The organism is Neobacillus sp. plas4, assembly GCF_057221695.1.
The window spans coordinates 6,024,237-6,081,907 of sequence record NZ_CM170152.1 but is presented as its reverse complement, the minus strand read 5'-3'; the positions used below and the strand labels follow the sequence as shown (position 1 = coordinate 6,081,907).

Here is a 57,671-nt window from a genome sequence, read left to right as displayed (position 1 = left end):
AACGATGCCATTGTGGCTGCTGCCCATTTTGTTACAGCTGCGCAAACCATTGTAAGCCGCAGATTAAGTCCTTTTGAAATCGGTGTTATCACCATCGGTTCTTTTGATGGAAAAGGGACATTCAACGTAATTAAGGACAGCGTCGAATTAGAAGGCGATATTCGCTATATGACGGTAGAAACAAAAGAAAAGATTGAGAAAGAAGTAAGACGGCTCGTGAAAGGGATTGAAGAAGAATTTGGCGTAACCTGTGAGCTATCCTATACACCAGATTATCCACCTTTATACAATGATCCTGAGCTTACGGCAATGGTTGCTGAAAGCTTACGAAGCATGGATGATCAAGATATTAAAGAAGTAAAAGAATTTCCGGCAATGTCTCCATCTGAAGATTTTGCTTATTATGCCGAAAAATTCCCTGCATGCTTTTTTTACATTGCATGTACACCAAAAGGAATAGAAAATCCTTATTTCAATCATCATCCAAAATTTGATATCGATGAAGATGCCCTCCTTGTGGCTGCAAAAGCTGTTGGACAAGTTGTATGCAGTTATTATCAAATAGACTAATGTATAAACCATGGGGACGGTTATTCTGATCCTCACTATCCACGGTGAATCGTACCATAAATAGAGGCATTGTTTTAGGCGTGCAGGCAGAGGTCGATAAGGTTCTTAAAACGTTAGATCTGCCAGAGGGGGTAACCTATCACTCGGAGGGTCAAGCGCAAGCGATGAACGAAGGGTTTATCAATATGGCGATTGCGATTGTACTTGTATTTATCGTGATGTTGGTGGCGTTTGGTAATATGATCATGCAAATTGCCATTTTATCTTCCTTGCCTTTCTTGTTCTCGGGTGGATTGCTGGGATTGTATTTGTCTGGGCAATCCCTTGGGATGCCGGCGCTTGTTGGATTCTTGATGTTAATCGGAATCGTTGTTACCAATGCGATTGTATTAATGGAGCGTGTAAAGCAGAATGAAAAGAAGGGAATGCAGATCAGAGCTGCCCTACTTGAAGCAGGTAAGACACGTCTTCGCCAATTTTAATGACGGCACTTGCAACAATTGGTGCACTGTTGCCATTAGCTATGTCCAGTGAGGGCGGATTGATTTCGAGGTCCTTAGCGATTGTTGTTATTTCTGGGCTTTTGGCTTCGACTCTGTTAACCTTGGTTATTGTACCAACGACGTATCATATTTTGAGTTCCATTAAGGTGAGATTTAGCAAGAAGCACGATGAAGCAGTGGTTGCCACAAAAGAAAGTGTACCAAAGATAGCGGGGCTTCTTGATATGACAGAATAAAATAGAGATTAAAGGCCAGACAGGATATATGATAGTTGGAAAATCCCATCTGGCTTTTAATTTACCTTATAAAAATGTCTATCAAAAAAGTAATATTTACTGTCATTTTGACACGGCTATTTCAAAATTAGCTGAGCTTCGGCAACTGGCAGTTTCAAAGAATACTTTCCAGATCCGTTTGCGGTTTCGCTGATAAATTTAATCCCGCTTTTAGATGAAATCGAATTTTGTGCGTTTAGAGAAGATTCAAATACAACTTTTACTTCATTAGTAACAGGAGCGAAGGTCCAGTTTTCATCTGCAGAAGGGTCAATGGTTTGTTGTTCCTGAATATAATCAATGATCGCCTGACGGTTTTCATCTGGGTACATTTCGACTGCTGTTTGATTTCTGACTCCAGGGAAATTTCCTCCTGCACGGTAGTTGTTTGTTGCAACAAGGAACTCCTGTTCAAGATCAATTGGCTGGCCATTGTACTGTAAATTTTTAATACGGTTTGCCTCAGCATGAACCAGATTGCCATTTCTGTCATACTTAGCCGGCTCTGTTACATCAATTTCATATGTTACTCCATCTATCACGTCATAGTTATAGGTTGGATAGCTGTTATTAATTAATGGCTGCTCTTTATCTGAAGTTGGGTCAATTTGATTAAACTGACCGACGGACATTTCAAGCCATTCTTTTACATCCGCACCGGTAATTTTAATTGTAGCAACGGTGTTTGGATAAAGATAAAGATCTGCCACATTTTTAATCGCAATCGTTCCTGCTGGAATATACGTATAGTCGCCTCCGAAGCCTGCTTTAAATGGCGCACCTGCAGAAAGAATTGGCAGGTTTTCATCAGAGGTACCCTTCACTTTTTTCTCCACATACCACTTTTGAGCGTTTGTCACAATCTGGATGGAAGGGTCATCCTGAGCAAGGGCAAAATAGCTGTGAATATCTGCTGTCGTAGTTCCCACCGGCTGGCGGATATACTTAATGGTTGCTTCGTGTGCTTCTTTAACAGCTTCTAATACTTCGATATCAGGCTCCGCCAAGCTTGTTTTCGTTGTTTTATCATAAATTGCTCGTAATTCTGACTCAGAATCTTTAACTAGCCATTTCCCTTTTTCTTTTGCAATTTTTAAATCAATGACACCAAGGTGGCTACCCCAGCTTCCTGCCATTACAACAGGTACCCCATTGATCGTCCCTTTTTCCGTATCTACCCCCGGAAGATTTCCATAGTTTCCTGGGAATGTGGAATGACTGTGACCGGAAATAATGGCATCGATGCCTTCTATCTTTGTTAGGTCGTAGGCGGCATTTTCCTCCATATCACTGATTTTTTCATCACCAATTCCAGTATGGGCCAAGGCAATAATTAGATCAGCGCCTTCTTCTTTCATTTTTGGGATTTGTGCTTCGACTGATTTTACAATATCCTTCGTGGTCACCTTACCAGCAAGATGGGCTTTATCCCATTGCATGATTTGCGGAGCGACAGCCCCGACTACACCAACTTTAATCACTTGCGTTTTCCCTCTGTCGTCTACTACTTTCTTCTTTAAAATAGTATAAGGTTTGAAGTAATGGTCATCATTGGATGGGTCGTTATCGTGATCATCCTTAAACACATTGGCACTAACATAAGGCATTGGTGCATCGTCCAATACTTCATCAAGGAACTCTAGTCCATAATTAAACTCATGGTTTCCAAGAGTTGCTGCATCGTAATCTAATTGTTTCATTGCTTGAAAGACTGGATGAAGTTCTCCCTCCTCAAGCTTGTCCACTCTTGCTTTATAATCACCAAGCGGGTTTCCTTGAATCAAGTCACCATTATCAAAGAGGAGAGTGTTTTTCGCTTCCGCTCTAGCTTCTTTGATCAGGGCAGCTGTTTTGGCAAGACCAAATTCAAGCGTCCCAGCATCCTTATAATAGTCATAGTTATAAATATTGGTGTGAAGATCTGTCGTTCCAAGAATCCTTATGGATACCTCGTGTTTTCCAGTCTGATCGGGCTTGGCAGCCATCACAGTATGATACGAAAGGGGAGCAGCTAAGACGGATAATGCCATAGTAGTTGCTGCTAATCTTTTACCTGCTTGAACGAACGGTTTTTTCAATGGAAACAGCTCCTTATACATGTTTTGTTTCAAACCAATTTAAATTATATAGAGTAGTTCCAATACATAAATGTGCCTATAGGCTGGAGAATTCTTAAAAGTTCGTAAACTTCATGTAAATAAATAGGTCTAAATTCCTGCGATGAGTAGCTGTAGGAGGTTCTTCAGCTCCGTTTCTCTGAAAAGGCGAAAGTAGTGGGGATAATAAGAATGATTTTGCTGGAATAATATTATTGTTTGGGCCCAATCCAATTTTTAGCCCGTTAGGTATAGGAAAAAACTCCTGTTTTACGTGGGATTAGTTGATGTTTAGAAACATACAAAAACTATACACTTAATTAACGTTTACTTTACAAATATAATGTTAAATTGAACAGTAAACTATTAATCTATTAGGAGGATTTATTAGATGATTAATAAGAAACTTGTGAAAAAAGGGGCTACTTTAGCACTTGCTTTAGCTATTACTATTCCAGCCGTAACACCGGCATTTGCGGCTTCTCAGAATAACAATAAAATAGAATCTATTAGATTTAATGGAATGCAAGCACCTGCAACGATTGATGAAATGGTAAAAACATATACAAATGCAACCGTTGATGTGAAATATATCAATGGAAAGGTAAAAACATTTCCGCTGACTTACAACTACCTATTTAAATCGGAAGATACGGTAGCAACAGTTAAAGGTGAAAAAGTTCCTGCAGGTACACCCATTGATGTAAATGGAAATCCAATTAAGGATCCTAGCGGCACAAACGGAGAATACTTTGTCTCTGATGCTCCGGATTCAAACAGCTTATTAATGCCTATTAACGGCAAACTTTATATGGTTACACACTATGAATATCAAACGATTGATGCTGCTGGTAAATCAGCATATGGTTTAGTTCCAGCATCTATGTCTTTAACTGAATTGGAACAGGACAAAAAAACAGGTGAACTTAAACCTGTAAATGTAGAAAAAATTGACTTTTCAGCAGTAAATGGACTTTGGATTCCATGTAACGGATCATTATCTCCATGGAATACACATTTAGGTTCTGAAGAGTACGAACCAGATGCACGTCTTTTCTTAAACCCAACTTCGAAAGTAAGAAGTCAAGTTGAAACTTTCGCTCAATACTATTTCGGAGATAAAGCAAAGACTAATCCTTATTTCTATGGCTACACTCCTGAAATTACAGTAGGTAAGAATGGTAAAACATCAGTTGAAAAACATTACAGTACAGGACGTTTCTCTCATGAGTTAGCTAAAGTAATGCCTGATAATAAAACTGTTTTTTACGGTGATGACGGCGGCAATACAGGAATGTTTATGTATGTAGCTGACAAGGAAAAAGATTTATCATCAGGTACACTCTATGCAGCAACATTCAAACAAACAGGTACTGAAAACGGTGGTTCAGGAGATTTACAATGGATTAATTTAGGACATGCAACGGATAAAGAAGTGAAAGATATTATTGATAGCGGCATTACATTCAATGATATTTTTGAAACTTCAGATGCTCCTAAAGAAGGTTTTACGGCTATTAAAACATACTCAAATGAAGGAAAAGTTGAGTACTTAAAGCTTAAACCTGGCAAAGAAAAGGCAGCAGCCTTCCTTGAAACTCGCCGTTATGCAGCCATGCTTGGTGCGACTACAGAATTTAACAAAATGGAAGGTCTAGCGCTAAACGAAAAGGATAAAAAAGTATATATTGCCATTGCCGATCAAAGTAAGGCTATGGAAAAAGATTCAACTGGTAAAGATCCAGCAGACCATATTCAATTACCAAAAATTAAAGCTGGAGTAACTTATCAATTAGACTTGCAAGGCGGCCAAAAAGATAGCAACGGAAAGGCTATTAATAGCTCGTATGTAGCACCATCCATGTCTGGATTAGTAGTAGGGGAAGACCTTCCTGCTGCCGATGCATATGGAAACACTGCGAATGTAGATAAAGTAGCTAATCCAGATAACTTAAGTTACTCTGAAGCAATGAGAACTCTCTTTATTGGAGAAGATAGTGGTGCCCACACAAATAACTTCGTTTGGGCTTATAATGTTGATACGAAAAAATTAGATCGTATTTTATCTGTTCCAGCAGGAGCGGAAGCAACTGGATTATTCGCTGCTGATGACCGCAATGGATTCTCATACATCTTCAGTAATTTCCAGCATCCTGGTGATGAAGTAGATGGTAAGTCCATTACAGCTGTTAATAAAGAAGAACTACTTAAAGCTGTTGCCGAACAAATTGGTATTAATAAAACAGGCGGTATTGGTTATATCTCTGGTATGCCATCTTTATCAAAAATGCCAAAGAATAAATAAGGTAACTGATTTAAGCAACATCAATTAAAAATAATTTAAATAGTTATAAATTGGGCTCCAGTCATATTAGACTGGAGCTTTATCGTTTTCTAGGATCATAGATATAAGTGCCTGCCCCCTCCAATGCGTTAAAGCTTTGTATCATGGGGAGCAGACACTGTTTCCATATATTTAAATTTAAAACCTTCTAGGGAATTGTCTCACAATCGCAACCGTTATGGTATCTGCCATTTCTAAAGCTTCCGCCTCAATTTTATCAAACACGTCGATACTAGCTTTAAAATCCTTTTGGAGATTTAATACTGCCTCTTGTATAGTGAGTGCTAGATGTTCGAAAAACATTTCTCTGAATTCTCTTTCTGATATAAAGGGATTTATTCTACTAAGGAATTTGGAAATTTCTGCTCCATTTGCATACCAACGTCTCTCTGCGTCCGCTGCAGCTTTTTGATTGCCTGCTTTTGCAGCTTTAACAATTTCAGCAGCAATGACCAGGTGATCCCTGATTAAGTTGCTGAAATTATCTGCTACTCTATTCCCATAGAAAGGCTTTAGTAAATTTCCCATATCTGTAGCGTTTCGGAGAAGACGTGCGGTAACAGCAGCTAAATCAGGTAAATTAAATGCTATGCTATTGATTGTCATTCTTGTCCAATATACATGTTGTTCCCAAGCTAAACGCATAGCATTACTTAAACGAACTTCCTGTTCACTAATATAAGAACCGTTGAACCAAGGTGTATTCATGATTTCACCTCCACATTCAAAATCATTCCAGTATATTCAATTTATAAATAAATGCTTGTACATACTTATTTGCAATCGTTGATTTTAACTAAGACACTCGAGAGCGGAAAAAAGTTTAAAAAAAGCTGTGGGGTAAAAAGCTAGGAGTTTGTCCTCCTTGCTTTTTGTCTGAGAATACTTTTGCCAAGTTAGCGCAATTCACGAGCAATGTTTTTTGAAGGCAAATACCCAATAAAGGTAGTTGGAATAAAAAAACTGCAGGTATAGTAGGTGTGGTGAACCGTATCATAAATAGAGTCAAAAGTTGGAGACTTTCCTCAAATGTTTTCTTACATGGCGTTGGCTTTGTTAAGCTTTGTTGCAATATTCTCTAACGATCTATCAATTGGATTTATTAGTTCTGTGGAACTGCAATGTCGTTAGGGGCTAAGTAATAATTCATCTATTGTTTACATAAGTAACGACTAAAACTTTTATCATAAAGAAAAACACATTGAATGGGATTCAGTGCGTTTTTCAGCAGCTTCTCAAATGGAAAAGCTTTTTTACTCAGGTTTAACAGCTATAAATTCGTCAATAGTTTCAGGGGTATGTTTACCTTCTTTTCCTTGGAAAAGGTCGATATTAACGGTCACATCCATGCAACCAAGATATTTTCCGTTTTTATCACGCACTGCCATGAATTTTTGATAAATTTGACCAGTTTCCCCAGTGCGTTTTGGGAACCAAAATTCCCATTCGTCACGCTTTCCTGAATGAAAGTCCTTCAATAGTTTTTCAACGTGGTGAGCCACTTTTGGGTGAAGCTCATGTACATGGCGTCCAATCGCTTCTTTACGACGGCCATGGACGCGATTAGGATTATTTGAATACCAGCGGCCAGTTAAGCAGATGAGGTGACCGTACCAAAAGTAGATGGCACTACGAATCAGATATCCCTTTAAATAATACTTCATGTCCCTGCCTGCAAGAAGGCGGGGACTATTTTATGTTTACGGTATTCTTAGTATAATCAAAGTATCAAAAAATATATAAACGGGAGAGTCATATGAATCTGGATGAAATCATTATCAATATAGATTTTGAGGACAGAACGGGATTAGGGTATGAGATATTCGAGGTTTGTGAGAAAAATGGAATCGATAAAATCAGCATGGAGGTCATTCCGGATCAGGGAATGTTTATCAAAATGCGGGCGATTGAGGAGAATAAATTAACGTTTCTGCAGGATTTAAGGGGAATAAAGGGTGTAAATAAGATTTCATTTCGAAACTATATGCCCTATGAATCTCGTGAACATAAATTAAACACGATTCTTAATGCTATTAGTGAGGGTGTCGTTGCTGTAAGCGAAAATGGGGAGATCCAGCATATAAACAAGCTGGCCTGTAAAATTTTTGAATGTGCAAGCGAGGAGGCATTAGGACGAGGTGCCGATGAGCTATTTGGCAAAAATCCACCGATTCTTGAGACACTCCAAACCGGGCGATCCCATCGTTTGATTGAGATGAAAATAAGAAGAAATCAAAAGTTCATTCGGATTCTGACTAGCAGCGACCCAATTGTTGACTCAAAAGGAAATGTGATTGGTGCTGTGGCAACAATAAAAGATTTTAAAGATGTGGAAGAGATTATTTCAAAGGTAGATTTAAAGAATGGTTTAACAACATTCGACGATATTATTTATCAAGGTGCAAAAATGAAATACTTAATTGAGATGGCTAAAACGGTAGCACGTGGGAATTCAACCATTATGCTTAGGGGGGAAAGCGGTACTGGCAAAGAGCTATTTGCAAGAGCCATTCATATGGAAGGAAATCGGGCAAATGCCCCTTTTATTGCTATCAACTGTGCTGCTTTGCCGGATTCATTATTGGAAAGTGAATTATTTGGTTATGAAGAGGGTGCCTTTACTGGTGCCTTAAAGGGTGGAAAAAAGGGGATATTTGAACAAGCCAACAATGGCACTATTTTTTTGGATGAGATTGGAGAAATATCCCCGTCGGTACAAGTCCGTTTATTAAGGGTACTTCAGGAGGGAACAATCCGAAGGGTAGGAGGAATGAAGGAAATTCAGGTAGATGTCCGCATTATCACTGCTACGCATCGTAATCTGGAAGAAATGATTAAAAAGGAGCTTTTTAGAGAGGATCTTTATTATCGCTTAAATGTAATTCCGTTAACAATACTACCTTTACGTGAACGAGTTGAAGATATTCAACCGATTGCGGAACACCTTTTAAGAAAAATTGCAAAGAAGCTGGGAAAAAAAGAGGTTTGGTTAACAACGGAAAGTATCAATCTTCTAAAAATGCAGGCATGGCCGGGAAACGTACGGCAGTTGGAAAATGTGCTGGAACGGGTGATGAATATGATGGATGGACAGGTAATCACGCTGCAGCATTTTTATGATTGGACGGATCTTTCAACGCCAATTCTCAAAGCTGAAAATCATGACGGTGAAGAATTTACTATAAGGGTCCCAGTCAATCAGCAATTTCCTAGCATGAAGGAAATCGTTGCTCAGGTGGAATATCAAGTTCTATCACATGTATTAAAAGAACATAATTCGTCGAGAAAAGCCGGGAAGATTCTAGGTGTATCCAACACGACCATATTAAATAAAATGAACGCCCTGGGTATTACTAGTACAGTTAAGTGACAAGTTTTTTTATCAGTGACAAATAATATTGTCACTTTTTTTTATCACTCCTTCAGAAGTCTATGGAAATTCTGGTTTTTAGAGCGCTTTCAAACTGGCATGGAACTTGCATAAATAATCAATGTAGAGCTTTTACAAGCAATTTAGTGACATTGATCTATTTTATCTTTTAGGAGGAGTTTGAATATGGCTATTAAATATGTTGCAGAACCGTTTAGAATTAAATCCGTAGAACCGATCAAGATTTTATCCCGTGAAGAAAGAGAAGAGAAAATTAAAGATGCGAAATTCAATTTATTTGGGTTAAAAGGTGAGGACGTTTACATTGACCTTTTAACAGACAGCGGAACAAATGCAATGAGTATCGATCAGTGGGCCGGCATAATGAAGGGCGACGAGGCATATGCCGGGGCTTCTAGTTTCTTTAAGCTGCGCGATGCAGGTATTGATATATTCGGTTATCAGTACATACAGCCTGTCCACCAAGGTCGTGCGGCTGAGAAGGTATTGTTCCCAACCTTTTTAACTGAAGGAAAATATGCAATCTCAAATATGTTCTTTGATACCACCCGTGCTCATGTAGAACTTGCCGGTGCAAGGGCCATTGACTGTGTCGTAGAAGAAGCAAAGGATCCTTCCATTCGCAGTCCTTTTAAAGGAAATATGGATGTTGAAAAGCTAGAAAAGTTAATCAATGAATACGGCCCAGAAAATATCGGCCTCGTGGTTATGACAATCACCAATAACTCAGCAGGCGGCCAGCCAGTTTCCATGAAAAATATGAGAGAAGTATCCGAGATTTGTAAAAAATATAATATTCCTCTTGATATTGATGCAGCTCGTTATGCAGAGAATGCATACTTTGTGAAACAAAGAGAAGAAGAATGCAAGGATATGTCTATTAAGGAAATTATTCGGCAAATGTTCAGCTATGGCGATATGTTCACCATGTCTGCCAAGAAAGATACCATTGTTAATATGGGCGGTTTAATCGGGGTTAAGGATGGTAATTCCCCATTAATTCTGAAAATAAAAGCGAACTGTATTTCTTATGAAGGATTCTATACTTACGGCGGTCTATCCGGACGAGACATGGAGGCGCTTGCAATTGGAATGTATGAAGGAATTGACGAATCTTACCTTGCTTATCGTATTGGTCAAAGCGAGTATATCGCAGCACGTTTAGATGAAGCAGGAATAGGTTACCAGGCACCAGTTGGCGGACATGGAGTGTTTGTAGATGCACAGGCTATGTTCCCGCACATTCCTTACAATGAATATCCAGGACAAGTGTTAGCGATTGAATTATATAAAGAAGCTGGAATCCGTACCTGCGATATTGGCTCTTATATGCTCGGAAATGACCCTGACACCAAAGAGCAATTGAAGGCAGACTTTGAATTTACCCGCTTGGCTATTCCAAGAAGGGTATATACACAAGCACATTTAGATGTTGTAGTGGATGCATTAATTAACATTAAAGAAAGAGCACATGAAATCAAGCGCGGATACAAAATCTCTTGGGAGCCGCCAATTCTTCGCCACTTCCAGGCAAGCTTAGAACCAATTACTGGAACAGCTGAAGAAACTGCAAAAAAAATTGAAGAGCTAGTTACAATCTAATAGAATAGCAACCAACCATTCGTGCTGGACTAACCCTGTCTATAGTATTTTTGTAAAAGGCGGCGACTTTTCAACGGGAAAGCGCCGCCTTGCTTTAAGCAAAATGAAAAAAAAATGTCGATATAATATACTTCTAAAAAGGGGATTTATAACATGAAACTGATTGAAACAGCAAATGCACCTGGGGCAATTGGACCATACTCACAAGGCTATGAGGTTAACGGAATGGTTTATATTTCAGGCCAGATTCCGGTTAATCCTGAAAATGGTGAAATTCCCGAAGGCATTCGTGCGCAAACAGAACAATCCTGTAAAAACGTCGGTGCTATTTTAGATGCTGCTGGGGTCAATTTTGAAAGCGTTTTTAAAACAACGTGCTTTTTAGCAGATATGAATAACTTCACAGCTTTTAACGAAGTTTATGCCAAGTATTTTGTGTCAAAACCTGCACGTAGTTGTGTAGCTGTAAAGGAGCTCCCAAAAGGGGTATTGTGTGAAGTAGAAGTAATTGCTGTAAAATAACAAGGTGAGTCTTTTAAAAAGTTAGTCCCTTGGAAATGAAAGTGATCGAAACAAAATAGGCTGCCGACCTCCACCTCAGTCATTCCATCTCTGAGGACGTCTACCTGTAGAATCCTCTTTCAGTCCGTCTTACCTGATTTTCTTTTATTTCAGATCCAAATTTGCTTTATTAATCATTCGTTTGTAACAATGCAAAACAAATTGGAGCGTGGGAAATATGGAGGAAAACCAAGAATTAAAAAGGGGTCTCAAAAATAGGCATATCCAGTTGATTGCTCTAGGAGGGGCTATCGGGACAGGCTTATTCTATGGCTCGGCATCAACAATCGGGCTTGTGGGTCCAGCAGTAATGTTATCGTATGCACTCGGTGGATTTTTTATTTTCCTAGTTATGCGCTGCATGGGTGAAATGACTGTACATACACCTGTTTCAGGTGCGTTTAGTACATTTGCTTATAAATATTGGGGAGAAATGGCAGGTTTTATTTCCGGCTGGAACTATTGGTTCTGTTATGTGGCTGTATCAATGGCTGAAATAACCGCGGTGGGGATCTATGTCAACTATTGGTTCCCTGATATTCCGCAGTGGGTGTCGGGATTTGTAATGTTCCTGATTATTACCGGCATAAACCTAATTGGAGTAAAAGCTTTTGGCGAAATAGAATTTTGGGGAGCAATTATTAAAGTTTTAGCAGTTATTGTTATGATTCTTTTTGGCCTTGCGATTGTTTTCTTCGGTTTTGGGTATGGAGGAGAAGCAATTGGGTTTTCGAATTTATGGGAACATGGGGGATTCCTGCCTAAGGGATTTAAAGGATTATTGTTGTCCTTGGTCGTTGTAACCTTTGCGTTTGGCGGTGTCGAGCTGATTGGTATTACTGCCGGTGAAGCAGAAAACCCTGACAAAACGATTCCTAAAGCCATCAATCAGGTACTTTACCGAATCCTTATTTTCTATGTAGGTTCCATGCTTGTATTGGTCACTTTATTCCCTTGGGATAAAGTAGGCTTAAAGGGAAGTCCATTCGTATTGATTTTTGATCAGTTAGGAATTCCAGCGGCTGCATCCATTTTAAATGTTATCGTACTTACCGCAACATTCTCTGCATATAACAGCTGCTTGTATAGTAACGCCCGCATGCTTTTCGGACTTGCAAATCAAGGAAACGCTCCGAAATTCCTAAAAAAGGTTGGGAAAACAGGCGTTCCAATTTATTGTGTATTATTCTCATCGGGTGTTGTCGGTATAGCGGTTATTTTAAACGCATTTTTGCCAGGGCAAGTATTCGGGATTGTCATGTCAATTGCAGTTCTAGCTATTATTATTAACTGGATTATGATTTTAATCACTCATAATAAGTTTAGAAGAATCATTAGTCCTAGTGAAGCAGGGCTGTTAAAGTTTAAAATGCCTTTCTACCCGATTTCCAATTATGTAACAATGGCTTATTTAGGAATGCTGATTGTTTTAATGTGGTTTCTGCCAGATTTCCGTGTATCCCTTTACCTTGCCCCTGTTTGGTTGGGTATCTTAATTATTGCCTATAAACTTAAGGGACGTGGAAAAGGAATGGACGATAGCAAATATCTTAAGAAAGCTAATTAGTCACCTAGACATTAACAGATTCATATTTAAAAAAATTGACTTTGTTGAAAATTTTAATGATCCCCTTGCATAGAAATGCGAGGGGATTCCTATTTTCAATTCTGCTCTCTCATCCGCTTTGGCGCCTTTGAAGCGACAAGTCCACATCAATCTTTAAGGGTGCCTTTGTAAATATGCCTGTTCCACGTGAAACAAATAGTGCCAAGAAGAAAGCCGCCATTTAATTAGGTGCGGGGAACCGTATAATAAATAAGCGCGTTTTTTTATTTTAGAATTTGCTGTTAGGGTAATCACTTTTCTCTTGGAGGTTAGAACATCATAAGTCTTCTTAAAGTGATAAGATAAGAATAACAGCACTCATTAATTTTAAGAATCTAAACAGATGGGAAAGTTCCACTTAATAGGAAATACTAATAAAAATAGTGGCAAAGTGGAGTGAAGAATATATGGTTGATATCAGCAAAATTATTCAAGGGAAAAATTTATCAGAAATAGAAGTCCAAATTGTACAATATATCATTATTAACATTGACAGTGTCTTGCAAATGGGAGTACGAAATATTGCGAAAGAGAATTTTACCTCTCCTGCAACTGTAATTCGCCTTTCCAAAAAATTAGGATATACGGGATTCATCGATATGTATTACCACCTCCTCCCTCTGGTTAAAAAAGCGGATTTACCGGAAAACGGCGTGATGGAGGACTTTTTTGAGATTAATTCAAAGGATTTTATGACCCATAATACAGTGGAGGATATTGGAATCTTTATTAAAAAAGTCTTAACCCTCCGCCAAAGTTATATTTTTATTTATGCTACAGGTTTTTCAGCAATTGCGGCAGAGTATTTGTACAAAAAACTATTAGTACTTGGGAGAAAGACGATTTTTGCCAGTGGAACCGATTCGATTGGCGTATTCGAAAATAATCTTGAAGATATCGGTGCTTTAATAGTCATTTCAAAATCAGGTGAAACACAGCTTGTCCTCGATAAAATACAGGCTGCCAAGGAGCACCATATTTTCACTGTTTCTTTCACAAAGGAAACTGAAAATAGGATTGCAGTGCTTTCCGATTTAAATTTTAAAATCACCGATCATAATAAACTAGATGATAGAAACATGCTGCCGAATAGTTTTTTTCCCGGTCTACTGCTGATGTTCGAATATATTGTCAAACAGTATGTTGGAACACTATTACCAAAAAAAGATAAGAATGAGTGAAACGTGTTTCAATATGTGAAACACGTTTTTTATCTTGTTGAATCTATCGACTATAAAACGGTTACATTGTATTCTAAACCTGTCAACAAAACATGATAAAAGGGGGAGGCAAAATGAAAACAAAAGTCATGGAAGGCATGCAGCGCTTTTCCAAAGCAATGTTCATTCCAGTGCTTATTTTGCCGATTGCGGGTATTTTAATTGCTCTGGGAAATTTATTTACTAATCCAAGATTAATAGAAGTTATCCCGTTTTTAGATAATCCGATTACTACTGGTTTTGGTACGATTTTAACCGGATCATTGGTTTCGATTCTCGGTAACTTGGGACTTATATTTAGTGTCGGTATTGCAGTTGGTTTAGCCAATAAAGATAAAGCGGTGGCGGGATTTACGGCCTTACTTGGCTACCTAGTATTTGTCAATGCGATGAATAAATTTATGCAGCTGAGCGGTGTGCTGTTTGAAGGCGAATCTCTGCAGGGTACCGGGCAGACCTTGGTCTTGGGTGTACAAATCCTCGATATGGGTGTATTCCTCGGGATTATCCTCGGGATTGTCACTGCGATGGTTCATAACAAATTTATTGATAAAGAATTTAAAGGTGCGTTTCAGATTTACGGCGGATCACGCTTCGTCTTTATTGTACTGATTCCAATCGTTGTTCTTTTATCAATTGGACTTACTTTTATCTGGCCGTTTTTCCAAGCCGGAATTAATAACCTTGGTACACTAATCAATCACAGTGGAAGCTTCGGTATTTTCTTATATGGAATGTTAGAGCGTTTGTTAATTCCAACCGGGCTGCACCACTTAATCTATACGCCATTCTTATATACCTCATTGGGTGGTACAGCTGAAGTTGGCGGACAAATTTTTGAAGGAGCAAGAAATATTTACTATGCGGAGATTGCAGATCCAACGGTAAAAGTGCTTTCTTCATCTGTAGTTTGGGACGCACGTGGTATTTCAAAAATGTTTGGATTAATCGGAGCCTGTTTAGCGATGTATCATACAGCCAAGCCTGAAAACAAGGCTAAGGTAAAAGCGATTTTGATTCCAGCTGCCGTTACTTCCTTTATTGCAGGTGTTACAGAACCTATTGAATTCTCATTCATGTTTGTCGCACCTCTGTTATTTGTTGTTCACGCGGCCTTAAGCGGTTTAGCGATGGTGACGTTTAATCTATTGGATGTCAGAGCCATTGGCCCAAACGGCATGATCGACTTCCTATTATTCAACCTGCCGCTTGGAATTGAAAAAACACATTGGCCAATGTACATTTTGATTGGATTAATCTTCTTCTGTATTTACTATTTGGTCTTCCGATTCTTAATCGTGAAATTTAACTTCAAGACAGTAGGAAGAGAAGATGAAGGCAACGAGACAAAATTATATTCGAAGAAAGATCTAAAGGAAAAGCAACACCAAGGAAAAACCGGGGCTTCAGGGCCGCAGGGGAATGACGGAATTGCCCCAGTGATCGTCGATGCATTAGGCGGAGCAAGCAACATTAATACAGTAACAAACTGTTACACAAGACTTCGTTTAACACTGGATAACCCTGAAAAGGTCAACGAAGAAGTTTTGAAAAGAGAAACTGGTGCCAGTGGAGTCGTGATTAAAGATAAGAATGTTCAGGTTGTTTATGGCTTACAGGTAACAAACATTAGAAAAGCTGTCGACAGCTATTTAGGATTAACAACAAACGAGTAGAACCGTGAAGAATACAAAAACAAAGATTACTAGAAGGGAATGGGGAAAATGAAAAAGTTCTCAGTCGTTATTGCAGGTGGAGGAAGTACCTATACACCAGGGATTGTTATGATGTTATTGGATAACCTGGACCGTTTCCCACTTCGAACATTAAAATTATATGATAATGATGGTGAAAGACAAGCGGTATTAGGGGAAGCTATCGAAATTGTATTAAAAGAAAAAGCACCGGATATTGAATACTGCTATACAACGGATCCGGAAGAGGCCTTCACAGATATCGACTTCTGTTTTGCACATATCCGTACTGGAAAATATGAAATGCGTGAAAAGGATGAAAAAATTCCATTAAAGCACGGTGTTGTCGGGCAAGAAACTTGTGGACCTGGCGGAATTGCTTATGGGATGAGAAGCATCGGTGATATGATTGAATTGATTGACATTATGGAAAAATACGCACCAAATGCGTGGATGTTAAACTATTCCAATCCTGCAGCCATTGTTGCAGAAGCTTGCCGCGTACTTCGTCCAAATTCAAAAGTATTGAATATTTGTGACATGCCAGTAGGAACCCTGCGCAGAATTTCGCATATCATCGGAAAAGAGCCGCAGGATTTAGAAGTCCGTTATTTCGGATTAAACCACTTTGGCTGGTGGACTAGCGTTAAAGATAAAGAAGGTAATGAATATCTGCCTCAAGTCCGAGATTATGTTGCAGAGAACGGCTATCTTACTCAAAAAGAAGTAGATACTCAACATACGGATGCCAGCTGGCAGGAAACACATAAAAAAGCGAAAGATTTGTTAGCTGTGGATCCAAGATTCCTGCCAAATACGTATTTAAAGTATTATTTATATCCTGATTACGTGGTCGAACATTCAAATCCAGAATATACAAGGGCCAATGAAGTTATCGCCGGCAGAGAAAAAACAGTTTTTTCAACAGCTAGAACCATCATTGAAAGAGGAACAGCAGAAGGCTGTGAATTTGAAATGGGCGCTCATGCAACCTTTGTCGTTGACCTAGCCCGTGCTATTGCCTTTAACACGCACGAAAGAATGCTGTTAATTGTTGAAAACAATGGTGCCATTGCGAATTTTGATGATGACGCCATGGTAGAAGTTCCATGTATAGTCGGAAGCGATGGTCCGGAGCCATTAAGCCAAGGAAAGATTCCTGAATTCCAAAGAGCGTTAATGTACCAGCAAGTAACGGTTGAAAAATTAGTCGTACAAGCTTACATTGAAGGAAGCTATCAAAAATTATGGCAGGCTTTAACACTATCAAAAACAGTACCAAGTGCAAAAGTTGCAAAAGAAATTTTGGATGATTTAATTGAAGCTAATCAAGGTTACTGGCCTGAATTAAACTAACTTTATAGATACAAAGAAGGCGAAAGGTGAAGAGCTTTTCGCCTTTTTTCTATGGGTCCTCATATCAATTGGATGAGAGCGGAATGTTCAAGAAATGGTTTGGAAGAAAAGAGACATCATTCTGTCCGTCAAAAAATTAAGTGCCTTACCTGCTATACCTGTCCAATACAATTAAAATTCTTTTTCATAATATATATGAAAGGATTTAAGACAAGGTACTCTTAGGAGGGGGACTATGAATCAACCTAATAAAAACCCAAAGCGTATATTCATTGGCAAATGGCTGTTCAATGAAATTGACCTTAACGACAAACTTCTTTTTGATAAGTTTATTAAGGAAAGTGAATGTCCGGCCACCGTCTGGTCCTCTAACTTTGCTTACCTATGGGCATCTTCACAGTCTGGAAAAAGGAAAACAGTTTGGAAAATCATTGATGGTATGCTAGTACCGTTTTTTTATAATGTGCACCATCAATATCTTTCTCTTGTTTGTTTGCCTTTTGGGAAAGGAGATGCAGAACATGTCGTTAAGGTTCTATATAAATGCATGGCATACTGCTATGAGTTGAACAAATTAACTGGAAATCAGATATATAGCAGAGTACGGACTATTAACGAAGCCCAACTACAATTTTTACAAACCTCCAAGAAATTTAATCAACGTTTCGACCCTAAGAAATTATTGGGGATTGAGAGGCATTTTAGTATTCAAAAACTCATCAGCTTGGCTGGAAAAGAATTCGCATACGTCCGCAGAAAAATCAATAAATTTCATCGCAAGTATCCTCAAGCTATTATTCGAAAATATGAAGGTGATACCGACTATCACAAAGTGATGGAATTTAATAAAAATTGGGCAAACGAGAAAGGTGAATCCATATTTGATGGTACCTACTCTAAGGAAATCTTAAAGTATCCAGATGAGTTGGACCACACTGCTTTAGTTGTTGAAATTGATGGTCAAATTGTTGGTATGACATCAGGAGGTTGTTTGCCAACGGGTCAATCTTGGACTTGTTTAAGGAAAGGTGACCATAAGGTTGAGGGACTATCAGAGCTGCTTTTATATGAGTTGGTAAAAGAAAGCTTTAAGGTCAATTCTTCTATTGAATACATGAATGACGGCAGTGATCTGGGAGATCAAGGATTAATTTTTTTTAAGGAACGGTTTAGACCAGAATTAAATTTAAACCGGTACCGGGTTTATCTTAAAGATTTTAATTACCGCTAAACCATGAAAATGGATCCTTATTTAGAAAAAATGAGGGAGAGTTTAAGATAGGATTTATATCGCTTAATTACTTCGTTCCTGATGTTATAATTAGGGATCCATCATGTTTAAACATATTGAGAGATTGTCTTACATTTCCGGTTCCATATTTGATAATTCTAGGCCTGGTAGTAGCTGGATCTCCCCATTGACAGTTGGTCACGATACCACTAGTGCCATCATCCCAGTACATAACACCATTAATATTACAACTATTGAACACAATCCCATTTTGTTTGACATGGACATAGACTACATAAGGATCCGTTACACCATCACAAAGAATATTACAATTATTAAAAGCTACGTAGGTGTTATTATTGGTCGTAAATATGGCTTGTATATTAATTGCCCTTGCTTTACTGTATATCCAACACCCGTCAAATACAACGTCAGACATATCGACCCCCGTAACAGCAAAGTTGGTATTTAAGTCAATAATCACGTGTGAGAATTTAAAAGCCAATCCTTGGACCACATTCACACCCCATCTGGCTGAACCAATGTAACCACCTAAGAACATACAGCCCTCTGGTCGTCTGATAAAGCCCTGGTACGTTGCTCCATTTACATACACTCCATAATTTAAACCACTGAACTGACACCCAACAAAGGTGTTATTCACAATTTGACCCTGTATTTTTAAGCCGGTGTCCCTGATATAAGAGGTGGATATAAATTCAAAATAACATCCCCATACTTCCGCTAGAAATAAACCGGTGGAAACATGATAGATTGAAATATTTTTAAATGTACAGTTATAGACAGCATGGTTAACGCTGGAGGATTGCGTAATTTTCCTCTGATCAGATGTCCCCATATACATACCAATAAGGTTACTATAATTGGCATTTCCATCAATTTGCAAATCCTTAATAAATCTAGTGCTCATAGTTAAATCTGTTCCGGCGGCGGGTTCTCGGCCCTTTACCCAAAGCATGGTATTAACAGGAACACTGGCACCTAAAGACATATGATACCATGTAACGCCAACCTTTATTACGGCATTATTACCAATAATCGAGATATAGTCCGGGATTTCTAATGTTTGTGAAATTACATAGGTTGTGCGAGGTTTAAGGTTTACAATCCCCATCCCCCCTTGTGCACTGGCCATACAGTTTTTCAAGGCTTGTGTATCATCTGTAACACCATCGCCTTTTGCCCCGAAATCCTCCGGTAGTAGATAGTAATTCATACAGGTTAGAAATCAACTCCTTAAAAAATAATTACACACAACGCAACACCGTAAAGAATGTATCTTATTTAGGTGTATATGCTGAAATTTAGGCAAATATCATAACATTTTAGGCGGCCATATGCCTTTTTGAAAATATCAGTACTTTTTGCAATAACTGACTGTATAAAAGATGCGGTGAACAGACCATAAATAGTAGCAAAAGAAATGGAGCCAGTGTGAAAACTTGGCTCCATTTACATGTTAAGGTATTATCTCTATATCTGATAAGGTACTAATTAAACTGCGGCATCATTAATTGAATCTCGTCTGGTGTTAGTATCAACCTTATTAGAGTGCGCATTTCTAACGGGTACGATTGCCAGAGCTGCAGCTGCGAGCAATCCTGGTATAGCAAATGCGATGAAATTTAAGTGAATTGGAAGAGATACGGATAAAAGGAATCCACCTAATAGCGGACCAAGCATACCTCCAATTCTCCCGATACCGGATGCCATCCCTAAGGCAGTTGATCTGATAGATGGTGGATAGTACTGGGAAACATAAGCCTGTACAATATTTTGTGCACCTATTGTAGCAGCACCGGCAATGGCTACAAGGAGATAAATCACAAAGGAATTTCCGCTAAAACCAAGTAAAGTCAAAGCAATTGCCCCTGATGCATACATTGGAACAAGCATCTTTTTGGAACCATATTTATCACAAAGCCGTCCTATGATTAGCGTTCCGATAATGGCACCTCCTTGAAGGGTGACTAGGAAGGCTAAACTTGAATTTAGTCCATATCCAGCATCAATCATCAGCTTAGGAAGCCAAGTATTTAAACCGTAAACCATCAATAAGCAGCTGAAAAAGGCAATCCAAAACATAACCGTACTTAAAGCCCTTTTATCTTGAAATAATCCAATAATCGGAACCTTTGTATCTTTTTCCCTAAGCTCTTCAAACTCATCATTCTGTTGGATGTCCATCTCAGGATTTACCTTTAATAGAGTTGCAACCAACTTGTCCCTTTTTCCAGTCCTAATAAGATGACTGGCAGTTTCCGGTAATTGTTTATACATAATTGGCAGCATAACAAGAGGAAGGCCCGCAAACCAAAAAATAGATTCCCAGCCGAATTTAGGCATAATAAAGATTCCTAATAAAGGTGCAAGAATTCCTCCGACCGAATAGCCGCATAGAACAACTGATACAATCATACTTCTCATTGTTTTAGGAGCATAATCTGTTAATAACGCAATGACATTGGGCATGATCCCTCCAAGCCCCAGGCCAGCTAAAAATCGATAGGTTGAAAACATAGTGGGTGTTTCGGCAAAGCCGCATAGGAATGTAAATAAACTAAATAATATCAATGTAATAGCAATGACATTTTTCCTGCCAATCCGGTCAGCAAGTGTTCCGAAAAGGATAGCGCCAAACATCATTCCGAATAAGCCATAACTTCCTATTGCCCCTGCTTCTACCGGGGTTAGACCCCATTTTTCAATTAAAATTGGTACGACGGTTCCATAAACAACGAGATCATATCCATCGAACAAAATAATGAGAAAACTCCAAATAAGCAGGCTCAAATGGAAGCGGTTAAATTTACTGTTAGCAATAACCTCTGCCGAATTAATGGTTTTCACATTTTCTCCCCCTCTTTACAATTTATTGATAGCGCTTACTAAATACAAGTGAGTTACTAACCTTTGCACTTCACTAATAGTGAATATTGTTCTCTACTAAGAGATTATATACGGCAATTAATTTGATTTCAATATAAAAAAAACAATTTTTAAAGTTTTCTGAAATATAAGTTAAGATGTCCACTTGGGAAGTTTTAGTAGGTCTTGAAGGAATTGTCTTGTAAAAGGGTAGAAGAAATGGCTAAAGCTGTACTATTAAGGATAGTGCGGGGAACCTTATCATAAATGGAGCAGTTTCTTCGAAAATAATTTCATGTGGTGGCTGATAATATTAAAACAAGGAGGCCAATGGTGAAATACATTGGCCTCCTTGCTTTGGTATATTAAGCAATTTCTTGCTGGAAACACGGATCATTGAAGTAAACAACTTCAGAAAGAACTTTATAGCCCTTTATGTCTTTTAGTTTCTCTCTTGCTTCTTGTTCTGTTTTAAATTCAAACATAGAAATTTTTGAATCTAAATAACAAGTAATAATCCACATTAAAATCTCTCTCCCTATTTTTAAGTATTCTGTCTTGTAGACAGTACTTCTATCAATCACCCGTTAAATCTTGCTTGCATAACCCTCAATTCAAAATCTAGGATGTATTATCAATTGCTACAGACCAATCATAATGCAATAATAGAATTAAATAAAATGCAAAAAAGATATACGATGATATAAAAAAATATTATATCGGATATTTTGGAGGTAAATAGTGGATTACCGTGATTGGGAAATACTGAAGGTCCTCTATAGTCAGAAGAATATATCGAAAGCAGCGCGGCTATTGTTTATTACCCAGCCGGCATTAACCAACCGTTTAAAGAACATGCAGGAAGAATTAGGTGTCAAAATCGTAACACGAGAAAGCAGAGGGGTTCATTTTACTCCAGAGGGAGAATATCTTGTTCATTGTGCTGATGATATCATTGCTCAATTTAATAATATAAAAGAGCATGTCCGGAATATGAGTAAAACGTCCGGTAATGAAGTCGCAGGAACATTGAAATTAGGTGTATCTTACTTTTTCGCCAACTATGAACTGCCCCATATTTTAAAATTGTTTAAAGGTCAATATCCTCATGTGGAATTTAAAGTGATTACTGGCTGGAGTAAAGATGTAACACATTCTATACACAATAAGGATGTTCATATTGGCTTTGTTCGGGGTGACTATAGCGGTAAAGGACTAAAGAAACATCTATTATTTGAAGAAACAGTTGCTGTTACGTCTAGTGAGCCAATTGATATGGTGAATTTGCCTAATCTCCCCAGAATTGACTATAGCGGCGATTACCTTTTAAATTCATTAATTGAAAATTGGTGGGCCGAAAACTATACCCAGCCGCCGCTAATCAGTATAGAAGTGGATCAGGTGGATACTTGTAAGCAAATGGTTATTAATGGATTAGGCTATGGAATCATGTCTAGCAGAATGCTTAAGGATAGTAAGGAATTAAAAAAGTACGACTTGACTGACCAAAATGGGAAACCCATATTAAGGAGTACATGGATGTACTACCATAAGGAATCCTTGGAATGGAATGTCGTGAAGGTCTTTGTGAATTTTATTGAATCATTGGAGTTACACCAAGCGCATTGAAAAATAGGAAAGGGGGCCTTTTTTATTGTTAAGGCTCCCTTCCCCTTTTGGAATAAGAAGGTTCTCACTTATCGGTTGGGGAACCAGGTGAGCACCTGCTTTGAAAAATAGACGGAAAAATTCCGCTTACTTTGTAAATACAAATAAAAATAGTTTCAATAGACGGAGAGATTCCGCCTATTGACCCGAAAAACGTGAAAATGAGGAATTTTGCTATACATAGTCGGAAAAACTCCCCTTATTTACCTCGAAGCGAGCTCCATTCAGCATTTAACCGGAAATTCTCCGTGTATTTTACGCTTGCTGGTTACTCGTTTAAGGACAAGAAGCTGCAGAATAGTTAATTTAATTCCTGACTTAATATAAAAACAGTTCTACTACAAAAACTGAAAAACTGGCCAATAGGGCAACACTCACTAAGCTGGCCCCCCGGTAGGCAAAAAGAATGGCAACAATAAATCCAGCTAATGCGGACCAGGGCGATGCCGTTGCGTCTAAAATTGCCGGAAAGACCATCACTGCTAATGTCACATATGGAACATAGTATAAAAATGATCGGATAAAGACATTTTTGATTTCTTTTCTGATGAGTGTAAGCGGCAGCACTCTAATGAGGTACGTCACAACTGCCATCACTAAGATATAAAAAATAGCATTATTCATATTCTTTACTATGCTCCTTTACCGGAAATACAAACGCTGCGACACCTGCAATCAAAATCGTTAAGATGATAATCTTTAATCCGGATGAGATGGACTGAAGGATTTGCAGCTCTGCAAATACCAGGCTTAGTACCATAGAGATGATAATCACTCCAGAAAGGATTTTATTCCCTTTTGCCGGAGGGATAATGACAGCAAGCAGCATTCCGAACAGTGCAATACTTAATGCACTAATCATCCTTGGCGGCAGAATATCTCCGGATATAACGCCAAATAATGTACCAAGAGCCCACCCTGGCACCGCAGCACTCATTACACCGTAAGCGTAATAAGGGCTTAACTTTCCGGGAACGCCAATAGACACTCCAAATACCTCATCTGTAATACCATATGCCATGAGTAATCGATGGTAAATGGGCGTGTTTGGGTCAATTTTTTGGGATAAAGCAAATGACATTAGAAAATATCTAGAGTTAATAATTAGCTGTGTGACAGCAATTTCGACGACTGCTGCGGCAGTGGCAATAAGCGTCAACCCGGCAAACTGTCCAGCTGATGTTAAATTAGTCACCGACATCAATAATGCTTCAAATGGATTTAGCCCGGCTTGCTTGGCAAGAATGCCAAAAGTAAACGAAACCGCAAAGTAACCCATTGCAATGGGAATTCCGTTCTTTAACCCGCTTTTCCATTCTCCAATATTTGTTTTCATTTTCTCTCTTTCTCTCCTCTAACATTGCTGCCATAAAATAGAAATTTAATCAGAAGCATAATTATGTGACAGGCACTACGTTTTTAAATTTGAAATATCCATACGATGATGGGTCCTAGAAACGAGCCAATGACTGCACATATTGTCATCGTAACGGAACTCATCGAAAAGGTAAGTTCACCGTATTCGGCAGCTTTTGATGTTCCTATGGCATGTGAGGCACTGCCAAGAGCAATCCCTCTGCCAATGGGACTAGAAACTCGGGTGAACTTAAAGATCACAGGAGCTGCTATTGCACCAAAGATTCCAGCAATCATGACGCCTACGACTGCCAGCGAGGCATTACCTCCCAATCCTCTAGTCACTTCTATGGCAACAGGGGTTGTAAGGGACTTTGGGATTACTGATAGAATCAACGTCTGATTGAGTCCTAATATCTTAGATAGGAATCCAACGCTTACCATACCAGAAAAAGCGCCAACCAAAACCCCGCCTAATATGGGGAATAAATGTTTGATTATAAAATGACGCTGCTTATACAAAGGATAGGCAAGTGCTACAACGGATGGACCCAAAAGGGAACTAATCCATTGCCCGCCAATCATATAATTTTCATAAGGAATTTGAAGCACGCAAAGGATAATGATAATGAGAGTCGTTGACGTTAAAACGGGAATTAAAAATGAGTAAGAATATCTTTTATAAATTCTAGTTGTTATAAAAAAGGCAGCGACCGTTAATAAAATCATCCAGAGTGTGAATAGGGCTTTTTCCATTCTTTCTCATCCTTCCCTTTCTGCGCTTTTCTCTCAAAATATTGACCTGCTATTCCTGCTGCTACAATGGTGAAGATGGTGCTTAACAGAACGACCGCAATGAATAAAGCGCCGTGAAAAGAAAGCAGAGAAGAATAATTCATGATCCCAACGGTAGCCGGAATAAAAAATAACATTAATATACTTAACAGAAAACCTGCTCCATTCTCAATAAACTTTACAGGGATTATTTTCAAATATAAACATAGGAAAAGCAGTAAAAGTCCTATAATACTACCAGGAATGACCAAGTGAAAAAGATTGTGAATTACGGTTCCAGCAAGATAAAAAAGAGACAAAATACCAGTTTGCAAAATGATGATTAAAATTTTCATGCTTGCATTGCTCCTGTTTTTTAGGAGCAGCTTCCCTTCTTTCTTATAATTTGATTTAAAAAGGTGCCTGTCACCATATTTTGTCCTAATGAAAAAACTCCTCGTTCTGTTCATAAAACGAGGAATTTTAGATGATGAAGCAAAACTACCAAACTATTATATCATAATTAGTTTGGTAGTTTTGCTAGGTTGATAGTTGAGGCTCCGGGACCTGATCGAGGGTGGCATAATAACCTTTTAATCCGCATTACATTTGGAGCCGATATACAAGCACGCTATATTACCGGATCTAGTCACGGTGAACCTGAATGGGTTTATATTTAGCTGTTGAAATTTTGGAAGGTTCCCCAATTTTCCCGCTTTGCAAACTGGGGATAAGAGGACATAAAGTTAATAAAGATGGGAGCTTGATCTAAATGAGGGTATGCATTGAAAAATAACCTATCGCCGTACCGAATGGCTGTTAGTGCTAGCGGCAGTTCACGTCTAAATATTTCATTGCGTTTTGCTGATATATTTTGGGTATATTGCCCTTGATCTATAGATACATAAACACAATAATACAAGGAATTTCCACTTTGTTTCCATTCACCTAATACTTCATCTCTCATGGAATTGATTTTATCCCAAGCATAATCAATTCCAATGTCCAAAAATAAATCACCTGTTAAATCAGAGTGCGTTAGTGTGTAACGCCTTGGAATAACAGGTTTCGTAACATCAGCACCGGGTCTGTAGTTCACAGATAGTTTTTCAGGAATAAAATTGCTCAAAGCAATCAACTCCAATCGTTTTTTTTATCATTATGCCGATGATCATTTGTTTATTCGGGGATATATGCATATTTTTAAAAAGAAAGGGCAAAAAAAGTTTATTATAATACAAAAAATTACAAATGTAGACATAGATTTAGGTAGTAAATACTTGTATAAAAAGGGTAGACAATAAAATAGACTCAGGGCAATCTATCTGAATTGTAAATGCAAAAGGAGATCATAATTTTAATGAAAATACCGGAGGGACGGTTCTGGTGGCTCTAATGCCACCAGAACCGTCCCCCCGGCTTTCCTGGCTGTTTTACTCGCCTACATCTGCCCACTTATATTCGTAGGTTGCACCAAATGGATTCACAAACACCCCTTGGATTCTAGGAGATACTAATTGTGCTCTTGAAGCCTGGTAAACAGGGGCAATTACTGCGTCTTCAAACAGCACTTTTTCCGCCTCTAAGAAGTTTTTATAGCGTGCTTTATTATCTGTAGCAAATATTGTTGCTGTTTCATTAACCAACTTGTCATATTCCGCACTAGAATATCCAGTCATATTGTTCCCGCCATCTGTAATCCATAAGTTCATGTAAGTAAATGGATCAAGGAAGTCAGGGCCCCATCTAGTAAGCTGAAGTTGATAATCCATACTTTTATCTAAATCAAGACGTTGCTTTTTAGGAATTTGTTTAATGTTGATCTTTAATCCTTCTAAATTTGTTGAAAGTTGGTTTGCAACGTATTCAACTAGGTTTTTAGTTGTCTTGTCATCATCTGCTAAGAACTCAAGTTCAACGAAATCAGTTCCTAATTCCTCCAATCCCTTTGCCCAAAACTCTTTTGCCTTCTCGAGATCATACGTGACTAGATCTCCACTTACTTTACGGAAATCCTCACCTGTCTCAGGCATAGGTGTAAAGTCTTTTGGAACCAAGCCATTTGCAGCGATGGATCCGTTGTTTAAAATCTCACCTACTAATGCTTCTTTGTCAAATGCTCTGCTGAGAGCAGCACGGATATTCTTATTCGCCAATGCCTCTGACTTTGTTTGATTAAACTTTAAGAAATAAACAAATGTATCTGCTGAAACTGTATAGTCGTCACTAGTAGAATATTGGTCGACCAAGTCGGATGTTAAGTCCATACGATCAACTGTACCTTCTTCATATAAATCAAGTGCAGTTTGCGGGTCCTTTACGACTTTGAAAGTCAGTTTATCCATTTTTACCGTTTTTGCATCCCAATAGTCTTCATTCTTTACTAATTCCCATGAATCACTTGTGCTTGACCAATTAGAAATTTTGTAGGGACCATTTGCTAATAAGTTTTCCGAACTTGTTGCAAAACTATCGCCCTTTTCCTCTATAAACTTTTTATTTACCGGAAAGAATGTTCCGAATGTCGTTAATGTTTCAAAGTATGGTGTTGGATTTTCTAATTCAACGACGAGTGTAAAATCACCGTCAGCTTTTACTCCTAACTGATCAACGGCCGCCTCGCCCTTGTTAACAGCTGTAGCGTTTTTGATTACTCCGCTCATCATATACGGGCCATATTCTGAAGCTGTAGCAGGATCTACGGCACGCTGCCAAGCATATACAAAGTCGTGAGCTGTTACCTTATCACCATTTGACCATACAGCATCTTCACGTAATGTAAATGTCCATGTCAGACCGTCATCACTAACTTTATGACTGGTGGCTATCCCAGGAGATGGCTGCGTCTTTTCATCCAGCCGGTATAAACCTTCCATGGTAGCCGCTAAGTAGATAAAGGAAGACTCATCTGTTGCTAAAGCTGGGTCCATTGATGGAATTGCTTCAGGATTTAAAAAGTTAAGTACTTTTTCCTCTGCCGCCGTGTCATCCGTTTTTGTGCCCGCTGGTTCCTTTGTCTCATCAGAACATGCAGCGAGTACACTTAGCATCAATCCAAATACCAAGAGTAATAGCAAATTTTTGACCTTCATTCATTTTCCCCTCCTAATTTTATCTAATTCCAAATATTATATATGTATAGAATATTCGGACTATAGTAATTTATTATACTCATTAACTAGTTTGGTTGTAAAGATATTACATGGGTTATTTTGTCAGTATGAATCTCTGTCACACCATATGATATTATTTGCGAGATTTGTATAATAGATTAATATAATATTTTAGTTAATAATTAGTAGATTTCTTTTGTGATTTGCAATAGCAGGAAGGGATATTTGTAAAAGGTTAAATAAAAGGCTTACAATAATCTAAGTTTATTTTGATTTACTGGAGAAAGAACTGGCTTATAATTTAAATAAGAATGGAGGAGAGAAATAGTGAAAAGAAGAGTAGTGGTTACTGGTATTGGAGCAGTTACTCCTTTGGGGAATGACGCTTTTACAACATGGGAGAACATTAAAAATGGTGTATCAGGAATTGCTCCTGCAACGATATTCGATGTAGAAAAAGTTGATATTAAAATTGCAGCAGAAGTAAAAAACTTTGCTCCTGAGGAATATATGGATAGAAAGGAAGCAAGAAGAATGGGGCGTTACAGTCAATTCGCTGTGGCTGCAAGCAAAATGGCTGTAAAAGATGCAGGGATTGAGGTTGGCGTTGATATTCAGCCTGAACGCGTCGGGGTTTGGATTGGGTCAGGAATAGGCGGTTTAGGTGAGTTCGAGGAACAGCACCGTAAATTTATTGAAAAGGGTCAAAGAAGGGTCAATCCATTTACAATTCCGATGTTTATCCCTGATATGGCAGCAGGTCAAGTCTCCATCGAAATTGGTGCAAAAGGGATTAACAATTGTTCCGTCACCGCATGTGCTTCTGGAGCAAATTCAATTGGAGATGCCTTCCGTGTAATCCAAAAGGGCGATGTCGACATGATAATTGCTGGGGGAACGGAAGCAACCATTACAGAAATGACCGTTGCTGGCTTTTCGAATATGACCGCTCTTTCGAAAAATCCAGATCCAAAAACAGCAAGCCGGCCTTTTGATCAAAATCGTGATGGGTTTGTTATCGGGGAAGGAGCTGGGATCTTGGTGTTAGAAGAATTAGAGCATGCTCTAGCACGGGATGCTCACATATATGGAGAGCTGATTGGATATGGTGCTACAGGTGATGCCCACCATATTACAACACCAGCACCGGAGGGAGAAGGTGCACAGCGTGCCATGAAGCTAGCAATAGCGGATGCTGAAATCTCTCCGGAACAAGTGGATTATATCAATGCCCATGGAACATCCACCTTTTATAACGATTTGAATGAAACATTAGCCATTAAGGAAGTATTCAAAGAACACGCTTATACTCTTTCAGTTAGCTCGACAAAGTCAATGACAGGACATTTGCTTGGAGCTACGGGTGCGATCGAAGCAATCTTCTCTCTATTAGCAATTAAGGAAGGAATCCTCCCGCCAACAATTAATTATGAAACTCCTGATGAACAACTGGATTTAGATTATGTCCCTAACGTAGCAAGGAAGAAGGATATCCAAGTCACACTATCAAATTCATTAGGTTTTGGCGGTCATAATGCGACACTAATTTTTAAAAAATTTAGTAAATAAGGTTTTTTAGAAAGACGATTCCTGATAATATCAATAGGAGTCGTCTTTTTGCTTGCCTTACAGCTATTCGTAGAGGGCGATGAGGAATCCACTATTTATAAGTAAATATTAAAAGGGTGAATATAGGTGAAAAAAATTACCGTTGAAAACTTAGTTCAGAAGTTTTCATTGAAAGTAGTGGCTGGTGAAGGTCAACTGCAGAAAGTGATTACGCAATCACGGGTGCATCGTCCGGGCCTTGAATTTGTTGGCCATTTTGATTTTTTTCCAACTGAACGAGTTCAAATCTTGGGGAAAAAGGAAATTACCTATTTGCATAAGTTAAGTAATGAGGAACGGAAAATCCGGATTGGAAATATTGTCCACTATCATCCACCATGCTTTATCGTAACGGCCGGTGAAGAAGATATTACCTATTTAACGCATCATTGTATTGAACAGGCAATCCCGTTGTTAGTAACAAACAAAACTGAGATCACTTCAGAATTTATTACGAAATTAGATGCATATTTGGTGAAGGAATTAGCACCTGAAATTGCCATTCATGGAGTTTGTATGAATGTGTCCGGCATCGGAATACTGCTTCGCGGAAATTCGGGAGTAGGGAAAAGCGAGACTGCGCATACATTAATTCGCCGAGGACATCGGCTGGTAGCGGATGATATCGTGGTCCTAAAGAAGCTTAGTCCGCAAACCATTCTCGGAACTCATGATGAGAAAACCAAGGAGTTTTTGGCACTTCGCAGCATTGGGTTGTTGAATGTGGTGCGGCTTTATGGCCGCAAGGCATTTCAAGACGAAACACGAATTACACTAGATATTAATTTGACGAAATGGGAAAAAGACGCCTTGTATAATGATTTGGATCAGGAAATTAACTATACAGACTATATGGGTGTTAAGATTCCATCCATGGAAATCCAGCTCCAGCCGGGACGTGATGTGGCTGGCTTAATAGAGGCAGCAGCAAATAACTGGTATCTAAAGCAGCAAGGATACAGCGCAGCAGAAGAATTTATGAGCAGGATCGAAGCGGATATTACGTTATCCGGCAAGTAATAGGCAGAGTGTTAAGGAAACTGGACCGAAAAAGGGCCTCTCGTTATTTTTAACGAGGGGCCTTTTCTATTTAAAATCAAAGTGCCGATTAATTTTCTTGCAAGTATCGAGAAGTGCTGCAGCCAGCTTCTCTTCATTCCCGTAAAAACGAGTTGCTGGGAGTGGAATCGAGATGGCGCTTAAATTCCCCATGCGGTCGACCACAACTGCGCCCACTGCACAAATTCCTTCAATGTGTTCCTCCCTTGCAAAAGCAACCCCATGATTACGAACCACTTCTAACTCCTTAAACAGCTCATCCCTGCTCGTAATAGTATGATCATTAAACTGCTGTAAATGATCTGGCAGCAGTTTTTCAACTTCCGCTATAGGCATGGAGGCAAGTATTGCCTTTCCGTTTGCTGTGCAATGTAATGGAAAAGAGGCACCAGGTTGTGAAGTCGCCTGCAATGGATGCGGGGCGATAATTTGATCTACAAAAAGCACCTTCCCATTGTCTAAAACGGAGAGGTCTACTGTCTCATTGACTTGGTGCGATAATTTTATTAAAAAAGGCCTGATATCTTCTCTTAAATCACGATGAACAGCCCCTGCCAGCATAGCAATCTCAGCTCCAAGACGATAACCTCCATTACTAGAAGCACTTGACACAAACCTTTCCTGTTCTAGCGTCGTGACAATACGTTGAACGGTTGACCTGGCCATGTCCACTTCTTTGGCTATCTGCGATAAGCTTAACCCTTTTGGATGATTTTTAAGAGCCCTCAGTATTTTAGCCGCACGGGAGATTACTTGAACATTAGCTGTTCTCGATGGATCCTGTTTTTCGGTGCTCATAAATATTTCCCCTTCCACATAATCTATTTCATTATAACTTTAATTTGTGTTGTTTCAATGCCTTTGCTTTTTGAAGGAGTACAAATAGGTTGACCTTGGAGATCATTCATCGTTATAATATGGTTAACCAATATGTGATACAGGTGTACCACGATGTGGTTAGTACTTGTAACTAATAAAAATAACCTAGAGCAACTATTCGAACATAAAAGAGGGGAAAATAATGAGTATAGTTAAAATAGGTGTAATCGGAATAGGAAATATGGGCAGTTCTTATGTTGAAATGCTGGATAAAGGGAAAATTAAAGGCGCTGTGTTAACGGCAGTTTGCAGCAGTAATGAAAGCAGGATTGCATGGGTGGAAGCAAATACACAGGGTGATGTGAAAATTTTCAAGGACAAAGAGACATTTTTCAATGAGTCTGGTATCGATGCCGTTATTATTGCCACCCCTCATTATAGTCATCCAGAACTTGCAAAAATGGCCTTTGCAAGAGGAAAACATGTGATGCTTGAAAAGCCAGCCGGGGTATTTACAAAAGATGTACTTGAAATGAATGCTGCAGCAAAATTTAGTGGCAAAGTTTTCGGTATTATGTACAACCAAAGGGCAAATCCCCTTTATCAAAAAATTCGAGACCTTATCAAATCAGGACAGATAGGCGATTTGAAACGAGTGAATTTGATTTACACTGCACCGTACCGCCCTCAAAGCTACTATGATTCAAGTAAATGGAGAGCAACATGGAAAGGGGAAGGCGGCGGGGTCCTTATCAATCAAGCCATTCATCAAATCGATTTGCTGCAATGGACGACCGGAGTAATGCCAACAAGTATCCGTGCAGTGAGCAGTTTAGGAAAATATCACGATATTGAAGTGGAAGATGATGTAACGGCGTTTTTGGAATATGAAAATGGGATTACAGGTGTGTTTATTGCATCGACAGGAGAAGCGCCTGGTACAAGCCGTTTCGAGATCGTTGGTGACCGTGGTAAAATCGTGGTTGAGGATGAGGAACTTGTTTTCCACCAATTAGCACAGTCGGAGCGAGAATTTAACTTGTCATTTACAGGTGGATTTGGTATGCCTGAATCTAAAAAAATAAAAATTCCAGTTGCAAGTGAAAATGGGAATCACAAAATAATTGTTCAAAATTGGGTGGAGGCAATCGAAAAAGGATTATCACTCCTTTCCCCAGGTGAAGATGGCATAAAAGCACTAGAAATTTCCAACGGTATCTACTTATCTTCTTGGTTAAATGAAATGGTAGAATTGCCAGTGGACCCAAACCTCTATTATGAAAAATTACTAGAAAAAATCAATACATCCACATTTGAGAAAAAGCATGTAACGAACACAACGTTAGATGTCAAAGGGACGCATTAAGCGGACAAATAGAGTCCGGCGACATTAAAAGGTTATAGAATTAAAAAATGTTGGTATATTATTAATTGAAAAAATTTAATAAAATGCATAAAACAAAGCCAGTTCTGACTTGAACTGGTTTTGTTTTTTTATGTGTAAAAAGGATATTACTGGGTATTTATACGCATTTCTTTTGGCTTATCCCCTGCTTTACGTATTATAAAACAGTAATAGAACAACATTTTTAGCAAATAGGACAACAATTTTCTCTGCTATAAAATGGTAGTATTAGTATGAAAATTCAAACAACAGTTAAATGTTTTTGAAAAACTATTAAAAATGCAGGGGAGGAAATGCATGTGAAACGTTTTAAAAGCAAGGTGACTACTCTTGTGGCCTCAATACTTTTAACGGGCACTCTAGTTCCGGGCAGCGGGGGATTCATGGCCGAAGAATTAAGTATTGAAAGTGTGTATTTTACGGATAACGAGCAAGCGAAATATCCTGAAAATGCAACTATTGAGTCCCTGCCCCAGGCAGTGCGTGATTTAGATGTAAAGGGTGTAATGGCGGACGGCAGTGTAGTAGATATCCCGAATACAAAAGTTACGTTGGAAAGCAGTAATACAGAAGTAGCTGCAGTTGATTCAGATGGTATCGTTAACGCAAAAGCTGACGGTGTAGCGAAGATTTCAGCAACAGTAAGCTCTGGAGATGTTACAAAATCAACTTCTGTGTTTATGCAAGTGAGAAACCCTGAAGACAGGTTTGTAGATGCAGCATTGTTGCATGATAAAATGACCATTGAAATTGGGGAGCCAGCACTGCTGGAGTCCGGTGATCAGATCCCTTCTATTCAGTTGGAGCCCTTTGTGAATGGGACTGTTACGGCTGAGCTAATCAAGGATGGCAAAGTCATTCAAACAGTACAAGAAAAAGCACTAAATAAAGGGAGTAATGAGGAAGTTACTTTTCAAGGGTTAGTGAATGGAAAAGGGCATTATGAAATTCATCTAGTTTATCATTTTGACGGTCAGCCTCGACATGATAGCTTCTTTTTTACCGTTCTCGATGAACCAAAAGTCGGCGGTAATGAAAGCAAGATTGTATATGTTGGGAAGGATGGCACGTTAGAATACACTCCTGATTATAAAGGGAATCAAATTCTAGACTTTTCAAACGCGGGCTATCAAGGCGGCGGTGTTAAAATTCCGGATGTACAAGCAAAGGTTGTACTTTCACCGGTTGAGGGAGACGATACGGCCAGCATTCAAGCAGCCATTGATGAAGTTTCTGCATTGCCGATGAATGAAAGTGGATTCCGCGGCGCCGTTGTTCTAGAAAAAGGAACATTTGAGATTAATAATCCTTTAACAATCCAAGCAAGCGGTGTTGTCCTGCGGGGGAAAGGACAGGAGGAAGACGGAACCATTGTACTGTCTACAACAACGAAACAAATTAATATGCTGGAGTTAAAAGGAATAGAAGGAATTACGATTAATGAAGAAGTGAAAGAAAAAATTACTGAATTATATGTTCCGGTGGGCTCTCGCTCTTTCCATGTAGAGAATGCTGAAAACTTTAACGTTGGGGATGAAATCATTGTCCGCCGATATGGAAATTCACATTGGATTCATGAAATTGATATGGATCAAATTGTAAAAGACCCGGGTCCTGATACCGACGGAACCCTGCAATGGGAACCGTTTAATCTTGAGTTTGATCGTGTGATTACGGCGATTAACGGAAATATTGTTACGGTAGATGCTCCGTTGGCGGATTCGATTGATGTAAGATGGGGCGGCGGTGAAATCCTCAAATACCAGGATGAACGCATTGAGAACGTCGGTGTTGAGAACATTCGTTTTGACACCGTGTTTGATCCTTCAGTAACGAAAGTGCATAATAACGGAGAAACCTACTATGCCGACGAAAAGCATGCGAATACTGCCATCCGAATTGATAAGGCAAAAAATGCTTGGGTACGGGACGTGACAGGACTTCATTTCCGATATAGTCTTGTTGATATTTCAAAAGCAACCAAATGGGTGACGGTTCAAGATACGAAATCACTTGATATGGTAAGTCAGATTACTGGAAGCCGGAGATATCCTTATAAATACGGCGGGCAATTGCTGTTAACGCAGCGTGTTTATGCCAACACAGCTAGGCATGCCTTTTTAGTTGACAGCCGTGTAATGGGACCAAATGTCTTTTTAGACAGCGTTGGGGAAATCAATTATACGAAGAGTGAGCCGCACCACAGATGGTCAGTCGGCGGACTTTTTGACAATATAAAAGCACCAATTGCCATCCAGGACCGCCAATGGTATGGAACGGGTCATGGCTGGTCGGGAGCAAACTATATTGCCTGGAACACAGAAGGCGATTTGATTATCCAGCAGCCTCCAACTGCCCAAAATTATTCGATTGGACATGTTGGTGCCATTGAGCCTGGTGATTGGCCGAAGGCGGGCGATATGCGTCCACGTGAGCAAGGGTATGTAGAAAGCCATGGAAAGCATGTTAAACCGAAAAGCTTATATTTACAGCAGCTTGAAGACCGTCTTGGTAAACAGGCAGTGAAAAATATAAAGCAAACGCCTGTTGGCGGTAAAATTCTTGATATCCCAGTGAGCTCAAATTAGAATAATTTTTCACGACATCATTTTTTAAGAGGGTTGTTTTCGTAACGAATGTTGTTAAAATCCTAAAGCCGATTTTAACGTGAAATTAGTTATTTTGCCCCAACGAATTAAGTTTGCAAGCTCTTTTCTTATTAAATTGATTTTTTCTCAATATTACACAGTAAACTCATTAATTTTCGTTATAAAAAACAACAAAGTTTAAGAAAAGAGCTTCCTAAATTGATGAGGGCTGACACCGACGTTTTTTTTAAACAACTGGCAAAAGTATGAGAAATTGGTGAGTCCGACGGATTCACCAATTTCTTTTACAGACAGGCTGCTTGTCTTTAACAGCCAAGATGCTTCCCTGATTCTCCGCGCGGTTAAATAGTCCGTAATGCTGCTGCCAACATGCTTTCGAAATAAGGAAGAGACATGAACAGGTGATAAATGAACAGACTTGGCGAGCGCATTCAATTCAAATGGTTCCATATAATTCTCATCAATCCAACGCATGATGAGTTCAACCGTGGATGGATGAATCGATGAGTTTTTAATGACATTTATGGCTTCATTCCATATAGGCTTTATGATAGAGAGCACTGCAATCATAAAAAGTGCCTGTTGTTCCAGCAGTTCAGCTGGAGATTTTTCTGCTGCTTTCCTCTTAAAGAGTTTGATAATATTTTCTATCTCTAAAATTTTCTCATCCTTAAGGACTGGATTCATTTTTTTGTTGTAGCACATGCTCTGCAGCAACTCATAAAGAGATGGAAAAGGAGACAGAAATCCCTCTAGTATTGCGGGTTCAAATACAAATAAAGAACGAATGTATGGTTGACTAGGAGAAGTTGAAAATTGAATATGATGCAGCTGATAGGGCTTAATGATAACTAATGTACCCTCATCAATATGGAAAAGCTGCTGATCAATGATCGCTTTTCCAATACCCTTATGCACATACAGAAGTTCCATTCCCTGATGGGCATGATATACTTCTGTAAATGTTTCCGTTCGATTCTGTTCTAAGCGAAGCTGAATGGGGTGTTGATTAAGTTTTAAATAATTTAAGATCTTCATGCCTCTGTTCACTTCCAAACATTTTACGAGAATTCATTATCGAAAATAGAATTCTCTATTTCTTCATCATATCCTGCCTCTCGAATTTAGATGATATAGTAAATGAACAATAGAAGTATGAGCAGGATAAGCAGAGAAACAGCTTGGAATTTAATCCTTTGATAGAGTGAAGAGTTAAATTTTTCAGAGGGAAGAGGTTTTTCACGCCACTCCTCGAGATAATCGTTACGTTTAAACATAATGCTGTTGAATCTTCTAAACCCGAACGTTACACCATCAAAGAACCCCCCTTTAATAGTGTACATTAGTAAAACGGTGGTAAAATAGATAATGCTAATATAGAATAAAGAATTAATGAAATTGAGCAAATTATAATCAGCCGAAAAAATGAAAAAAATCAAGAGGGTAAGCAACAGATTAAGTGAAAAAAACTTCCATTTATTTTTGAACATATCCTATTCACCTTATAATTTAGATTATTATTTTACACATGCATAGAAGAATAAACGTATTTTAACCTAACTTCCTCTGAAAGTATACTTTAACTGGTTTTCCCTCCATGCTGGGAACATAGAAAAATTATGAAGAAATAATTTTTTTTTAAATAGCAAATAAAAAAGTGCTGGTATATCAACTGTAATGTTATTGTAATCTATAATGATATAATAATTTTTAGATTCTTTTATATTTTTAGTCTTTACAAGAGTAGTTGAAAAATAGTATGATTTTCTTAGCTTCTTTTTTAAGAGCGAATTGACAGAAAAATAAAACAATAGGAGGTCATTTTTTTATGAAGAAAAAGTATGCATGGCTTTTAGCCCTAAGCCTTGTGCTGAGCATGTTTTTAGCAGCTTGCTCAGGCGGCGATAAGGACACAGCTGACAAGGACAAAAAACCAGCTGATGACAAGCCAGAAGTTGAACAAGTATTAAACTTTATTAATGGTGATACAATCCCTTCTATGGACCCATCTACAGCAACTGATGAATATGGTTTCCAATTCTTAGGTGCTACAATGGAGGGCCTATACCGTCTTGATGAAAAAGGACTAATAGCTGAAGGTATTGCAAAAGAACATAAAGTAAGTGATGATGGAAAAACTTGGACATTTACATTACGTGAAGATGCTAAGTGGTCAAATGGTGATCCTGTAACTGCTCACGATTTCGTTTATGCTTGGCAGCGTGCCGTTGACCCTAACACTGGATCTGAATATGGTCCATACATGATGGGCGGCGTTATTAAAAACGCAACTGCTGTTAACAAAGGTGAAGTTCCTGTTGATCAATTAGGTGTTAAAGCGGATGGCGATTTCACATTTGTTGTTGAACTTGAAAATGCTACTCCATACTTTGAATCATTAACAACTTTCGGTACATTCTTACCATTGAACCAAAAGTTCGTTGAAGAAAAAGGCGATACATTCGCAACTAGCGCTGATACTTTATTAGCAAACGGACCATACAAGTTCGCTACATGGACTAGTACTGCTAACGAGTGGGACTTAGTTAAAAATGAAACTTATTGGGACGCAAAAACTGTAAAATTAGAAAAAATGCATTATGTGGTAGTAAAAGATCCACAAACTGCTGTTGACTTATATGAAAAAGGCGAAGTTGATCGTGCTGGACTATCATCTGACCTTGTTGACCAATATTCAACGCATGATGATTACACAGTAGAACCTGATACTTCAGTATTCTATATGAAGTTGAACCAAACTAAAAATCCTGCTCTTAAGAACGTAAACGTACGTAAAGCAATCTCTAGAGCGTTTGATAAGCAAGCATTAGTAGATGAAATCTTAAACAACGGATCTATTGTTGCTAACGGTCTTGTACCAAAAGATTTCGTTTCAACTCCTGATGGTAAAGACTTCCGCGAAGTTAGTGGAGATCTTGTAAAATACGACGTAGCAGAAGCGAAGAAACTATGGGAACAAGCTTTAACTGAACTTGGTACAAAAGAAGTATCAATCGAAGTACTTGGCGGCGACAGCGAAGTTTCTAAAATGATGAACCAATACCTTGCAAACCAATTATCAACAAACCTTCCTGGTTTAAAAGTTACTTTAAAAGAAGTACCATTTGAACAACGTCTAGAATTAGATACTGCAATGGATTATGATATCCAAATTGCTGGATGGGGACCAGACTTCCTTGACCCATATACCTTCTTAAACTTATGGTTAACAGATGGTGGAAATAACATGATGGGCTTTTCTAACGCTGAATATGATAAGTTAATCAACGAGACTGCAACAACTTTAGCTCAAGATCAAGATAAGCGTTATGAGAACTTCTTAAAAGCAGAAAAAGTATTATTTGATGATGCAGCAATCGCTCCTATATATCAAAGAGCAAGTGCTCTGCTAGTTTCTCCAAAAGTACAGGGTGTGTTCACAAACGCATTCGGTGCAACTTACGAATACAAATGGGCTAGTGTTGGCGCTGAAGAATAATAGAAAAAAATAGTATATAAAAAATGCTATGAAAAAATTGAAAGGGAGTATATGCTATTAGGCATATGCTCTCTTTTCACCTGTGGACCTGAATATTCCGATTATAATAAAAATTTATAATCGACAAGATATGACATATAATAAAGAGAAAAGAGAAATTTAGGAGGTGCAAAAATGACTCGATATATACTTCGTCGCGCATGGTATATGCTTATAACTTTATTTATTATTGCGACATTCTCATTCTTTCTGATGAAAATTTTGCCGGGTAGCCCGCTAAATGCAGAGGATAAGTTAAGCGAAGAACAAAAGGCAATCATTCTTGAAAAGTATGGATTAAATGATCCAATACCAGTCCAGTATGCTAAATATCTTGGAGGACTTGTACAGGGTGACTTGGGAGTATCCTTTAAATTTGATAATACGCCAGTTACAACCATATTGATGGACAGAATCGGGCCATCTGCACAAATAGGATTTCAGGCTTTAGTAGTAGGTTCAATCATTGGTATATTCCTTGGATTATTGGCCTCGATTTTCCGAAACGGACCAATAGATTATTCATCTACTATCATTGCTGTTTTAGGTACTTCCATTCCATCGTTTGTATTTGCAGGATTACTGCAGTATGTTTTTGCTGTGAAGTTAGGATGGTTTCCGGTGGCGCTATGGGGAAAATTTGAACATAGCATTTTACCGACAATTGCCTTGGCTATTCACCCAATGGCGACCGCAGCACGTTTTACAAGAACAGAAATGGTAGAAGTATTACATTCCAATTACATCACTACCGCACGTGCTAAGGGTGTGGCTGAATCAGGAATAATCTTAAAGCATGGTTTGCGTAATGCACTCATTCCGTTAATTACTGTTTTAGGTCCAATGGCCGTAGGTTTGATGACCGGTTCGTTGGTTATTGAACAAATATTTGCTATTCCTGGCATTGGGGAACAATTTGTAAGCTCTGTTATGGTAAATGATTATCCAACAATAATGGGAACAACATTATTATTTGCATTTGGCTTTATTTTAATTATCTTAATCATCGACCTCCTTTACGGATTGATTGATCCTAGGATTAGACTAGCAGGAGGTAATAAATAAATGGATAAAAAGAACATGAATAATATACCAAAAGATTTATTTGTTCCTCTTGTGCGTAAAGAGGATACGAGCGAAAAAATTTCAGCTCCGAGCAGAACGTTTTTTCAGGACGCTAAAAGAACACTTTTTAATAATAAACCCGCTGTTTTCAGCATGTTCCTAATCCTGCTTATTGTCATTATGAGTATTGTGGGTCCTTGGATGAACAGTTTTGGTTCGGATGATCAGGATTTGAAAAGGGCAAAAATGCCTCCGCGTATACCCGTATTGGAAAAGGTCTCTTGGCTTGGCGTAGATGGTACATTAACAGCTACTTTCCAAGGTAAAGATGTTAACCAAGCTACGGCTAAGGCAAATGCTAGATTTGATAATAAAGAGGATTTTATTGATCTTGAAGTCATTAATGAAGGCGATGGTACTAAAAATTCTGCTGAAGTTAAGGCAACCTATCATATATACGAGGCAAAAGATATGAAAGACACATATTTTTGGTTCGGAAGTGATGCCCTGGGGCGAGATCAATGGACAAGACTTTGGGAAGGTACAAGGGTTTCTTTAATCATCGCTGTTGTTGCCGCAGTGCTTGACCTTGTGATTGGGGTTGCGTATGGCGGAATTTCCGGGTTTTATGGAGGAAAAGTTGATAATATCATGCAGCGTATAGCTGAGATTTTAGTTGGTATTCCTAACTTAGTCATTATCCTTTTAATGATGCTTGTACTACAGCCGGGGATTACTTCAATTGTAATTGCTCTGACGATAACAGGCTGGATTGGTATGTCCCGAATTGTTCGTGGTGAAGTACTAAAGCTAAAGAACCAAGAGTTTGTTTTAGCTTCAAGAACGTTAGGAACATCTAATGGTACCATCATTCGAAAACACTTGGTTCCAAATATCAGTGGTATTATCATTATTAACACGATGTTTACTGTTCCAGGAGCTATCTTTTTTGAAGCATTCTTAAGTTTTATTGGACTAGGTATTGTTCCTCCTGATGCTTCACTTGGTTCGTTAATTGACCTTGGATTTGATAACCTTAGACTTTATCCTTACATGCTTGTGTTCCCTGCAGTTGTAATTTCGGTACTTATGATTGCATTTAATATTGTTGGTGACGGTCTGAGAGATGCATTTGATCCGAAAATGCATAAATAAGAAGGTAGGTGTTTAATAAATGACGAAATTATTGGAAGTCAAAGATTTAAAAGTATCATTTAACACCTACAACGGTGAAGTGCATGCTGTTCGGGGTGTTAGCTTTGATTTAAATAAAGGCGAAACATTGGCCATCGTTGGGGAATCTGGATCAGGCAAGTCAGTAACCTCTAATGCAATTATGAGACTACTTCCAGAACCGCATGGCTACATTAAAGAAGGGCAAATCCTCCTTGAAGGGGAAGACCTTGCGAAGAAGACAAATAAAGAAATGCAAAAAATCCGCGGAAAAGACATTTCTATGGTTTTCCAAGATCCGATGTCGTCTCTAAATCCGACAATGAAAATTGGAAATCAAATCATGGAGGGTCTGATTAAGCACCAAAATATGAGTAAACAAGAGGCAAGAAAAACGGCTCTTGAATTATTGACGCTTGTTGGTATTCCAAGACCTGATGTGCGAATTGAGCAATATCCGCATCAATTTTCGGGCGGTATGCGTCAGCGTGTGGTTGTAGCGATTGCCTTGGCATGTAATCCGAAGATTTTAATTGCCGATGAGCCGACAACCGCACTTGATGTAACCATTCAGGCGCAAATTTTGGAACTAATGAAGAGCATTCAACAGAAGACGGATAGCGCGATTATTTTTATCACCCACGACCTTGGTGTGGTAGCAAACGTAGCGGATCGTGTTGCGGTTATGTATGCTGGTAAAGTTGTTGAAATTGGAACGGTAGATGATATTTTCTATAATCCTAAGCACCCATATACATGGGGATTAATTGGCTCCATGCCTACATTAGATAGTACGGATGAAGAACTGTTTGCGATACCCGGCAGCCCGCCAGACATGCTTAATCCACCTGTAGGGGATGCGTTTGCTCCTAGAAACCAATTTGCATTAGAAATCGATACAGTGATGGAACCGCCGATGTTTAAAGTGTCAGACACACATTATGCGGCAACTTGGCTGTTACATGAAGATGCACCTAAAATCGAACCACCTGATGCCGTTAAGCGCAGGATGCAAGGTTTTGCGAATACTGGTGCTAAGGGCGGTGGCAAAAAGTGACTCGAGAAAAATTACTTGAAGTAAAAAATTTACAAAAGCATTTCTCTGTTGGGAATAAGAACATGATTAAAGCTGTCGATGGTGTAAGCTTTGATATTTATAAAGGTGAAACGTTTGGTCTAGTTGGTGAGTCAGGTTGTGGAAAGTCAACAACAGGCAGAACGATTATTCGTCTTTATGATGCAACTGGCGGGGAAGTTAAATTTAATGGTGAAGATGTTCATGGCAAGAAGTCAAAATCCGAGCTGCTTAAATTTAATCGAAAAATGCAAATGATCTTCCAAGATCCTTCTTCCTCTTTGAACCCTCGTATGACGGTTTTAGATATTATTGCTGAGGGACTAGATGTTCATAAACTAGTAAAAAATGATGCAGAACGGAAACAAAAGGTTGAAGAATTATTAGCAGCAGTAGGTCTTAACAAAGAACACGCAACCCGATTCCCGCATGAATTTAGCGGCGGTCAAAGACAGCGGATTGGGATTGCTAGAGCGCTGGCTGTTGATCCTGAGTTTATTATTGCCGATGAGCCAATCTCTGCACTAGACGTGTCCATTCAGGCACAGGTAGTCAATTTGCTTAAGAAACTGCAAAAAGAACGCGGCTTAACATACTTGTTCATTGCCCATGACCTTTCAATGGTTAAATATATATCAGATCGGATCGGCGTTATGTATATGGGTAATTTAGTTGAATTAGCGGAAAGTGATGAATTATACAATAATCCTATTCATCCTTATACAAAATCATTGCTATCAGCTATTCCACTTCCAGATCCAAGGTATGAGCGCACCCGCAAACGTATTACTTATGATCCATCTGTACATGATACAAGTGGTGAGTTTGAGCTTAGAGAAGTGATTCCAGGACACTTTGTACGTTGTACGGCAAAGGAATTTGAAAGATATCAGAATGAGCAAAAAGTAAAATAAGCAGTCACAAAAAAAGAGTGTTGAGATATCAACACTCTTTTTTATGGCTGAAAATCAGTCATTTCAACGCTATAGTTTTTTTCCTTTAGTACTTTATATAATATGTCTATATGTTCATTGTTTTTGGTTTCAACGGAAATCTCTAGCTGTGCATAGCCCGGGTATATATTTTTACCCATATGGTGCAGGTTAACAGATTGAATGTTTGCCTCTAAGTCTGTCAGTGAGCTTAAAACCTTTTGAAGTTCACCTGGCTTATCTTTAAGGGTAATGTTAAAAGCAGCAAATCGTCCTGACTCCACTAATCCTCGTTCTATTATCCTTGAAATAAAATTCATATCGACATTTCCACCGCTTAGAACAGCGACGACCTTCTTTTCTTTCAACTTTACTTTTTCATATAAAAGAGATGAAAGAGAACAGGCACCGGAGCCTTCTACTAACAGCTTATTTCTCTCTAATAGCATAAGCATTGTTCTAGCAATTTCCATCTCATCCACACAATAAACATCATCAACATATTTTTGTGTAATTTCAAATGTCTTCTGCCCCGGTTTTTTTACGGCGATTCCATCTGCCATCGTTGGTGTTGAATCTACCATTACAGGGCTTTTTTCTATTAAGGACTGTTTCATACTAGGACAGGCGACTGTCTGAACTCCATATACACCGATATGAGGGTTCTTCTCCTTGATAGCCATTGCTACCCCTGCAATCAGCCCGCCGCCGCCTACAGGGCAGATAACAGCCTCTACGTCGGGAAGCTGATCAAGGATTTCTAAACCAACAGTCCCTTGTCCGGCTATAATGGCTTCATCGTCAAAGGCATGAATAAAGGTGGCAGCCCTTTGTTCTTTTAACTCTAAAGCATAGGAAAGGGCATCATCAAAGGTATCCCCTTCTAGTATCACCTCGGCCCCATATTGCTTTGTTGCGAGAATCTTGCTTAACGGTGCACCTTTTGGCATTACGATGGTACAGTTTACGCCCAACATTTGACTTGAATATGCCACCCCTTGGGCATGGTTCCCTGCAGAAGCAGCCACAACCCCTTTCTGTAACTCTTCTTCTGTTAAGGAAATCAGCTTATTATAGGACCCCCTTGCTTTAAAGGAACCCGTTTTTTGGAGGTTTTCAAGCTTCAAATATACTTCATTATGAGCAAGCAGACTAAATGTTTTTGAGTAGTCCAAAGGTGTTGTATGAATCACTCCCTTCATCTTCTCTCGGGCAATGATAATATCATCTACATTCACAATAAAATTCCTCCTGCTGACACGCATATTTATTCTTAGGATGTACTGTACTAGAAAAACTATGAATTATTTCCCGGAAATACTACCACAATAATGATTTGGGTCTTTTGTCTCGCAAATGACTAGTAGAATAAATCCCATTATAAGTAATAAGTTCCATGGCGGTTGTCAGAAAATTGAATCTTTAGCAGGGGTTAGTTTGCGACAAAATAACTATATGTTGAAAAAATTCATTATGTTACTATTATTTGGAAAACACTATACATAAAAGGGGGAACTTGGAAATGAAAAAGAAGAAACTTTTATCAATCCTATCAACCGGTGCACTGGCTCTATCACTTTTTGCACCACTTTCAGTTAGCGATTCAAAGGTCAACGCAGCTGAAGCCACAGCACCAAAATGGGATGTAGAGCGTTATGGAGATCGAGTAGATATAGATGGTCAGCTAAATCTACTAAGTAATGATTCTTCTTACTTAAAGCAGGCGGAAAAGAAAATGAAAGAACAGGCAGCAGAAATTAATTTTAATGAAGATGGAACTTCTGAAGAGTCAACAAACAATATCTCTACTGTGAGCGTTGGAGAGAAAAAATTGTTTTTAAATAGGAATTTAGCTTTTAAACAGTTTACGCTGCGCAGTGTAGGTGAAAATGTTGAAATTTGGGTGGCGGATAACCTTGGTTTTAAAGCAGGTGACCCACGACCTGCACATGTCGTAACACAAGAACAAGTGGATAAATTACGTGATGAATTTGATCGTAATATCTATCCTAAGGCTACAGAGTTCTTTGGAACACCTGATACACTTGATGGTTCTCATTCTCCATTACCTGAAATGGTTGGCCTGCCAGAGGGGTATTATGAAGGCAGCGATAAAATTATCATGTTAGTAGATAATATCCAGGATGATAACTATAATGACCCGACTTATCCATTCTTTGTAGCTGGTTTCTTTTGGCAAACACTAGAAAACTATATTGATAGAAACATTATTACAATCGATACAAATAGCTGGGAAACTCGTTTAGAGTCAACATTCTTCGGAACAACGATTCATGAATTACAGCATTTAATCCACGCAGACAATGATGGTGCAGAAGAGACATGGATAAATGAAGGTATGTCTACTTTTTCTGAATACCTTGGCGGCTATGGTCACGATGATAGTTCTATCAACTTCTACCTCGATCATCCTGAAAATTCATTGGTAAATTGGGATGAGCACCGTGTAACAAAAACAGGTCCTGAAACGATTGCTGACTATGGTCAAGTATACCTATTTACGCTATATATGAATGATAAATTTGGACAAGAGTTCATTCGTGACCTCGCATTAAATACAAAGCAAGGCATAAGCAGTGTGGATGAAGTTTTAAAAGCACATGGTTCAAAACTTGATTTTACCCAACTTTATCAAAATTTTATTACGGCTTTAACACTTGATTCAGATAGAGTCGGTAATGGAGTTTATAATTTTGATAGTATTGACCTTCGAGATATGGTTGTAAATGCGAACGGTGAAATTAGAGGTAAGACGATAGACTTTGAAAAGGCTAAAACATTTGAAAAAGAAGGCGTTCCGGCATGGGGCGGCGATTTTAAAGAATTAGATTTCCAAGATAAAATTAGAAGTATTTCTTTTGATGGGGTGGACTTCTTGGGTACTCCATGGGTATCTGTTGCTGATCCTGAAAATCCTGCAAATAACGTATTATGGGGCGGTCAGGGTGATGAATCAGACAATGCAATAGTTCTTGAAGCAGATTTATCTGGTGTTACTGCAGCAACATTAAACTTTGACAATTACCTTGATATCGAAGAGCAGTGGGATTTCGGAGTAGTTCAAGTATCAACGGATGGCGGTAAGACTTGGAAGAGCTTAGCAAATGCAAACACTCGCAGTGATGTTGTTGAGCAAGGCTATCCGAAAATTAAAGAAAACCTACCTGGCTTTACAGGAAATATAAAAGCTTGGCAAGAGGAATCTTTTGATTTAAGTGAGTATGCTGGTCAAGAAGTATTGGTTTCTTTCCGTTACTTAACGGACTGGGGTCACACAGACGGTGGCTGGTTTATTGATAATATTGAAATTCCAGAAATCGGTTATAGCAATGATGGAAACTCTACAGACGGCCTCAAATCTTTACAAGAGATTGCTGGACAGTATGTAAACTACACCGTAACATTTATCAACGAAAAAGAAGTTGGGAATAAAAAGGGTGCTAAAACAAACTATAAAGTAATTACAGTCGATCCATTCAATGTTACTGAAGAGGATGCATTAAATCTTAGACAGTTATTCAAAGATGGAAAGAATTATATGATTACATCCTACGCAGCTCCTGCGGATGATAAAAATTCGGTTGAGTTTTCATATGAAGTTAAATTAAAACAGAACAAGAAAAAAGTTAAGTAAATAATTAAGTAAATAAACCCGGGTATTGACAGATAGAATGTCAGTAACTGGGTTTTTTTGTATGACGTTATCCAAAAAACCTGAGCCGCAGTGGACCCAGGTTTTTCATTTGCCTGCTATTTTTGTTTTGCTTCATTAAAACTATAGAAGAATTTCGCTGTGATAGAACCATCAGCATTTTCTTTGATATCCGTCACATGAATTCCAGAGTCTGCTGGGGTCGCGCTATAGCCCTTCCAGAAGTAGTAGGAACCAGTATGAACATTGGACGAGGTTGGAGTGATTTTCGCGCCTGTCTTGAAGAAGTCACCAGAATCACCACGGTTTAGGTTCTTTTCTAAGTCATATTTCCCATCTGCCTGAAGAAGGGATAAGCCATAATGAGTGACAACAGTGCCGTTGCTAGCTGTTTCTGCTTGATTAAACTGGAATCGCTTGTTCATCCAGTTTTCAACGTTGTTAGGACGGAATCCTGCAGTTTGATATAGGTTGATGATATTCTCATCAACATGCCATGCTAATAATCCATGGGAATCAGTGCCTTGACGAATTAAACCTTTATTAAAGCCATCTTGTTGGACGTTTTCAAATAAGAAATACTCTGTTCCGTTAGAACCTGGGACTTCCATTTTTACGATTCCATCGGTGGCAGTGGCGTTATTAATGGACGGTAAAGTAATTTCTTTTACTCCATCAGTTGGTTTAACTACAATTGGCTCAGTCCAGCCAAGGAAAACCTTAGAGAATGGATCAAAGTGAGTTGGTGAGTTACCAGAGTATGCCCCGTTATCAGGATAACGCATCCAAGAGCCGCCAGCCATCATTGAGTAGTTTCCAACACCTTCAGATGTATAAACAGTATCATAGAAATCAGGAAGACCTAATGCATGTCCAAATTCATGTGCATATACCCCAGCCTGTGCAGGATATGGACCTGTTTTAGAAGCATCATCATAGCCGCCTGTAGTTAAATTAAATCCAGCAACGTTACCGCCAATAGCAGGCTGAATATTGTAGTTATTTACAATTACTCCATCATACGTCATATCATTAGCAACCGTCTGATTTATCCATGCACTTTGACTCATTCCAGCATGAACATCTGCTGGTTTACCAGTTTCATAGTATTTACCATAGTATAATGCGCTTAATAGACTCCATTTGTGGGACCAAAATTGTGCAGGGTCTTGGCTCCACTCAGCTCCCGTTCCTTCATGAATAACGAAAACGTTTGGAACTTCCCCATCTTCAGCATACTTTGAGAAGTCTACTTGTGTGTCAGCTGCTTTAAGAAGGTCTCGGATGAATTCCCCAGTATGAGCGTCTCCGTTTACGTTACCTAGTACATATCTGCCATTTTCAGCATACTTACCTTCTTGGTCTAAATAGTAAGAGGCTCCCTTAGGCATTTCTACCCAGACAAACTCAGTGTTTTCTTTGCGTACTAAATTAATTCTATTGTTACTAGACTCTTTATAAGCATTTTGCATTGTACGATCTGTTGGAGCCGCCACTCCATTATAGGTTGCGTATTGTTTGAACTCTTCTAATTCATATGGATTATATTCAGTACCAAAAATTAAGTCTTCATAGTAATGAGCGGGGACTTGTCCTTCTAAGTCACCAACTGGTTCATCGCTATTTGCATATTTCGCTAGGATTACTAGAACAGGTACATCCCCTGTAGCAGCTTTATATGCTACGTGGTTGTCACCAGGTTTCTGGAACTTGGTTCCTATATTAGCCTTTTCTGCAGGGTCGACCTTAGATAAATCGATACCTAGTTCTTTTGCCTTTGCAGCTAGCTCTGGAGCAGCTCCAACGAAATCAGCTGGGCTTAAAGAGTATGTAGTTTTTGTTGTAGATGGGGCTTCGGCAGGTTGAAAGCCTGCTGCAACAATACTTCCAGCTAATGCTAGAGTTAGACCGGTTTTTGATAGTACTTTTAACATGTACGTCACTCCTAAATTTATTTAAGAATTATAATATATCAGAATTATCAAAAATATAGGAGGAACAAAGTGCCTAATTACCTTTAAATTTAGGGAGGCGAAATACCTATTTTTTACATATATTGAAAATTTAGTTTTTCTAGACTTAAGAGATAGAAAGATGGTTATAATACTACAATGTTCAGAAAACTCATGTACAACATCAATAATGATGGTTTATTATGGCTCTGTTACCCAAAGAAGTCTTCGAAGATCTATAAAGGCTCCGTTTGCAGCCGTGAAACTGTGACAGGTATGCTCTCTGAAGAAGGTTATGAACCAGTTCGGCAAATTGCGATTGATGATGATTGGTCAGCATTACGATTCCGAAAGCCTGAAAAAATCAAGAAAATAATTCGAGATTTTGCGGTAACCGAAGAAGGTATAAGACGTACAAATAAGGAGTAGATTCTGGTTAATTCTGGGTCTTTTTTTATGTATACACTTTCCGTCTACTTGTACACACTTTCTGTAAACATGTAAACGAACTTGTATACATAGTGTATACAAAAATGTATACAAGTTTACGAACTCGTATACATGTTGATATATAGCCATGTGTACAAGTTTGTATACGTTGTAAACACATTTGTATACAACGATTACATAATGTTTACAATTTTACACATTCATTTCTTTTCAAATAGTTTATTGATGAATCTATCAATCTTCTATAAACTAAAACTAGAGAAGCTAGATACAGATTTTCATTTACTTCTAATATAAGAGAATGAGAGGATGGTCATTTTGAGTAATACTAGAGTGGCAGCAATTGACGTAGGGAATGATTCGATTAAGGCTATTTTTGGAGAATTAGAATATGAGCTTAATATTCCTAATATCATTGCAAGGGATACAGAGGATCGCCCCGTAATTGGAATTGAAGAATTAGATGATAAAAACCCTCTTGATGGCATACATATCAAAGTGCATTCTCCCGCATTGAAAGATAATAATGCAATTTATCGTGTGGGAAATTTGGCAACTAAAAGTGTTAATGCGACAGAGTTAGATCCTGGCAGCAGTAAATCCGAAGAGGATCAAACCTTAATTCTGCTTTTCACTACGCTAGCCTTAGATGCCGTTAAGGATGTTAATAAAAATAATTTCCGTCAGGTGAAAAATATCATCGACGCGAATTATACATTGGGAACAGGTCTCCCCCTTCGTGAAGTTAAGGAAGGTAAAGACGCAGGCTATCGTTCGAAATTAATTGGATCTGTTCACCAAGTTGAGTTCTTGGTTACGCCTAAATACCAAGGTTTAAAAGTCAATATTAAGTTTGATGAAATTAAGGTATATCCAGAGGGATTTGCAGCTTATATTAATCTAGTAATGGATAATAACGCAAAAATCATTAATAAGGACTTAATTGATAAGCGTATTTTAATTCAAGATATTGGCGGTTTATCAACAGATATTGCTGTTATTAAAAATCGAAATGTTGATGATGATAAGGCACAAGGGTTTAATCTAGGCGTATCAGAATCACTAGAACAAATTCGTGAGGAAATCAGATCAAAGCACGGTGTGGAACTAGATAGCCGCCGCGATGTGGTGGACATTATCACCAAGAAAAACGACCGGAATCATATCATGGTGAGAGGTAGCAGAACGAGTGTACATGATATTACGGACCGCATTCTGCTTGATTTGGCAAAGAAACAATATCGTTTATTACGGAATGTTTGGTCAAAGAACTCTCAAACAGAAATTTGCTATTTTGTCGGTGGTGGTGCGACGGTTTTAAAAGATTATCTTAAAACGTTAAATAATAACCTTGATGGTTATAATATTGATTTCTTTGAAGATGAAAAGGAAAGTATTTGGATGATGGCCAATGCTTATTACAAGCTCATCATGGATTTTGTTAGAAAATCAGAGAAACAAAAGGTTGAACAACCAAAAAAACCTGTTACCAATTAATAGGGTGATGAGATGAAAAAAGCAGGATCCAATGAAATTCAGCGGGGACAGGCGATTTCCTTTCGCGTCCCTTCTGACACCCCAGACCATATAGTCAAACAGCTGCAAAAGTTAAAGGAAACCGAAAGAAGAAATTTTTCTAGTAAAATCGCAGAATTTGTGATGGAGGGCGTTAGTAAGGCGAATGCAAAAGAGCGGGAAATGGTGTCGGTCCCTCTTCCCAAAAAGCTAACCAAGGCACAGCGCGATTGGTTGAAGCACGAGCATTCTGAGGCGTTATTGGGGAGCATTATCTATCAACTAATCTCTGATCCAGTACGGTCTACCACCCTGCTGGCAAGCTTAAACAGCCATTCAACTGATATCGACGAGGCCTTGTATCTACAGGAGGAAAGAATTCCTGAAATTCATTCCTATCGAGACAATGATGGCACCGATGAGGAAGTCGCTGCTTCTATTGATTTATCCGATATGGATGATTTAGATGAGTTTAACTGGGAGACAGCGGAACCTTTGGTTGAAGAAGAAAAGGTAGAGGAAGAGCCCGACCTAGATGATCTATTGGGCGGATTTCTAGCTAGCATGAATAAGTAATGATATATAATAGATTCGGAGATAAGCATTGTTTCTTGCTTATCTTTTTTGTGGTTATTTTAATACCTATTTTGTATCCTATGCTATAATTTTCTTGAAAAGATTTTACCTATTTTTATAGGGATTGGAGTGGGCAACTTGAAAAAAACGGCCTTATTTTTACTTATGGTGCTCTCACTTATTTTTGCAGGTTGTGCACAAGAGAAAAATAACCAAGCAGAAAATAATGAAACGAATAAAGAGGAGCTTGTTTTAGCAGTGGGAAATGAGCCGGAAACAGGCTTTGATCCAGCTTTAGGCTGGGGGCAATATGGGTCGCCGCTATTTCAAAGTACATTACTAAAAAGAGACAACAACTTAAAGATTACATATGACGTAGCAACAGGCTATGATGTTAGTCAGGATGGCAAGACGTGGACTGTGAAACTACGGGACGATGTTCTATTTTCAGACGGACAGCCATTAACAGCGGAGGATGTCAAATTTACGTTTGAAACTGCACTAACAAGTGATTCCGTTCTTGATTTGAATATTCTTGAGTCAGTAGAGGTTACCGATGCCGCTACGGTTAAATTTCACCTTCACCATGCGAATTCAACCTTTATTCATTCATTGTTAGCTTTGGGAATAATCCCAAGGCATGCCTATGATGATCACTATGCTGAAAATCCAGTTGGTTCAGGTCCATTTAAGCTAGTCCAGTGGGATAAAGGTCAACAAATTATTATTGAAAGGAACCCTGAATACTACGGTACAAAGCCATATTTTAAAAAGATTACTTTCTTATTTTTAAATGAGGATGCTGCCTTTGCTGCAGCCAAAGCAGGCCAGGTAGATATGGCGTATATTCCTGCCTCTTTTAGTAAGAATAGCGTCTCTGGTATGCGTCTTGAAGCTGTTCAAAGTGTGGATAATCGTGGAATTATGTTCCCTTATGTTCCTTCAGGCGAAAAAACAAAAGATGGTTTTGCTATCGGCAACGATGTAACAGCAGACATCGCGATTCGGAAGGCTATTAATGTTGCGATTGATCGCCAAGCTCTAGTGGATGGAGTTTTAGAGGGTCACGGTACACCTGGCTACTCAGCAGCAGATGGCTTGCCCTGGGGAAATGAAGAGACAAAAATCAAAGACAGTAACCTGAAACATGCAAAAGAAATCTTGGCTAATGGTGATTGGAAAGACGAAAATGATGATGGTCTTCTTGAAAAAGGAGTATTAAAGGCGGAATTTAATCTCCTTTACCCTGCTGGTGATGGGATTAGACAATCGTTAGCTATTTCTGTTGCGGATATGGTAAAACCATTAGGAATAAAAATAAATGTTGAAGGTAAGAGCTGGGACGAAATTGAATCGCTAATGCATTCGAATGCAGTGATAATGGGCTGGGGCAGCCATGATCCGCTTGAGATCTATAATCTGTTTAGCGGAAAAATGGCAGGAATGGAGTATTATAACGCAGGTTTTTATAAAAATGAAAAAGTAGACGAGTATTTGGAAAAGGCATTAGCAGCGATTACTGAGGAAGAAGCGCTTGAGTACTGGAAAAAAGCCCAATGGGATGGTATGACCGGATTTAGTTCATTAGGTGATGCACCATGGGCATGGCTGGTAAATATCGATCACTTGTATCTAGTGAATGAAAAATTGGATATCGGGGAGCAGAGAATTCAACCTCATAATCATGGCTGGCCAATTACGGATAACCTAGTGGACTGGAAATGGAATGAGGAATAAATGATGGGTGCGAGACAAAAATGCAAAGTATAGTCTCATTTTTAGTAAGGAAAGGCATCAGGCTTGTTTCTCTCCTGTTCGCCATTTGTTTGATTACGTTTATATTGATCAGCCATTCACCTATCGATCCGATACAAGCCTATATTGGTGCGGATATGATGAGGGTTGGTCCTGAGCAGCGAGAGAAGATTGCGGAAAATTGGGGGCTAAATGAACCACCTGCAGAACAATTTTTCCGTTGGGGTGCCTCCGTATTACAAGGGGATTTTGGTACGTCGATGATTTATCGGCGGCCTGTCACGGATATCATTGGTGAGAAATTCTTTCACTCCCTTGCTCTCATGAGTATTGCCTGGGTCATATCAGGCGTTCTGGGCTTTATTTTAGGAATAATAGCAGCAATGAAAAAAGGGAAATGGCAGGATCGGGTGATTAAAGGCTATTGTTATACGTTAGCCTCGACACCAGCCTTTTGGATGGGACTGCTGGTGTTAATGGTCTTTGCTGTTTGGTTAGATTGGTTTCCAATCGGAATGGGAGTTCCTGCTGGAGTTCTTGCAGAAGATGTTACCCTTCTCGATCGTATTAGGCATATCATCCTGCCTGCCTTAACCCTTAGTATCATCGGCGTCGCCAATATTGCTTTACATACGAGACAAAAGCTCATTGAGGTCCTTTCAAGTGAATATATCTTATTTGCTAAGGCAAAGGGAGAAAAGGGGATTACCCTTCTATGGAGACATGGGTTAAGGAATATTTCCTTGCCGGCGATTACGCTCCATTTTGCCGCATTTAGTGAATTATTTGGAGGTGCAGTTTTAGCCGAGCAGGTCTTTTCCTATCCAGGTTTAGGACAGGCAACGGTTGAGGCAGGACTTCGCGGGGATGTTCCACTCCTTTTAGGACTAGTCATCTTTAGCGCCATCTTTGTATTTGTTGGTAATGTAATGGCAGATCTTATTTCTTTTGTTATTGATCCAAGGATAAAGGAGAAAAGATCGCTATGAGTTCAATGCTGGCATTAAATAAAAGGCAGAGGACGGTCATCGTAACCACCGTGACCTCCGCTCTCTTAATAGCTATTTTAATAGGAGGTCAACTCTTAAGTAATGAAGGTATGGTAACCAATTTAGATGACCGAAACCTCCCCCCTACACTAGCCCATCCATTTGGAACAGACTGGCTGGGGAGGGATATGCTAACTCGGACGATAAAAGGGTTGTCAATTAGTATTCTAGTCGGTCTGATAGCAGCTGCCGCCTCAGTTACAATAGCGGTAGGGTTAGGGATCATGGCTGCAACAATGGGGAAAGTCACAGATGCTATCATTTCATGGCTGGTTGACCTTTTTTTAAGTATCCCGCATTTAGTGATGCTGATTTTAATCTCTTTTGTACTAGGCGGAGGTATGAAAGGGGTTGTGATTGGTTTAGCACTCACCCACTGGCCAAGCTTAACAAGGGTGATACGGGCCGAGGTCATGCAGTTACAAAGTGCTGAGTTTGTTCAAAGTTCAAAAAGGCTTGGAAAATCAAGGTGGTTTATTGCAGTCCATCATATCCTTCCTCATCTGTTACCACAGTTCTTAGTCGGCTTGTTTTTGCTGTTTCCTCACGCAATTCTGCATGAGGCGGCGGTAACATTTTTAGGTATGGGTCTATCACCGCATCAACCCGCTATCGGGATTATCCTCTCCGAATCCATGCGTTACTTGTCAACAGGCATGTGGTGGCTGGCATTTTTCCCAGGATTAAGTTTACTTTTGGTGGTACGTGCCTTCGATTTAGTAGGGGATCGACTGCGATCATTAACAGACCCAGGTCGTGCCAATGAATAAGACAAGGGGTGAAAGGGATTATGGCAATTCTTGAGGTCCGTGACCTGTCTATCTCCTTTTCTCATTATTCAAAAGGATTAAGACAGGAAAAGAATCAAGTGATTCATAACTTAAATGTTTCCATAAATAAAGGTGAGATTGTTGCGGTTGTAGGCTCGAGTGGTTCGGGGAAAAGCCTATTAGCACATGCGATTCTTGGGATTTTACCAGGAAATGCGGCAATGACCGGCAGTGTTTTCTTCAATGGTCAGGTCCTGAACGAAGAAAAGCTGGCAAATTTACGTGGTCATGAGATAGTACTCGTTCCGCAATCCGTTAAGTTTTTAGACCCGCTCATGAAAATAGGTTCACAGGTGCAAACTTCGGTTAGAAAGCAAAATGCAGTTACGGCACAAAAGAGAATTTTTGAAAAATATAAATTACAACCGCATGTAGAAAAATTATTTCCCTTTCAGTTATCGGGTGGAATGGCGAGACGTGTACTCGTCTCAATGGCAGTCGTAAGTGAAGCCAGTGTGATCATTGCTGATGAACCAACACCAGGCCTTGATTCAGAAGTCATCAAGGAAGCGGAACGCTCTTTTAGGGAGTTGGCCGATAATGGCAGTGCAGTGATGGTTATTACGCATGATATTGATTTTGCTTTAAAAATTGCAGATAAAATTGCCGTTTTTTACGCTGGAACAGTTGTTGAAATTGCACCTGTCAGAGATTTTTTCGGCACGGGTAAGAACTTGAGGCACCCTTATACAAAGGCATTATGGAGAGCCCTTCCCCAGAATGAATTCATTCCGATTAAAGGGTCGCAGCCGCTCCCTCATGATTTACCTAAAGGCTGTCCTTTCGCTCCCAGATGTGAAATTGCCACCTCAGAGTGTTCGAAGGAGCTGCCTGCTGAAAAAATGATTCGAGACGGAATGGTTAGGTGTTTGCATGCAACTTAAAGCGATAGATGTTGGTTTTGGTTATCAGAAAAATAGTTGGACGTTTCGTAACCTGCAGTTGGCGATCGGAAAAGGAGAAATTGTCGGATTGGTCGGACCAAGCGGTGCTGGGAAAACAACGTTTGGGAGGATTCTTGCGGGGTATGAAAAGCCATTAGAAGGGATGGTAACGCTGAATGACTCTCCCCTGCCAACAACTGGTTATCATCCTGTTCAGCTTGTGTTTCAACACCCTGAAAAAGCTGTAAATCCTAAATGGAGAATGCAGAAAATTCTTCATGAGGGCTGGGATCCGGATGATGAATTACTAGAAAGATTAGGGATTGAAAAAGAATGGCTGCACCGCTGGCCTAACGAGCTATCAGGCGGAGAACTGCAGCGCTTCTGCGTAGCAAGAGCACTTGGTCCCAAGACCCAATTTCTCATAGCGGATGAGATGACGACGATGCTGGATTCGATTACACAAGCCCAAATTTGGCAGGTTGTCCTAGATATCGCTCAAAAACGGAATATCGGAATTCTCGTGATCAGCCATGAAGCACCTCTTATCGAAAGACTTTGCAGTAGAATTGTTGATATTTCAAATAACTAGGCACTAAGTTGTCTAAGGGAGAAAATCAAGATGGAAAAATTTAAAAACTATCGCTTTCCGATGATCCTTTTGCTTTCCATCTTTGTTGGTGCGATTTTAGGATTAGCCATGAAAGAGGATGCAGTTATTTTTCAGCCCGTTGGCGATATCTTTTTAAATCTATTATTTACAATTATTGTACCGCTGATTTTTTTTACTATTTCTTCATCGATTGCCAACATGAGTGGAGCAAAAAGGTTAGGAAAAATTATTGGCTGGATGTTCGGAACTTTCCTATTTACAGGACTGGTTTCAGCCATCTATATGTTTTTTATTGTAAAAGTTGTAAATCCCGGTGAAGGGGTTAATATAAAACTGGTAAAACCTGAAGGCACAGAGGAGTTAAATACAGTTACACAAATTGTAAAAACCTTTACGGTACCAGATTTTGTGGAATTATTCTCTAGAAGCAATATGCTGGCTTTAATCGTGATTTCCATCCTAATTGGGTTCGCTGCCCAATCGATCGGAGAACGAGGAAAAGCTTTTAGCAGCTTTTTAAGCTCAGGTTCTGAGGTCATGATGAAGGTAGTTTCCTTGATTATGTACCTGGCACCTATTGGTCTCGGGGCGTATTTTGCCACTTTAGTGGGCCAGTACGGTCCCATCCTATTAGGCTCCTATATCAAGGCAGGTATTACTTATTATACAGCGTCCATTGTCTATTTCTTTATTGCTTTTACCATTTATGCCTTTATGGCAGGTAAAGGGTACGGGGTAAAAGTTTTTTGGAGTAATATGCTGGCACCTTCGATCACGGCGCTTGCCACCTGCTCCAGTGCTGCTTCTATACCTGCTAATTTAGAAGCATCTGCTAAGATGGG

46 protein-coding genes and 2 pseudogenes (2 of these 48 cut by a window edge) are annotated in these 57,671 nt (G+C 39.0%); 31 read left to right on the top strand and 17 right to left on the bottom strand.

Features of this window, described 5'->3' with window-relative positions:
- A protein-coding gene (locus AC2TFD_RS30210; protein WP_484674737.1) for an amidohydrolase crosses the window boundary here: on the top strand, positions 1 to 570 show its 3' end. The gene continues 618 nt to the left of window position 1, outside the view; the window shows 570 of its 1,188 coding nt (coding positions 619-1,188); the start codon falls outside the window, past its left edge; its stop codon occupies positions 568 to 570.
- A 44-nt stretch (positions 571 to 614) separates the two neighbouring features.
- Positions 615 to 1,309 (top strand): annotated as a pseudogene (locus AC2TFD_RS30205) (efflux RND transporter permease subunit).
- Between the two features lie 116 nt (positions 1,310 to 1,425).
- On the opposite strand, the gene AC2TFD_RS30200 reads toward AC2TFD_RS30205, so the two are convergent.
- On the bottom strand, positions 1,426 to 3,378 hold the full coding sequence (locus AC2TFD_RS30200; protein ID WP_484676393.1) for a bifunctional 2',3'-cyclic-nucleotide 2'-phosphodiesterase/3'-nucleotidase: 1,953 nt from the start codon (positions 3,376 to 3,378) through the stop codon (positions 1,426 to 1,428).
- Between the two features lie 457 nt (positions 3,379 to 3,835).
- Here AC2TFD_RS30200 and AC2TFD_RS30195 point away from each other — a divergent pair, with 457 nt between their 5' ends.
- Positions 3,836 to 5,749, top strand: coding sequence for a PhoX family protein (locus AC2TFD_RS30195; protein WP_484674736.1), 1,914 nt, complete (start codon positions 3,836 to 3,838; stop codon positions 5,747 to 5,749).
- Between the two features lie 177 nt (positions 5,750 to 5,926).
- Here AC2TFD_RS30195 and AC2TFD_RS30190 read toward each other — a convergent pair whose 3' ends face one another.
- Together AC2TFD_RS30190 and AC2TFD_RS30185 are read right to left on the bottom strand one after the other, a co-directional pair.
- Positions 5,927 to 6,496 (bottom strand): acetylglutamate kinase, encoded by a 570-nt coding sequence (locus AC2TFD_RS30190; RefSeq protein WP_484674735.1) that lies wholly within the window; start codon positions 6,494 to 6,496, stop codon positions 5,927 to 5,929.
- Positions 6,497 to 7,041: 545 nt separating this feature from the next.
- The gene (locus AC2TFD_RS30185) at positions 7,042 to 7,452 is read right to left on the bottom strand and encodes a PAS domain-containing protein (RefSeq protein WP_484674734.1); all 411 of its coding nucleotides are present in this window, start codon (positions 7,450 to 7,452) and stop codon (positions 7,042 to 7,044) included.
- A gap of 92 nt (positions 7,453 to 7,544) precedes the next feature.
- On the opposite strand from AC2TFD_RS30185, the gene AC2TFD_RS30180 reads away from it, so the two are divergent.
- The 8 genes from AC2TFD_RS30180 (at position 7,545) to AC2TFD_RS30145 (ending at position 18,449) form a co-directional block, all read left to right on the top strand.
- Complete coding sequence (locus AC2TFD_RS30180) at positions 7,545 to 9,158, top strand: sigma 54-interacting transcriptional regulator (protein ID WP_484674733.1); 1,614 nt, start codon at positions 7,545 to 7,547, stop codon at positions 9,156 to 9,158.
- 186 nt (positions 9,159 to 9,344) lie between these two features.
- Positions 9,345 to 10,781 (top strand): tryptophanase, encoded by a 1,437-nt coding sequence (locus AC2TFD_RS30175; RefSeq protein WP_484674732.1) that lies wholly within the window; start codon positions 9,345 to 9,347, stop codon positions 10,779 to 10,781.
- Positions 10,782 to 10,934: 153 nt separating this feature from the next.
- Complete coding sequence (locus tag AC2TFD_RS30170; protein WP_484674731.1) at positions 10,935 to 11,303, top strand: RidA family protein; 369 nt, start codon at positions 10,935 to 10,937, stop codon at positions 11,301 to 11,303.
- A gap of 217 nt (positions 11,304 to 11,520) precedes the next feature.
- Positions 11,521 to 12,909, top strand: coding sequence for an amino acid permease (locus AC2TFD_RS30165; protein ID WP_335511807.1), 1,389 nt, complete (start codon positions 11,521 to 11,523; stop codon positions 12,907 to 12,909).
- Positions 12,910 to 13,355: 446 nt separating this feature from the next.
- Positions 13,356 to 14,129: a MurR/RpiR family transcriptional regulator gene (locus AC2TFD_RS30160; RefSeq protein ID WP_484674730.1), complete on the top strand. Its 774-nt coding sequence runs from the start codon at positions 13,356 to 13,358 to the stop codon at positions 14,127 to 14,129.
- Positions 14,130 to 14,242: 113 nt separating this feature from the next.
- A complete protein-coding gene (locus AC2TFD_RS30155; RefSeq protein ID WP_484674729.1) occupies positions 14,243 to 15,844 on the top strand; it encodes a PTS transporter subunit EIIC in 1,602 nt (533 codons plus the stop codon).
- 48 nt (positions 15,845 to 15,892) lie between these two features.
- Positions 15,893 to 17,218, top strand: coding sequence for a 6-phospho-alpha-glucosidase (locus tag AC2TFD_RS30150; RefSeq protein WP_484674728.1), 1,326 nt, complete (start codon positions 15,893 to 15,895; stop codon positions 17,216 to 17,218).
- Positions 17,219 to 17,453: 235 nt separating this feature from the next.
- Positions 17,454 to 18,449 carry a phosphatidylglycerol lysyltransferase domain-containing protein gene (locus tag AC2TFD_RS30145; RefSeq protein WP_484674727.1) on the top strand — a complete coding sequence of 332 codons (996 nt, stop codon included), beginning with the start codon at positions 17,454 to 17,456 and terminating at the stop codon, positions 18,447 to 18,449.
- Positions 18,450 to 18,516: 67 nt separating this feature from the next.
- On the opposite strand, the gene AC2TFD_RS30140 is transcribed toward AC2TFD_RS30145, so the two are convergent.
- The 3 genes from AC2TFD_RS30140 to AC2TFD_RS30130 all read right to left on the bottom strand — a co-directional run bounded on the left by AC2TFD_RS30140 (position 18,517) and on the right by AC2TFD_RS30130 (position 21,862).
- Positions 18,517 to 19,686 carry a glycosyl hydrolase family 28-related protein gene (locus AC2TFD_RS30140; protein ID WP_484674726.1) on the bottom strand — a complete coding sequence of 390 codons (1,170 nt, stop codon included), beginning with the start codon at positions 19,684 to 19,686 and terminating at the stop codon, positions 18,517 to 18,519.
- Between the two features lie 278 nt (positions 19,687 to 19,964).
- The gene (locus AC2TFD_RS30135) at positions 19,965 to 21,320 is read right to left on the bottom strand and encodes an MFS transporter (protein WP_484674725.1); all 1,356 of its coding nucleotides are present in this window, start codon (positions 21,318 to 21,320) and stop codon (positions 19,965 to 19,967) included.
- A gap of 383 nt (positions 21,321 to 21,703) precedes the next feature.
- Positions 21,704 to 21,862 (bottom strand): hypothetical protein, encoded by a 159-nt coding sequence (locus AC2TFD_RS30130; RefSeq protein WP_335511822.1) that lies wholly within the window; start codon positions 21,860 to 21,862, stop codon positions 21,704 to 21,706.
- 217 nt (positions 21,863 to 22,079) lie between these two features.
- Between AC2TFD_RS30130 and AC2TFD_RS30125 the strand changes: the two genes are divergently transcribed.
- Positions 22,080 to 22,967: a LysR family transcriptional regulator gene (locus AC2TFD_RS30125; protein WP_484674724.1), complete on the top strand. Its 888-nt coding sequence runs from the start codon at positions 22,080 to 22,082 to the stop codon at positions 22,965 to 22,967.
- A gap of 357 nt (positions 22,968 to 23,324) precedes the next feature.
- Here AC2TFD_RS30125 and AC2TFD_RS30120 read toward each other — a convergent pair whose 3' ends face one another.
- The 6 genes from AC2TFD_RS30120 to AC2TFD_RS30095 form a co-directional block, all read right to left on the bottom strand.
- Positions 23,325 to 23,630: an AzlD domain-containing protein gene (locus AC2TFD_RS30120; protein WP_484674723.1), complete on the bottom strand. Its 306-nt coding sequence runs from the start codon at positions 23,628 to 23,630 to the stop codon at positions 23,325 to 23,327.
- Positions 23,623 to 24,342 (bottom strand): AzlC family ABC transporter permease, encoded by a 720-nt coding sequence (locus tag AC2TFD_RS30115; RefSeq protein WP_484674722.1) that lies wholly within the window; start codon positions 24,340 to 24,342, stop codon positions 23,623 to 23,625. The genes AC2TFD_RS30120 and AC2TFD_RS30115 overlap by 8 nt, the downstream gene beginning before the upstream one ends.
- 83 nt (positions 24,343 to 24,425) lie before the next feature.
- Positions 24,426 to 25,118: an LrgB family protein gene (locus tag AC2TFD_RS30110; protein WP_484674721.1), complete on the bottom strand. Its 693-nt coding sequence runs from the start codon at positions 25,116 to 25,118 to the stop codon at positions 24,426 to 24,428.
- Positions 25,088 to 25,492, bottom strand: coding sequence for a CidA/LrgA family protein (locus tag AC2TFD_RS30105; protein ID WP_484674720.1), 405 nt, complete (start codon positions 25,490 to 25,492; stop codon positions 25,088 to 25,090). The genes AC2TFD_RS30110 and AC2TFD_RS30105 overlap by 31 nt, the downstream gene beginning before the upstream one ends.
- Positions 25,493 to 25,812: 320 nt before the next feature.
- Positions 25,813 to 26,265, bottom strand: coding sequence for a staygreen family protein (locus AC2TFD_RS30100; RefSeq protein ID WP_335511834.1), 453 nt, complete (start codon positions 26,263 to 26,265; stop codon positions 25,813 to 25,815).
- 304 nt (positions 26,266 to 26,569) lie between these two features.
- On the bottom strand, positions 26,570 to 28,228 hold the full coding sequence (locus tag AC2TFD_RS30095; protein ID WP_484674719.1) for a peptide ABC transporter substrate-binding protein: 1,659 nt from the start codon (positions 28,226 to 28,228) through the stop codon (positions 26,570 to 26,572).
- Positions 28,229 to 28,573: 345 nt separating this feature from the next.
- Between AC2TFD_RS30095 and fabF the strand changes: the two genes are divergently transcribed.
- Positions 28,574 to 29,818, top strand: a complete 1,245-nt coding sequence (gene fabF / locus AC2TFD_RS30090) for a beta-ketoacyl-ACP synthase II (RefSeq protein WP_335511849.1) — start codon at positions 28,574 to 28,576, stop codon at positions 29,816 to 29,818.
- Between the two features lie 126 nt (positions 29,819 to 29,944).
- Positions 29,945 to 30,877: an HPr(Ser) kinase/phosphatase gene (gene hprK / locus AC2TFD_RS30085; protein WP_484674718.1), complete on the top strand. Its 933-nt coding sequence runs from the start codon at positions 29,945 to 29,947 to the stop codon at positions 30,875 to 30,877.
- 66 nt (positions 30,878 to 30,943) lie between these two features.
- Here hprK and AC2TFD_RS30080 read toward each other — a convergent pair whose 3' ends face one another.
- Complete coding sequence (locus tag AC2TFD_RS30080; RefSeq protein ID WP_484674717.1) at positions 30,944 to 31,714, bottom strand: IclR family transcriptional regulator; 771 nt, start codon at positions 31,712 to 31,714, stop codon at positions 30,944 to 30,946.
- A 223-nt stretch (positions 31,715 to 31,937) separates the two neighbouring features.
- Here AC2TFD_RS30080 and AC2TFD_RS30075 point away from each other — a divergent pair, with 223 nt between their 5' ends.
- Both AC2TFD_RS30075 and AC2TFD_RS30070 read left to right on the top strand, forming a co-directional pair.
- The gene (locus AC2TFD_RS30075) at positions 31,938 to 33,101 is read left to right on the top strand and encodes a Gfo/Idh/MocA family protein (RefSeq protein ID WP_484674716.1); all 1,164 of its coding nucleotides are present in this window, start codon (positions 31,938 to 31,940) and stop codon (positions 33,099 to 33,101) included.
- Positions 33,102 to 33,439: 338 nt separating this feature from the next.
- On the top strand, positions 33,440 to 35,728 hold the full coding sequence (locus tag AC2TFD_RS30070) for an Ig-like domain-containing protein (protein ID WP_484674715.1): 2,289 nt from the start codon (positions 33,440 to 33,442) through the stop codon (positions 35,726 to 35,728).
- Positions 35,729 to 35,926: 198 nt separating this feature from the next.
- Here the strand turns inward: AC2TFD_RS30070 and AC2TFD_RS30065 are convergent, their stop codons facing one another.
- Together AC2TFD_RS30065 and AC2TFD_RS30060 are read right to left on the bottom strand one after the other, a co-directional pair.
- Positions 35,927 to 36,787 carry a helix-turn-helix domain-containing protein gene (locus AC2TFD_RS30065; protein ID WP_484674714.1) on the bottom strand — a complete coding sequence of 287 codons (861 nt, stop codon included), beginning with the start codon at positions 36,785 to 36,787 and terminating at the stop codon, positions 35,927 to 35,929.
- 86 nt (positions 36,788 to 36,873) lie between these two features.
- Positions 36,874 to 37,239 carry a DUF3899 domain-containing protein gene (locus AC2TFD_RS30060; protein WP_335511848.1) on the bottom strand — a complete coding sequence of 122 codons (366 nt, stop codon included), beginning with the start codon at positions 37,237 to 37,239 and terminating at the stop codon, positions 36,874 to 36,876.
- 338 nt (positions 37,240 to 37,577) lie between these two features.
- Here AC2TFD_RS30060 and AC2TFD_RS30055 point away from each other — a divergent pair, with 338 nt between their 5' ends.
- The 5 genes from AC2TFD_RS30055 to AC2TFD_RS30035 all read left to right on the top strand — a co-directional run bounded on the left by AC2TFD_RS30055 (position 37,578) and on the right by AC2TFD_RS30035 (position 43,514).
- Complete coding sequence (locus AC2TFD_RS30055) at positions 37,578 to 39,248, top strand: peptide ABC transporter substrate-binding protein (RefSeq protein WP_335516429.1); 1,671 nt, start codon at positions 37,578 to 37,580, stop codon at positions 39,246 to 39,248.
- A 174-nt stretch (positions 39,249 to 39,422) separates the two neighbouring features.
- The gene (opp3b, locus tag AC2TFD_RS30050) at positions 39,423 to 40,352 is read left to right on the top strand and encodes an oligopeptide ABC transporter permease (protein ID WP_335516433.1); all 930 of its coding nucleotides are present in this window, start codon (positions 39,423 to 39,425) and stop codon (positions 40,350 to 40,352) included.
- Positions 40,353 to 41,507 carry an oligopeptide ABC transporter permease gene (opp3C, locus tag AC2TFD_RS30045; RefSeq protein WP_335516436.1) on the top strand — a complete coding sequence of 385 codons (1,155 nt, stop codon included), beginning with the start codon at positions 40,353 to 40,355 and terminating at the stop codon, positions 41,505 to 41,507. It abuts the gene before it with no gap.
- 19 nt (positions 41,508 to 41,526) lie between these two features.
- Positions 41,527 to 42,582 carry an ABC transporter ATP-binding protein gene (locus AC2TFD_RS30040; RefSeq protein WP_335516439.1) on the top strand — a complete coding sequence of 352 codons (1,056 nt, stop codon included), beginning with the start codon at positions 41,527 to 41,529 and terminating at the stop codon, positions 42,580 to 42,582.
- Entirely contained in the window at positions 42,579 to 43,514 is a 936-nt protein-coding gene (locus AC2TFD_RS30035; protein ID WP_335516442.1) for an ABC transporter ATP-binding protein, read from the top strand. Before AC2TFD_RS30040 ends, AC2TFD_RS30035 begins: the two co-directional genes overlap by 4 nt.
- A gap of 41 nt (positions 43,515 to 43,555) precedes the next feature.
- Here the strand turns inward: AC2TFD_RS30035 and ilvA are convergent, their stop codons facing one another.
- Positions 43,556 to 44,773 carry a threonine ammonia-lyase gene (ilvA, locus tag AC2TFD_RS30030; protein WP_484676392.1) on the bottom strand — a complete coding sequence of 406 codons (1,218 nt, stop codon included), beginning with the start codon at positions 44,771 to 44,773 and terminating at the stop codon, positions 43,556 to 43,558.
- 281 nt (positions 44,774 to 45,054) lie between these two features.
- On the opposite strand from ilvA, the gene AC2TFD_RS30025 reads away from it, so the two are divergent.
- Positions 45,055 to 47,187, top strand: a complete 2,133-nt coding sequence (locus AC2TFD_RS30025; RefSeq protein WP_484674713.1) for a peptidase M6 — start codon at positions 45,055 to 45,057, stop codon at positions 47,185 to 47,187.
- Positions 47,188 to 47,303: 116 nt separating this feature from the next.
- Here the strand turns inward: AC2TFD_RS30025 and AC2TFD_RS30020 are convergent, their stop codons facing one another.
- Positions 47,304 to 49,139, bottom strand: coding sequence for a M6 family metalloprotease domain-containing protein (locus AC2TFD_RS30020; protein ID WP_484674712.1), 1,836 nt, complete (start codon positions 49,137 to 49,139; stop codon positions 47,304 to 47,306).
- Positions 49,140 to 49,337: 198 nt separating this feature from the next.
- Here AC2TFD_RS30020 and AC2TFD_RS30015 point away from each other — a divergent pair.
- From AC2TFD_RS30015 to AC2TFD_RS29975, 9 genes and pseudogenes are all read left to right on the top strand, one after another.
- Positions 49,338 to 49,586, top strand: a pseudogene (locus tag AC2TFD_RS30015) (DUF3052 domain-containing protein); the annotation flags it as partial.
- A 339-nt stretch (positions 49,587 to 49,925) separates the two neighbouring features.
- Entirely contained in the window at positions 49,926 to 51,104 is a 1,179-nt protein-coding gene (locus AC2TFD_RS30010; protein ID WP_335508715.1) for an Alp7A family actin-like protein, read from the top strand.
- A 12-nt stretch (positions 51,105 to 51,116) separates the two neighbouring features.
- On the top strand, positions 51,117 to 51,698 hold the full coding sequence (locus AC2TFD_RS30005; RefSeq protein ID WP_335508716.1) for a hypothetical protein: 582 nt from the start codon (positions 51,117 to 51,119) through the stop codon (positions 51,696 to 51,698).
- Between the two features lie 165 nt (positions 51,699 to 51,863).
- The gene (locus AC2TFD_RS30000; protein WP_484676391.1) at positions 51,864 to 53,435 is read left to right on the top strand and encodes an ABC transporter substrate-binding protein; all 1,572 of its coding nucleotides are present in this window, start codon (positions 51,864 to 51,866) and stop codon (positions 53,433 to 53,435) included.
- A gap of 20 nt (positions 53,436 to 53,455) precedes the next feature.
- Positions 53,456 to 54,442: an ABC transporter permease gene (locus AC2TFD_RS29995; RefSeq protein WP_484674711.1), complete on the top strand. Its 987-nt coding sequence runs from the start codon at positions 53,456 to 53,458 to the stop codon at positions 54,440 to 54,442.
- The gene (locus AC2TFD_RS29990) at positions 54,439 to 55,272 is read left to right on the top strand and encodes an ABC transporter permease (RefSeq protein WP_484674710.1); all 834 of its coding nucleotides are present in this window, start codon (positions 54,439 to 54,441) and stop codon (positions 55,270 to 55,272) included. Before AC2TFD_RS29995 ends, AC2TFD_RS29990 begins: the two co-directional genes overlap by 4 nt.
- 20 nt (positions 55,273 to 55,292) lie before the next feature.
- The gene (locus AC2TFD_RS29985; protein WP_484674709.1) at positions 55,293 to 56,216 is read left to right on the top strand and encodes an ABC transporter ATP-binding protein; all 924 of its coding nucleotides are present in this window, start codon (positions 55,293 to 55,295) and stop codon (positions 56,214 to 56,216) included.
- A complete protein-coding gene (locus AC2TFD_RS29980; protein WP_484674708.1) occupies positions 56,206 to 56,808 on the top strand; it encodes an ABC transporter ATP-binding protein in 603 nt (200 codons plus the stop codon). The genes AC2TFD_RS29985 and AC2TFD_RS29980 overlap by 11 nt, the downstream gene beginning before the upstream one ends.
- 30 nt (positions 56,809 to 56,838) lie before the next feature.
- Positions 56,839 to 57,671, top strand: partial view of a dicarboxylate/amino acid:cation symporter gene (locus AC2TFD_RS29975; protein WP_484674707.1) — the 5' portion only. The gene runs 388 nt beyond the window's last position; only the first 833 of its 1,221 coding nucleotides appear in the window; the start codon lies at positions 56,839 to 56,841; its stop codon lies off the right edge, out of view.

Bases quoted from the DNA above. Each gene is read 5' to 3' on its own strand.
- AC2TFD_RS30180 (WP_484674733.1), top strand. From the start codon at position 7,545: ATGAATCTGGATGAAATCATTATCAATATAGATTTTGAGGACAGAACG.
- AC2TFD_RS30155 (WP_484674729.1), top strand. From the start codon at position 14,243: ATGAAAACAAAAGTCATGGAAGGCATGCAGCGCTTTTCCAAAGCAATG.
- AC2TFD_RS29995 (WP_484674711.1), top strand. From the start codon at position 53,456: ATGCAAAGTATAGTCTCATTTTTAGTAAGGAAAGGCATCAGGCTTGTT.
- AC2TFD_RS30150 (WP_484674728.1), top strand. From the start codon at position 15,893: ATGAAAAAGTTCTCAGTCGTTATTGCAGGTGGAGGAAGTACCTATACA.
- AC2TFD_RS30190 (WP_484674735.1), bottom strand. From the start codon at position 6,496: ATGAATACACCTTGGTTCAACGGTTCTTATATTAGTGAACAGGAAGTT.
- AC2TFD_RS30065 (WP_484674714.1), bottom strand. From the start codon at position 36,787: ATGAAGATCTTAAATTATTTAAAACTTAATCAACACCCCATTCAGCTT.
- AC2TFD_RS30040 (WP_335516439.1), top strand. From the start codon at position 41,527: ATGACGAAATTATTGGAAGTCAAAGATTTAAAAGTATCATTTAACACC.
- AC2TFD_RS30145 (WP_484674727.1), top strand. From the start codon at position 17,454: ATGAATCAACCTAATAAAAACCCAAAGCGTATATTCATTGGCAAATGG.
- AC2TFD_RS30120 (WP_484674723.1), bottom strand. From the start codon at position 23,630: ATGAATAATGCTATTTTTTATATCTTAGTGATGGCAGTTGTGACGTAC.
- AC2TFD_RS30095 (WP_484674719.1), bottom strand. From the start codon at position 28,228: ATGAAGGTCAAAAATTTGCTATTACTCTTGGTATTTGGATTGATGCTA.
- AC2TFD_RS30160 (WP_484674730.1), top strand. From the start codon at position 13,356: ATGGTTGATATCAGCAAAATTATTCAAGGGAAAAATTTATCAGAAATA.
- opp3b (WP_335516433.1), top strand. From the start codon at position 39,423: ATGACTCGATATATACTTCGTCGCGCATGGTATATGCTTATAACTTTA.
- AC2TFD_RS30195 (WP_484674736.1), top strand. From the start codon at position 3,836: ATGATTAATAAGAAACTTGTGAAAAAAGGGGCTACTTTAGCACTTGCT.
- AC2TFD_RS30185 (WP_484674734.1), bottom strand. From the start codon at position 7,452: ATGAAGTATTATTTAAAGGGATATCTGATTCGTAGTGCCATCTACTTT.
- AC2TFD_RS30080 (WP_484674717.1), bottom strand. From the start codon at position 31,714: ATGAGCACCGAAAAACAGGATCCATCGAGAACAGCTAATGTTCAAGTA.
- AC2TFD_RS30165 (WP_335511807.1), top strand. From the start codon at position 11,521: ATGGAGGAAAACCAAGAATTAAAAAGGGGTCTCAAAAATAGGCATATC.
- AC2TFD_RS30170 (WP_484674731.1), top strand. From the start codon at position 10,935: ATGAAACTGATTGAAACAGCAAATGCACCTGGGGCAATTGGACCATAC.
- AC2TFD_RS30000 (WP_484676391.1), top strand. From the start codon at position 51,864: ATGGTGCTCTCACTTATTTTTGCAGGTTGTGCACAAGAGAAAAATAAC.
- AC2TFD_RS30025 (WP_484674713.1), top strand. From the start codon at position 45,055: ATGAAAAAGAAGAAACTTTTATCAATCCTATCAACCGGTGCACTGGCT.
- AC2TFD_RS30105 (WP_484674720.1), bottom strand. From the start codon at position 25,492: ATGAAAATTTTAATCATCATTTTGCAAACTGGTATTTTGTCTCTTTTT.
- AC2TFD_RS29990 (WP_484674710.1), top strand. From the start codon at position 54,439: ATGAGTTCAATGCTGGCATTAAATAAAAGGCAGAGGACGGTCATCGTA.
- AC2TFD_RS30055 (WP_335516429.1), top strand. From the start codon at position 37,578: ATGAAGAAAAAGTATGCATGGCTTTTAGCCCTAAGCCTTGTGCTGAGC.
- AC2TFD_RS30005 (WP_335508716.1), top strand. From the start codon at position 51,117: ATGAAAAAAGCAGGATCCAATGAAATTCAGCGGGGACAGGCGATTTCC.
- AC2TFD_RS29980 (WP_484674708.1), top strand. From the start codon at position 56,206: ATGCAACTTAAAGCGATAGATGTTGGTTTTGGTTATCAGAAAAATAGT.
- AC2TFD_RS30175 (WP_484674732.1), top strand. From the start codon at position 9,345: ATGGCTATTAAATATGTTGCAGAACCGTTTAGAATTAAATCCGTAGAA.
- AC2TFD_RS30115 (WP_484674722.1), bottom strand. From the start codon at position 24,342: ATGAAAACAAATATTGGAGAATGGAAAAGCGGGTTAAAGAACGGAATT.
- AC2TFD_RS30020 (WP_484674712.1), bottom strand. From the start codon at position 49,139: ATGTTAAAAGTACTATCAAAAACCGGTCTAACTCTAGCATTAGCTGGA.
- AC2TFD_RS30110 (WP_484674721.1), bottom strand. From the start codon at position 25,118: ATGGAAAAAGCCCTATTCACACTCTGGATGATTTTATTAACGGTCGCT.
- AC2TFD_RS29985 (WP_484674709.1), top strand. From the start codon at position 55,293: ATGGCAATTCTTGAGGTCCGTGACCTGTCTATCTCCTTTTCTCATTAT.
- AC2TFD_RS30060 (WP_335511848.1), bottom strand. From the start codon at position 37,239: ATGTTCAAAAATAAATGGAAGTTTTTTTCACTTAATCTGTTGCTTACC.
- AC2TFD_RS30075 (WP_484674716.1), top strand. From the start codon at position 31,938: ATGAGTATAGTTAAAATAGGTGTAATCGGAATAGGAAATATGGGCAGT.
- AC2TFD_RS30140 (WP_484674726.1), bottom strand. From the start codon at position 19,686: ATGAATTACTATCTACTACCGGAGGATTTCGGGGCAAAAGGCGATGGT.
- AC2TFD_RS30200 (WP_484676393.1), bottom strand. From the start codon at position 3,378: ATGGCATTATCCGTCTTAGCTGCTCCCCTTTCGTATCATACTGTGATG.
- AC2TFD_RS30130 (WP_335511822.1), bottom strand. From the start codon at position 21,862: ATGTGGATTATTACTTGTTATTTAGATTCAAAAATTTCTATGTTTGAA.
- opp3C (WP_335516436.1), top strand. From the start codon at position 40,353: ATGGATAAAAAGAACATGAATAATATACCAAAAGATTTATTTGTTCCT.